The sequence below is a fragment of the Salmonella sp. SJTUF15581 genome (assembly GCF_043356775.1).
Classification (GTDB): domain Bacteria; phylum Pseudomonadota; class Gammaproteobacteria; order Enterobacterales; family Enterobacteriaceae; genus Salmonella; species Salmonella enterica.
Window position 1 is genome coordinate 57672 of record NZ_JBEUJY010000005.1, and the last position, 57671, is coordinate 115342.

47 protein-coding genes, 1 tRNA gene, 1 other RNA gene and 3 pseudogenes (2 of these 52 cut by a window edge) are annotated in these 57671 nt (G+C 52.2%); 18 read left to right on the plus strand and 34 right to left on the minus strand.

The window, feature by feature from the left end:
- From hmsP to bcsR, 7 genes are all read right to left on the minus strand, one after another.
- Positions 1-765, minus strand: partial view of a biofilm formation regulator HmsP gene (gene hmsP, locus ABVN36_RS10965; RefSeq protein WP_001266356.1) — the beginning only. 1242 nt of this gene lie to the left of the window's left edge; 765 of the gene's 2007 nt are visible here — the first part of the coding sequence; its start codon is at positions 763-765; the stop codon falls past the left edge of the window.
- A gap of 173 nt (positions 766-938) precedes the next feature.
- Positions 939-4481, minus strand: a complete 3543-nt coding sequence (bcsC, locus tag ABVN36_RS10970; protein WP_023138200.1) for a cellulose synthase complex outer membrane protein BcsC — start codon at positions 4479-4481, stop codon at positions 939-941.
- The gene (gene bcsZ, locus ABVN36_RS10975) at positions 4463-5572 is read right to left on the minus strand and encodes a cellulose synthase complex periplasmic endoglucanase BcsZ (protein ID WP_000988803.1); all 1110 of its coding nucleotides are present in this window, start codon (positions 5570-5572) and stop codon (positions 4463-4465) included. Before bcsZ ends, bcsC begins: the two co-directional genes overlap by 19 nt.
- A 3-nt stretch (positions 5573-5575) precedes the next feature.
- Positions 5576-7876, minus strand: coding sequence for a cellulose biosynthesis cyclic di-GMP-binding regulatory protein BcsB (bcsB, locus tag ABVN36_RS10980; protein WP_000823812.1), 2301 nt, complete (start codon positions 7874-7876; stop codon positions 5576-5578).
- Positions 7877-7886: 10 nt separating this feature from the next.
- Positions 7887-10511 (minus strand): UDP-forming cellulose synthase catalytic subunit, encoded by a 2625-nt coding sequence (bcsA, locus tag ABVN36_RS10985; protein WP_001275331.1) that lies wholly within the window; start codon positions 10509-10511, stop codon positions 7887-7889.
- A complete protein-coding gene (gene bcsQ, locus ABVN36_RS10990) occupies positions 10508-11260 on the minus strand; it encodes a cellulose biosynthesis protein BcsQ (RefSeq protein WP_000996118.1) in 753 nt (250 codons plus the stop codon). The genes bcsA and bcsQ overlap by 4 nt, the downstream gene beginning before the upstream one ends.
- Entirely contained in the window at positions 11261-11464 is a 204-nt protein-coding gene (bcsR, locus tag ABVN36_RS10995; RefSeq protein ID WP_000282616.1) for a cellulose biosynthesis protein BcsR, read from the minus strand.
- Between the two features lie 244 nt (positions 11465-11708).
- Here bcsR and bcsE point away from each other — a divergent pair, with 244 nt between their 5' ends.
- The 3 genes from bcsE to bcsG are packed head-to-tail and all read left to right on the plus strand — an operon-like array spanning position 11709 to position 15144.
- Entirely contained in the window at positions 11709-13280 is a 1572-nt protein-coding gene (bcsE, locus tag ABVN36_RS11000; protein WP_001205767.1) for a cellulose biosynthesis c-di-GMP-binding protein BcsE, read from the plus strand.
- A complete protein-coding gene (gene bcsF / locus ABVN36_RS11005; RefSeq protein ID WP_000988321.1) occupies positions 13277-13468 on the plus strand; it encodes a cellulose biosynthesis protein BcsF in 192 nt (63 codons plus the stop codon). Before bcsE ends, bcsF begins: the two co-directional genes overlap by 4 nt.
- Positions 13465-15144, plus strand: a complete 1680-nt coding sequence (bcsG, locus tag ABVN36_RS11010) for a cellulose biosynthesis protein BcsG (RefSeq protein ID WP_000192021.1) — start codon at positions 13465-13467, stop codon at positions 15142-15144. Before bcsF ends, bcsG begins: the two co-directional genes overlap by 4 nt.
- A gap of 81 nt (positions 15145-15225) precedes the next feature.
- On the opposite strand, the gene ABVN36_RS11015 is transcribed toward bcsG, so the two are convergent.
- Positions 15226-15333: a type I toxin-antitoxin system toxin Ldr family protein gene (locus tag ABVN36_RS11015; RefSeq protein WP_001537650.1), complete on the minus strand. Its 108-nt coding sequence runs from the start codon at positions 15331-15333 to the stop codon at positions 15226-15228.
- A gap of 372 nt (positions 15334-15705) precedes the next feature.
- Between ABVN36_RS11015 and ABVN36_RS11020 the strand changes: the two are divergent.
- Positions 15706-15858 (plus strand): annotated as a pseudogene (locus ABVN36_RS11020) (PLP-dependent transferase); the annotation flags it as partial.
- Between the two features lie 117 nt (positions 15859-15975).
- On the plus strand, positions 15976-17274 hold the full coding sequence (locus ABVN36_RS11025) for an aromatic amino acid transport family protein (protein ID WP_001150163.1): 1299 nt from the start codon (positions 15976-15978) through the stop codon (positions 17272-17274).
- A 100-nt stretch (positions 17275-17374) separates the two neighbouring features.
- On the opposite strand, the gene dppF is transcribed toward ABVN36_RS11025, so the two are convergent.
- The 7 genes from dppF to ABVN36_RS11060 all read right to left on the minus strand — a co-directional run bounded on the left by dppF (position 17375) and on the right by ABVN36_RS11060 (position 26137).
- A complete protein-coding gene (dppF, locus tag ABVN36_RS11030) occupies positions 17375-18388 on the minus strand; it encodes a dipeptide ABC transporter ATP-binding subunit DppF (protein ID WP_000103558.1) in 1014 nt (337 codons plus the stop codon).
- Positions 18385-19368: a dipeptide ABC transporter ATP-binding protein gene (dppD, locus tag ABVN36_RS11035; RefSeq protein ID WP_001196509.1), complete on the minus strand. Its 984-nt coding sequence runs from the start codon at positions 19366-19368 to the stop codon at positions 18385-18387. Before dppD ends, dppF begins: the two co-directional genes overlap by 4 nt.
- 10 nt (positions 19369-19378) lie before the next feature.
- Complete coding sequence (gene dppC, locus ABVN36_RS11040) at positions 19379-20281, minus strand: dipeptide ABC transporter permease DppC (protein WP_023138201.1); 903 nt, start codon at positions 20279-20281, stop codon at positions 19379-19381.
- A 9-nt stretch (positions 20282-20290) separates the two neighbouring features.
- Positions 20291-21310, minus strand: coding sequence for a dipeptide ABC transporter permease DppB (dppB, locus tag ABVN36_RS11045; protein WP_023138202.1), 1020 nt, complete (start codon positions 21308-21310; stop codon positions 20291-20293).
- 156 nt (positions 21311-21466) lie between these two features.
- On the minus strand, positions 21467-23074 hold the full coding sequence (gene dppA, locus ABVN36_RS11050) for a dipeptide ABC transporter periplasmic-binding protein DppA (RefSeq protein WP_000028047.1): 1608 nt from the start codon (positions 23072-23074) through the stop codon (positions 21467-21469).
- A gap of 555 nt (positions 23075-23629) precedes the next feature.
- On the minus strand, positions 23630-24955 hold the full coding sequence (locus ABVN36_RS11055) for a uracil-xanthine permease family protein (RefSeq protein ID WP_001136079.1): 1326 nt from the start codon (positions 24953-24955) through the stop codon (positions 23630-23632).
- Between the two features lie 57 nt (positions 24956-25012).
- A complete protein-coding gene (locus ABVN36_RS11060; protein ID WP_000940805.1) occupies positions 25013-26137 on the minus strand; it encodes an aryl-sulfate sulfotransferase in 1125 nt (374 codons plus the stop codon).
- A 149-nt stretch (positions 26138-26286) separates the two neighbouring features.
- Between ABVN36_RS11060 and ABVN36_RS11065 the strand changes: the two genes are divergently transcribed.
- Positions 26287-27294 carry a substrate-binding domain-containing protein gene (locus ABVN36_RS11065; protein WP_023138203.1) on the plus strand — a complete coding sequence of 336 codons (1008 nt, stop codon included), beginning with the start codon at positions 26287-26289 and terminating at the stop codon, positions 27292-27294.
- On the opposite strand, the gene ABVN36_RS11070 is transcribed toward ABVN36_RS11065, so the two are convergent.
- The 9 genes from ABVN36_RS11070 to ABVN36_RS11110 form a co-directional block, all read right to left on the minus strand.
- Positions 27285-27418: non-coding RNA, RtT sRNA (locus tag ABVN36_RS11070), on the minus strand. The two genes, ABVN36_RS11065 and ABVN36_RS11070, sit on opposite strands and share 10 nt — an antisense overlap.
- Before the next feature lie 34 nt (positions 27419-27452).
- Positions 27453-27529 (minus strand) — tRNA-Pro (locus ABVN36_RS11075).
- A gap of 90 nt (positions 27530-27619) precedes the next feature.
- Complete coding sequence (gene eptB, locus ABVN36_RS11080) at positions 27620-29311, minus strand: kdo(2)-lipid A phosphoethanolamine 7''-transferase (protein ID WP_023138204.1); 1692 nt, start codon at positions 29309-29311, stop codon at positions 27620-27622.
- A 217-nt stretch (positions 29312-29528) separates the two neighbouring features.
- Positions 29529-30056, minus strand: a complete 528-nt coding sequence (gene lpfE, locus ABVN36_RS11085) for a long polar fimbrial protein LpfE (RefSeq protein WP_000792959.1) — start codon at positions 30054-30056, stop codon at positions 29529-29531.
- A gap of 5 nt (positions 30057-30061) precedes the next feature.
- Positions 30062-31126, minus strand: coding sequence for a long polar fimbrial protein LpfD (lpfD, locus tag ABVN36_RS11090; RefSeq protein ID WP_000914405.1), 1065 nt, complete (start codon positions 31124-31126; stop codon positions 30062-30064).
- A 17-nt stretch (positions 31127-31143) separates the two neighbouring features.
- Entirely contained in the window at positions 31144-33672 is a 2529-nt protein-coding gene (lpfC, locus tag ABVN36_RS11095) for an outer membrane usher protein LpfC (protein WP_023138205.1), read from the minus strand.
- Between the two features lie 22 nt (positions 33673-33694).
- Positions 33695-34393, minus strand: coding sequence for a long polar fimbrial chaperone LpfB (gene lpfB, locus ABVN36_RS11100; RefSeq protein WP_001082125.1), 699 nt, complete (start codon positions 34391-34393; stop codon positions 33695-33697).
- Between the two features lie 84 nt (positions 34394-34477).
- On the minus strand, positions 34478-35002 hold the full coding sequence (gene lpfA, locus ABVN36_RS11105) for a long polar fimbria major subunit LpfA (protein ID WP_001518613.1): 525 nt from the start codon (positions 35000-35002) through the stop codon (positions 34478-34480).
- A gap of 518 nt (positions 35003-35520) precedes the next feature.
- Positions 35521-36225: an autotransporter outer membrane beta-barrel domain-containing protein gene (locus ABVN36_RS11110; protein ID WP_023138206.1), complete on the minus strand. Its 705-nt coding sequence runs from the start codon at positions 36223-36225 to the stop codon at positions 35521-35523.
- A 156-nt stretch (positions 36226-36381) separates the two neighbouring features.
- On the opposite strand from ABVN36_RS11110, the gene tag reads away from it, so the two are divergent.
- A complete protein-coding gene (gene tag / locus ABVN36_RS11115) occupies positions 36382-36963 on the plus strand; it encodes a DNA-3-methyladenine glycosylase I (RefSeq protein WP_001188416.1) in 582 nt (193 codons plus the stop codon).
- Positions 36941-37381: an N-acetyltransferase gene (locus tag ABVN36_RS11120; protein ID WP_000619902.1), complete on the plus strand. Its 441-nt coding sequence runs from the start codon at positions 36941-36943 to the stop codon at positions 37379-37381. Before tag ends, ABVN36_RS11120 begins: the two co-directional genes overlap by 23 nt.
- On the opposite strand, the gene ABVN36_RS11125 is transcribed toward ABVN36_RS11120, so the two are convergent.
- On the minus strand, positions 37350-39683 hold the full coding sequence (locus ABVN36_RS11125) for a molybdopterin guanine dinucleotide-containing S/N-oxide reductase (protein WP_023138207.1): 2334 nt from the start codon (positions 39681-39683) through the stop codon (positions 37350-37352). The two genes, ABVN36_RS11120 and ABVN36_RS11125, sit on opposite strands and share 32 nt — an antisense overlap.
- A gap of 152 nt (positions 39684-39835) precedes the next feature.
- On the opposite strand from ABVN36_RS11125, the gene ABVN36_RS11130 reads away from it, so the two are divergent.
- Positions 39836-40498 carry an OmpA family lipoprotein gene (locus ABVN36_RS11130; protein ID WP_000747548.1) on the plus strand — a complete coding sequence of 221 codons (663 nt, stop codon included), beginning with the start codon at positions 39836-39838 and terminating at the stop codon, positions 40496-40498.
- Between the two features lie 229 nt (positions 40499-40727).
- The gene (ghrB, locus tag ABVN36_RS11135) at positions 40728-41702 is read left to right on the plus strand and encodes a glyoxylate/hydroxypyruvate reductase GhrB (RefSeq protein WP_023138208.1); all 975 of its coding nucleotides are present in this window, start codon (positions 40728-40730) and stop codon (positions 41700-41702) included.
- 49 nt (positions 41703-41751) lie between these two features.
- On the opposite strand, the gene ABVN36_RS11140 is transcribed toward ghrB, so the two are convergent.
- Positions 41752-42462 carry a DUF3053 domain-containing protein gene (locus tag ABVN36_RS11140; RefSeq protein WP_023138209.1) on the minus strand — a complete coding sequence of 237 codons (711 nt, stop codon included), beginning with the start codon at positions 42460-42462 and terminating at the stop codon, positions 41752-41754.
- Positions 42463-42900: 438 nt separating this feature from the next.
- Between ABVN36_RS11140 and ABVN36_RS11145 the strand changes: the two genes are divergently transcribed.
- The 3 genes from ABVN36_RS11145 to cueP all read left to right on the plus strand — a co-directional run bounded on the left by ABVN36_RS11145 (position 42901) and on the right by cueP (position 44403).
- Positions 42901-43191 carry an HTH-type transcriptional regulator gene (locus ABVN36_RS11145; protein ID WP_000455790.1) on the plus strand — a complete coding sequence of 97 codons (291 nt, stop codon included), beginning with the start codon at positions 42901-42903 and terminating at the stop codon, positions 43189-43191.
- Positions 43192-43478: 287 nt separating this feature from the next.
- Positions 43479-43691 carry an RNA chaperone/antiterminator CspA gene (gene cspA, locus ABVN36_RS11150; protein ID WP_000014594.1) on the plus strand — a complete coding sequence of 71 codons (213 nt, stop codon included), beginning with the start codon at positions 43479-43481 and terminating at the stop codon, positions 43689-43691.
- 172 nt (positions 43692-43863) lie between these two features.
- Positions 43864-44403 (plus strand): copper-binding periplasmic metallochaperone CueP, encoded by a 540-nt coding sequence (cueP, locus tag ABVN36_RS11155; protein ID WP_000047148.1) that lies wholly within the window; start codon positions 43864-43866, stop codon positions 44401-44403.
- A 370-nt stretch (positions 44404-44773) separates the two neighbouring features.
- Here the strand turns inward: cueP and ABVN36_RS11160 are convergent, their stop codons facing one another.
- Together ABVN36_RS11160 and ABVN36_RS11165 are read right to left on the minus strand one after the other, a co-directional pair.
- Positions 44774-45259 (minus strand): GNAT family N-acetyltransferase, encoded by a 486-nt coding sequence (locus tag ABVN36_RS11160; protein WP_023138210.1) that lies wholly within the window; start codon positions 45257-45259, stop codon positions 44774-44776.
- Positions 45247-45534: a DUF1778 domain-containing protein gene (locus ABVN36_RS11165; RefSeq protein ID WP_000965889.1), complete on the minus strand. Its 288-nt coding sequence runs from the start codon at positions 45532-45534 to the stop codon at positions 45247-45249. Before ABVN36_RS11165 ends, ABVN36_RS11160 begins: the two co-directional genes overlap by 13 nt.
- Before the next feature lie 211 nt (positions 45535-45745).
- Between ABVN36_RS11165 and ABVN36_RS11170 the strand changes: the two genes are divergently transcribed.
- The 4 genes and pseudogenes from ABVN36_RS11170 (at position 45746) to ABVN36_RS11185 (ending at position 50554) form a co-directional block, all read left to right on the plus strand.
- Positions 45746-45991, plus strand: coding sequence for a hypothetical protein (locus ABVN36_RS11170; RefSeq protein WP_023138211.1), 246 nt, complete (start codon positions 45746-45748; stop codon positions 45989-45991).
- 56 nt (positions 45992-46047) lie between these two features.
- Entirely contained in the window at positions 46048-46671 is a 624-nt protein-coding gene (locus tag ABVN36_RS11175) for a hypothetical protein (RefSeq protein ID WP_000082043.1), read from the plus strand.
- A gap of 240 nt (positions 46672-46911) precedes the next feature.
- Positions 46912-47249 (plus strand): annotated as a pseudogene (locus ABVN36_RS11180) (tyrosine-type recombinase/integrase); the annotation flags it as partial.
- 53 nt (positions 47250-47302) lie between these two features.
- Positions 47303-50554 carry a hypothetical protein gene (locus tag ABVN36_RS11185; RefSeq protein ID WP_112324591.1) on the plus strand — a complete coding sequence of 1084 codons (3252 nt, stop codon included), beginning with the start codon at positions 47303-47305 and terminating at the stop codon, positions 50552-50554.
- A 267-nt stretch (positions 50555-50821) separates the two neighbouring features.
- Here the strand turns inward: ABVN36_RS11185 and ABVN36_RS11190 are convergent.
- From ABVN36_RS11190 to ABVN36_RS11205, 4 genes and pseudogenes are all read right to left on the minus strand, one after another.
- Positions 50822-51223: pseudogene (locus tag ABVN36_RS11190) on the minus strand (transposase); the annotation flags it as partial.
- A 260-nt stretch (positions 51224-51483) separates the two neighbouring features.
- A complete protein-coding gene (gene glyS / locus ABVN36_RS11195) occupies positions 51484-53553 on the minus strand; it encodes a glycine--tRNA ligase subunit beta (RefSeq protein WP_001291738.1) in 2070 nt (689 codons plus the stop codon).
- A 9-nt stretch (positions 53554-53562) separates the two neighbouring features.
- Positions 53563-54474 carry a glycine--tRNA ligase subunit alpha gene (gene glyQ / locus ABVN36_RS11200; protein WP_023138212.1) on the minus strand — a complete coding sequence of 304 codons (912 nt, stop codon included), beginning with the start codon at positions 54472-54474 and terminating at the stop codon, positions 53563-53565.
- Positions 54475-54612: 138 nt separating this feature from the next.
- Positions 54613-54915: a YsaB family lipoprotein gene (locus tag ABVN36_RS11205; protein WP_000605592.1), complete on the minus strand. Its 303-nt coding sequence runs from the start codon at positions 54913-54915 to the stop codon at positions 54613-54615.
- A 165-nt stretch (positions 54916-55080) separates the two neighbouring features.
- Between ABVN36_RS11205 and ABVN36_RS11210 the strand changes: the two genes are divergently transcribed.
- Positions 55081-56076: an acyltransferase gene (locus tag ABVN36_RS11210; protein WP_001182583.1), complete on the plus strand. Its 996-nt coding sequence runs from the start codon at positions 55081-55083 to the stop codon at positions 56074-56076.
- A 22-nt stretch (positions 56077-56098) separates the two neighbouring features.
- Here ABVN36_RS11210 and ABVN36_RS11215 read toward each other — a convergent pair whose 3' ends face one another.
- Positions 56099-56452, minus strand: coding sequence for a YiaA/YiaB family protein (locus tag ABVN36_RS11215; protein ID WP_000340935.1), 354 nt, complete (start codon positions 56450-56452; stop codon positions 56099-56101).
- A 174-nt stretch (positions 56453-56626) separates the two neighbouring features.
- Positions 56627-57671, minus strand: the 3' portion of a protein-coding gene (gene xylB / locus ABVN36_RS11220) for a xylulokinase (RefSeq protein WP_000275322.1). The gene runs 410 nt beyond the window's last position; the window shows 1045 of its 1455 coding nt (coding positions 411-1455); its start codon lies off the right edge, out of view — the gene reads right to left on this strand; its stop codon occupies positions 56627-56629.

The following is a 57671-nucleotide window of genomic DNA, read 5'->3' on the forward strand; positions in this document are numbered from 1 at the left end:
AAAGGCTTTATTGGGCAGCTCGGAAACCGGAAAACGCATCGCGTTGTCCGTTTGCTCCTCGCGTTGACGCTGCATAAGCTGCTGGTTGAGGTTATAGCTGCGCACCAGCATCCCAATTTCATCATCCTGATGCAGACGCGGCAACGCCAGCTGATGTCCGATCAGCTCCTGCTGCGGAATGTCGTTCAGCTCGCGGGCGATTTTGCGCAGCGGATGCACAATCAGGCGGTTTACGCACCAGGCGATGGCCACCGTCAGGATCAGCGATAGAAGTAAGTAAATGGTCACTAACGTAGAGAGCGCGCTCATGACGAACTTGTACATACGGTACGAATCCGCCTGCAATACAAGGTAGGCCAGCGGTTGCGGATTGGCGGGACGCTCCAGCGAATAAACCGGTAAAGAAATTTGTACCGGCAGTTCGAAGAGACGCGTCACCATAACCGGGACGGGGCGTTCAGGAATGAAGCGCTTACGCAACGCCTGGAACTGATTCGGCAATACCACATCGGCGCGACTCACCACGCCCGCAGGTTTAATACTTTCCAGAATGGTTTCCGCGCCGGGGAGATCCGCTTTTAGAATCGCGGAAGAAAGAGGTTCCCGAACAGATCGCGCGATACTTTCCAGTTGCGTAGCCGTGTTGTAGCGGTTCTGCTGTACCAGATGGAACAACAAAACGGTGCAAAAGACAAAAACAAACACCATGACAACGGCCGCAACCATTGCCATCTGTTTAATTGTTAACGAGCGGCTGACGCGCAAATTGACTCTCCCTGGATATCCCGGACTGCCGCCTGAGTATACCCGATTGCAGCGGCATTAAGAGAGGCTGTATCTGAAAAGGACTTTTCTGAATAACGGTTAATGATAGCGTCTGATGGCGCTGCGCTTCTCAGGCCTACGACGCCTGTCAATTCGTAGGCCTGACGCAATGATTACCAGTCAGCGTAAGGCACCAGAGGCTGCGGCGGTAAATCCATATCCCCCTGCCAGCCCGCCGCGGAATAACGGACATACAGCAGCAGATGACTGGGGGTATAATCTTTCGCCTGCTGAATATCGACAGCCGTACCCACAAACCAGTTGGCAGTAACACGGCGTTCAATGAGCGCCCGCGCGGTATAGCCAAATCCCTGGCTGCTGCCGCCGCCGTTGGTCTGGTCACGCGCATCCTCCTGATAATCCGCCGGAATCAAATTCATCAGCGGATAACGCGGCATGGTACGGTTGCGGGAGTGCGACCAGGATACCGAGCCGCCTAGCTCCCACGACCAGTTTTCCGTACGCTGCCGCCACATCACCGGCACCGCAAACGACAGGTATTCCTGCGGGCTATAATAACCGCCCTGACCCAGTGAATAACCGCTCAAATCTTTGTCGTAATGCCAGATCATGTTATTCAGCCCGACGGTAACGCGGCGGTTATTCTCGTTAATCACCTTATAGTAATAACCGGTCATCCAGCGCACGCGCCAGTTATCTTCCACATTTTTACCGCTCAACTGGTCGCCGCTGAGCGACGCCCAGACACCGTTTGCTTCGCCTTTATCATAGCTGAGACTGACGCCGCCGCCGTTGGCCCGCACGCCGCCCCATTTGGTGCCGGTATTGCTGCTGGCGTCCTTTTGTCCGCCAAACGCCAGCAGCGAGCTGGAGATCGGGCGACGATGCGCGTTCAGGGTATAACCCAACGGCCCGATATCGTCGCTATAGCTGACGCCGCCGACCACATCAACGACATTAAAGCCCATCGGCGTCGTGCCGATATCCCAGCGCCAGGTCTCATTCTGCCAGCCGACCGCCACGCTCGCGCCCGTATCGGCCTGGCTACGATGTCCGCTGCATTTCTCCAGCGTACAGGTACCCCAGTTATTATCGTATTTTCCGTCCGCATCCGTAGAGAAACGGCCAACATCCATATTCACCATATCAGTACGAAAGAATGCCCGTCCGTCCGACCAGGGCGCATCCACCTGAAGCATCGTGGTATGCGCCTTCAGATCGGAGTAGCCGCCAGTCCCGCTCGACCCCCAATAATCGTGCGCCAACGTGACATTGAGATCCTGCTGACGGTACAACTCCGCCGCATCGCTACGCACGCCGCGTTTTAGCCAGTCATCTTTTTCATCATTGCGCGTCAGGCGGGTAAAGGTATCGTTATCCTGGGGAAGAACCGGCGTAATCGCCGCGGCGACCATTGCCTCTTTGTAGGTCTCCAGCGCCCGCTGCGGCTCGCCCGTTTGCGCCTGAAAAGCGGCGGCGTCACGCAATACCATTGCGCTTTCCATTGATGGCGGCTGTGCTTTTGCCTGCGGCGTAATGCGGTTAAAGGTCCGCGCCGCCGCCGTAATATCGCCAAGCTGGAGCTGCGCCAGCGCGACGCGGCGCTGCATGTTAATAGAGGTGATTTGCGACGCAGGCAGCGCCGCCAGTTGAGCGCGCGCCGCAGCGTTATCGCCCTGTGCGATGTCGATTTCCACCCGCCCCAGCATGGCATCGACATTACCCGGTTCACGCGCCAGAACGGCGTCATAAGCGGCGCGGGCCGCCGCATTATCGCCACGCTGCTGCGCCCAGTCCGCCAACGTTAACGCAATGCGCGTAGAGGGCGGCTGCTGACGTAACAACGCTTCCGCTTCGCGTTCTTTGCCGCTATCGCGCAAGCGGTTAGCGCTTTCCAGCACCTGGTTACTTTGCAATCGGCCCGCCAGCTCCTGAATATTGCTGTTCCACTGGCTGGTCGGTAGGGTATTGAGATGCGCCAGCGCCGCCCGGTCCCGATCGCTGCCGGAAAGATAGAGCCCATAAGCATAGACCTGTTCCGGATCGTTTGGCTTCTGCTGCGCCAGAGAGCGCATTTGCGCATCGGCCTGGGCGTGCTGCCCGGCCTGCCACAGATCGCGTGACAGTCGGTACGTCACCCACACGCTCCCCGGATCTAATGCCAGCCGGCGACGGTGCAGTTCTGCGGCCTGCGCCCATTTGCCCTCGCTTTCCAGCGTTTCCGCCTGCTGCGCCAGACGGTCATTTTCCAGACTGCGTTCGATATCGTCGATACTGCGCCGCTGGCTGGCGGAAAGAGAAGCGATAAACGCGGCGGCTTTTTGCGGCGACTGCTGGCGATAAAGATTCGCCAGCCCGCGTACAGCATTGGTATTACCGCTATCCATACGCAGCGTCTGCTGATAATAACGTTCGGCGGCGGCATTATCTTTGCGCGCCATCGCCACATCCCCCAGCCCCAGCACCGCGTAGCTGTCGGTGTTATCCACTGCTCGCGCCTGCTGATAGAAACGCTCCGCCTGGGCCAGATTATTCGCTTTTAAGGCCGCGTCGCCCTGCTGAATTAACAGCCAGTAGCGATTGACCTTCAGCAGACTCTCCCACTTATCGCGACTGCTGCTGTGCGGCGCCATCGCCAGCGCCTTTTCAAACTGCGCGACGGCGCGGGCGCGATCGCCACGCTGTGAGTATGCCTGCCCCAGCGCGCCGACCGCCTCGCTGTCGTCCTGCCGGGCGCTCACCGCCTGCTGCAATTGCGCAATGGCCTTACCGCCTTCTCCGGCATTAACCGCCGCGATGCCCTGCGAGCGCGCGCGGAACGCCGGATCGGCTAACTGTTTTTGCTGCTCGCTAAGCTGGGCGCGGGCGGCAGACACGCTATCGCCTTCGCTAAACTGCGTCAGATAGTCTTGCAACGCTTTTACGCTGGCGTCGCTCACCGGGAGATCTTTTATCTGCTGGTACCAGATGGCGGAGGCCGCGCTGCGTCCCGTACTGGATTTCGCCATCTGTTTTAGCACCGCAAATCCCTCATCGCGCCGCCCGCTGGCGAACAACAGTTGCGCCAGCGCATTTTGCAGAGCGTTATTACCCGGACTGACGGCATTGATTTTCTGTAGCTGGTTAATCGCTTCGTGACGGCGGGCGGGCAATTTCGCCACGGTCGTCCAGTATTCGACCGCCAGTTCGCCCTCCGGCGGATAACCTTTAAACAGCTTGTCGTAGCTGGCGATCGCTTGTTCAGTATGGCCGGTCGTCGCCAGTAAACGCGCCTCCTGCAAAGACTGGCGTCCTTGCGGCGTGGAGAGCAGCATCGCGGTGCGGGAAGATTGATACGCCGTCGACTCCGGCGCCAGTTGCGCCAGCCGGTCAAGTAGCTTCTGTGCCCCGTCGCTATCCCCCTGGCGCAACAAATAGCGGAAACGGGCAGCGATAACCTGTGGATCATTGGGGTCGATCAGCTCCAGGCGATAGAGCGACTGACGGACTAAGTCCTCACGGTGCGTGGCCTCGCCCAGCCGAACCTGCTCCAGCAACTGTTGCTGCGCGGAGGTCGCTGCGCCGGCAAGCGGTGTTAGCGCCATACCAAGCGATAACCCCAACAATGCCCGAGAAACGCCCCTTTTGCCAGGTAAGGCGTTTCGACCGCCAGCCGGCAAAAAAGCGTGCATGAGACTTAACGTGAACTTACGCATTCCTGGCCCCAGTCAGGTAATAATTCACCTTTGACGGTGAAGCGAAAACGGTGCTGATCCCAGCCTTGTCCAAAGAGAGTCAGCACATAGTTGTAATAGGCATCGCTGCCAGGAAAATGGTCTGCGACCCGCTGTCGCTGCACGGCCTGGGCGTCGCGATTTTGCAGGAAAGGCAGTAAGGCGGCGGAAAACCCGACCGGCCCCGTCCCTTGCGCGTTCCCGCTGACGACATCCACTTTCTCCGGTGGAACGCCGTTTTTCATCGTTAACGTCGCCATCGGTTTAAATCGCGCCAGTAAACGCGCTTTTTGCGGATCGCCATCATGCATCATTCCCGTCCATAAATAGACGCGAATCGCATCGTAGCTACTGATCAGCGTCTTTTCCGCTTTCAACTGCCAGCCTTGCTTGCTTTCATAACGCACCCAGTCCGGCGAGAAACCTTTCGGCGCGGTTTCCAGCAAAAGCCGCAAATTGGTTTCCCGTAACGTCGACCACGGCGCGCCAAAACGGCTAAAGTATTGCGCCAACTGCGGCGGCAGATAGCTTGGGTTAAAACGCCAGCTATTCGCCTCGGCAAAGCCGATTTTGCCAGGTAGCAGCATTGAGCCCAGCCCCGGCACATTCACGACCTCTTCGCGGGCGATGCGTTTTAGCAACGCCGTGCCCACCTCGGTATAACGCGTCTCTTTCCACAGACGACCGGCCTCCAGCAGCGACCATGCCATCCAGATATCGCCGTCGGACGCGGAGTTGCTGTCCAGCACCGACCAGGTGTCGGGATCTTTTTGTCCCCACAGCCAGGCGGGCAGATGTTCACGCAGCGATCCCTGCGCCAGATTGTTTTGCGTCCAGTTAAACAGTTGCGCGAACGCCGGTCGATCGTTCGCTGCCAGGGCAAAGAACATGGCGTAGCTTTGCCCTTCGGAGGTGGTAATTTTTCGCGCATCGCCCGGATCGATAACGCGTCCCTGCTGGCTAATGTAATCTTTCTTGAACTGTTCCCACGCAGGCCAGCTACAGGCCGCCTGCGCATTTATTGCCGTCAGCATGACGATCATCGTTATCCATCCGCGCAGCATAGTCATCATGCGTTACTCATGGTCAGGGTCGAGACGACGGCGACTGAGAATACGTAGCAGACGCCACAATACCCACGCCAGTAATACCACACTGAGGGCCGCCAGTACCGCCAGCAGCACCGGGTGATTCGCCAGCGCATACCACAGCCGCTCAAACCACGGCAGATGTCCGACGTAATAGATATCGCCAACGCGCAGACTGTGAACGCCGGACTCGCGGATCACCGCCACGGAACCAAACATCGCGGCGCGTTTACCGCTGTCGTTCACAGCGTCGTTCAGTAGCTGGTAGCCGCGCGGGCTGTCAGCCAGCAGAGCAATCACGCTGCGCTGATCATTAAACGGCGACTGGAAGCCCACCACCGCCGCCATCGGGCCGCTGGCGGTGACGGTGGACTGCGCATCCGCCGCGCGATCGGCCTCATCCGGCATAATCGACGGGAAAGCGGTCTGCCGCATCGGGGTTTTTACCCAGCTTTGTGTCGCCTGCACCAACAGATCGATACGCTTATCATCTTTTAGCTTGCCCGGAATAGCGCCAATAATCAGCAGATCGGCGTCTTTGTCGGCTATCTGAGCGCTATCATCGGTGATGGTCAGATTAATTGCCGGGAAACCGGTCTGCCCGCCAATGGCGCCGACCGTATTCAGCAGCGTTTCCATTTGCGCTTCGGTTGGGGTCTTCGGCATCACCGCCAGCGTGTCAGACAGGTCGGCCATTCGGCTGAACGGGAAACCCGCATTGGCGAACGCGCGTAAATCCGGCATCGCGATAAAGTGGTAATATTTCGAAAAATCGATAGTGGAGTCATCCCCTATCACCACATGATTCGGTACCGGCTGGAAGGTAATACAGTTGTCCACCGACCCGCCCGGCATCGGATTCATGTAGCGGAAGTCAAAACGTAGTTGGTTCATCGCCCCCAGTTTGAGCGCTGGAATAGACACATCCGTTTTACCATCCAGCAGTCCCTGAAGTACCGGCAGGCGCAACAGGAGTCGATTAGTTTCCTGCGTGCTGTTAAGACTAAAGGCTTGCAGGAACTGGTTATTCAGACTGATGTCCAGCCGTGAACTGTCTTTGGTCGGCGGCGAGGTATAACGGTAGTTGAGATCCATATCAATACCGTTGCTACGCAGCAAATAGAGGTCCGGCGGCAGATTCAAAGAAACATTGATGGGTGCCGGCTCCAGCCCACTCGACTGGAGCTGCTCTTCATAGGTTTTCAGCTCGCCAAAAGTGACCGGGCGATCGGTACGCACCCAGTTCGGCGCATCATACGGTTTGCGCGCCAGCAGCGGTTTTACATCGTTGACCACCACGCTGGAACCACGGAAGAGAATATTCCCTTGCGCGATACCTTTTGCCGCTTGCAACAGGTCTTTATCATCACGGCCAAACACGACCAGCAACTTCACATACGGATTATCCGGATGGCTCATCATCTCGATAACCGGCGCGTTAACCGCAGGATGATCGCGCAGGAAATCGGGGCGTCGATCGTTGGTGGCGAACACGATCGCATTGCGATCCGGCAGGTGATTATACAACACCGGGAAGCGCTGACCGCGCCAGCCCGCCCGCGAGCCAAACCAGGACGCGACAATAGAAGCCGCCTGCTGCTGCGCCAGGTCCGGCATGTCAGCAAACACTATCGGCAACGTCACCGGACGGTTATCCCGCGGGTCGAAAAACGGCACCGGGAAGTGGGACAGATCGTTATTCACCGCCAGCATGTTATAGGTCAGATCCAGGGCGCTATTTCGCCCGATGTCTAACCACAGAGTACTGCTGGCCGGGTTTTCACACACGTCGCGATAGTGGCCGACAAACTCCAGCCGCACCCGGTTAAAGTCGGTGATAAATAGCGGATTGATAGGTACCTGCGCCAGCGTCTTTTTCCCCAACTGCTCTTTTGTCACCGGCAGTACGCCCATCAGTTCATCATTGAGATAAACCTTGAGCTGCGACTGAACCGGCAGGAGCGACGGCGAGGGCGTATATTCCAGATTCAACACCGCTTTCGACGCCACTTCATCGCTGCGCATACCAAATTCAATGCCGCCGTTAGGGTTAACGCCACGCAGCGCCATACTGCCCGGCGGCGGCGCGATTTGCGCAAAGGTCAGCTTGACCTCGCGCGAAGGCGCGGTCTGCGCCACGACGGGCGCCTCAGTTGCGGGCGACGGCGCAGGCTCGGTGGGTTCAGCATTTATCAATGGCGGCGTAGCAGGCGCCGCCGCCGTCATGAAAGCAGGAAACGCGCTTAATCCTATTACCGCCGCACACATCCAGGACAATTTTCTTTTCATCGCATTATCATCATTGTTGAGCCTGAGCCATAACCCGATCCGACGGCTGTATCGCCGCTTGCCGCTCCGGGCGACGCGGAATAAACGATACAATCCAGGCAATTAACGCCGTCAACGATCGGAAAATTACTTTTACTGAAGGCGGCGCGAATTCCGCGAGGTGGCGATATCCGCGGAAGCCCAGCTTCAGAATATCCAGCAAGCTTTCCAGCGGTTTATCTTCCGGGAAGCTATCTTGCCAAAGCGCCCACGTATCGGCGCGCGCGAAGGTACACTGCACAAAATCAATATGTTGTTTGGTGGTGAGCGGCATCAGTTGTAGCCCGACCTCATTGCCCGTTACGCGCACCACCTGCGTTGGAAAGACATATTCCTGCTGCCCGCGTTTAAGCAACAGATTCACTTTCTGCCCTTCCAGCACCTGCGCCTGACCGTTGATCTTGATGCCTAACCCGCCGTCGGAGAAGTCATGTACGGTACAGGAGAACAAATGTCCATCTTCGCGGGCGATGGCCCCCGGCATGGCAATCTCGACCCGATGCGCGCGTCTGACCTGTTTACTCTCTACCGAAACCGCAACCGCGCCGCCGAGAATGACCAGGTTATAGAAGACCCACACCAGGCTAACGATGACGGTCAGCGTTTCATTTTCCGGCCCGTAATAGTATCGCCATACGCCCGCCGCCACGCCGAGCAGGTTAAGCAAGACAAGGAAGATATACGGGCGCGAGATTACCCAGTCGACGTACTTCTCTTCCACCAGCCCGCCTTTCGCCGTGACGTTAAATTTCCCTTTGTGCGGATTGATCAACGCGACCAGAGTCGGCGGTGCGATATACCATGCCAGTACCGTTTCATAGATTTCACTCCAGAAAGAGTGACGATACTTGCCCTGAATCTTCGAGTTAGTCAGGCTGGCGTGGACCATGTGCGGTATCACAAATAGCGCAATCATCAACGCAGGCGCATAAATGATATAGGCGTGCAGCAGCAGAAAAGCCAGCGGCGCGGTCAGAAAGATCAGGCGCGGAATGCCGGACAAGAAATGGAACATCGCGTTGAGGTAGCACAGCCGCTGCGCCAGTTTTAAGCCTTTACCAAACAGAGGGTTATCGAGGCGGAAAATTTGCACCATGCCCCGCGCCCAACGAATACGCTGCCCGATATGCGCCGACAGGCTTTCCGTCGCCAGCCCCGCCGCCTGCGGAATGCGCATATACGCTGAGGTATAACCTCGCCGGTGCAGCCGGAGCGAAGTATGCGCATCTTCCGTCACCGTCTCAACGGCGATACCGCCAATCTCATCCAGCGGCTTACGGCGAATCACCGCGCACGATCCGCAAAAGAAAGTGGCGTCCCACATATCGTTACCGTCCTGCACCAGTCCGTAAAACAGCGTGCCTTCGTTAGGCGTTTTACGAAAACGTCCCAGGTTGCGCTCAAACGGGTCCGGGGAGAAGAAATGATGCGGCGTCTGCATCATCGCCAGCTGTTTCTCTTTCAGGAACCAGCCCATTGTCATTTGCAGAAACGAGCGCGTCGGCACATGGTCGCAATCGAAGATCGCCACAAACTCGCCTTTCGCGTGTTTTAGCGCATTGTTGATGTTGCCGGCTTTGGCGTGTTCATGCGTGGCGCGGGCAATGTAATGCACGCCAACATGTCGGGCAAACTGACGAAATGATTCGCGCCCGCCGTCATCAAGGATCCAGATATTCAGCTTGTCCTTCGGCCAGTCAATGCCAAGCGAAGCGTAAATGGTATTTTTGACCACGTTAAGGTCTTCGTTATAGGTCGGTACAAAAATATCCACCGTCGGCCACTGCGACATCTCTTTCGGCAACGGTACCGGTTGACGATTTAACGGCCACACCACCTGGAAGTACCCCAGCACCAGCACAATCCAGGCGTAGGTTTCCGCAAACAGCAGAATCAGCCCGCACACCAGACTGACCGGGTCGTCCCAATTTAGTGTCGAGGTATAGCGCCACCAGATATAACGACAGGAGACCGTTAGCGACAGCACGATGAGCATCAGCGCGGAAAAGCGTCCCGGCATACGTCGTACCAACAGCGCAACGCCCCACAGCAACAGCAGAAAGATAAATTGCGATAGCGGGTTAAATGGCTGCGTAATACAGATCAGCGCCAGTATCAGTGAAAAGGTCACGATAACGCCCAGAATAAAACGCCGGGCGCCGTTGCTAAGATGTCCCAGCTCTTTTTCCTTTTCCAGATGCGTTGTCTTTTGGCGCACCCGTTCCGGTAAGGTATCCATCCATTGATGGTAACGTCCACGAACGTCCTTCAGGCGCGCAAATGACCGCCAGCGCGGTTCATGACGTTCTTTAGTCGACGAGATCATCACCAGCCAGAGGGTCTGAATGAGGTAGCGGGCCGGGTCCAGCGGGCGCGGGCGGGCGGCGTTAATATGCGGGTAAAGCGCTTTATGCCCGTCGCGAATACGCTGCCAGCGCGGATGCTCAAGCGGAAACACTATCCACGCCAGAATCATCCACAGGCAGCCGAGCGCTGCGCTAAACGGCGACGCGCCGTGGCGGCGGTAACCCTGATAGCGCTCGCTCAAACGCGCGCTAACCGGCGGGATAAGCAGCCACCGGGAAAGGGCGCTCATCGCAGGCTCCCGGCGGACGTTTTGTCGCCCGCATCATGCAGCAGGCACCAGTTCGCCAGCGTTAACACCTCTTCGGCGGCTAACGAATCGCTGCGATATTCGCCTAACGGCTGTTTCGACGCCATGCACTCCGCCATCGCCTCATCGCGATGGATCACAATAGGCAGCAACCGGCGCTGGCTTTGCAGCCAGACCTGGTACAGATCGTCCTGTAACTGACTGCCAATGCGTAAGTCATTGATCAGAATATGCGCTCCGGCAGGCAATGCCTGCTGATGAAGGCGAATATGGCAGTTAGCGTCAACCTGGGCTATCGCCAGCGTATGGTCGCAGAGGCTCACCAGCTGCCGTGTCAGTGGTGACGCGCCGTAGGGCAAGTCCAGTAAAATCCAGCTATAACGCCCGCTCGCTTTCAGCGCCTGGATAGCCGATCCGATCTCTCCCAGCGTCTCCTGCCAGGCCTGCGGATTTTCCCGCTCTTGCGCGGTGAGCTGTCCAAACGGCAGTAGATCAAGCTGCGAGGTATAACGTAACCCGGCATCGCGCCAGTCCTGGCCGTCCAGCAACGATCGCGCCCAACCGCCCTGATGGACGAAGTCGACGTTAAACGACATGCGCAGCAGGTTATCGGGGCTGGCGTCAATCACCAGGACATTTTCCCCTAAGATTTGTAACGCCCAGGCGAGTGCTGCGGTGAGAGATGTGGTTCCCACCCCGCCGCGCACGCCCTGCAGTCCCAGAATCGCCATTCATGGCTTCCTTAATGAATGTGGTTGCGCAAATTCAGCCAGGAGTGGCCATCTTTTAATCGCCGCCGCCAACTGTTCGCGTTGGGAAATATCGGTATAATCTATTTCGGGTAGTGAAAACGCCTGGCTTAATGCCAGAAAATCATTTTGAAAAGTGTAGCCCAACGTTGGATCGGACTGAGCGCCAGGTTCATTGTTATACATTCTGGTTGCTCCTTTTTAAATATTTCTCACTGGCAGCATTACGCCCCGTCGTCAATACGGGAGAACGCGCATTTTTCATCTTTCCGTGACATCATTTATAATGTGTAAAAATGCAAAGCGCAGAGTTACAGGGCATCCTGCCGGGCAAATTGATTCACATGCTAAATCTGATGCGTTTTAATTTCAATGTTAGGTTTATTTCTGTGCTTTCGCTAGTAAACTGATAAACAGTTAAAATAGTGACATGAGGGACACTGTGGACCCCGTATTTTCTCTCGGCATCTCATCATTATGGGATGAACTGCGCCATATGCCAACCGGCGGCGTCTGGTGGGTTAACGCCGATCGCCAGCAAGATGCCATCAGCCTGGTGAATCAAACGATTGCGTCACAAACGGAGAATGCAAATGTCGCCGTCATCGGCATGGAAGGCGATCCTGGCAAAGTAATCAAATTAGATGAATCTCACGGTCCGGAGAAAATCCGCTTATTTACCATGCCGGATTCAGAAAAAGGGCTATACTCTTTGCCCCACGATTTGCTTTGTTCTGTTAACCCGACGCATTACTTTTTCATTCTTATTTGTGCAAATAACACGTGGCGGAATATAACGTCAGAAAGCCTGCATAAATGGCTGGAAAAAATGAATAAATGGACTCGTTTTCATCACTGTTCATTGTTGGTTATTAACCCTTGTAATAATAGCGATAAACAGTCCTCGTTGTTGATGGGCGAGTATCGCTCACTTTTCGGCCTCGCCAGTTTACGTTTTCAGGGCGACCAACATTTGTTCGATATTGCCTTCTGGTGTAACGAAAAAGGCGTCAGCGCCCGACAGCAGTTATTGCTGTGTCAGCAGGACGAACGCTGGACGCTATCCCATCAGGAGGAGACGGCAATTCAGCCGCGTAGCGACGAAAAACGCATTCTTAGCCACGTCGCCGTCCTTGAAGGCGCGCCGCCGCTCTCGGAACACTGGACGCTTTTCGACAATAACGAAGCGCTATTCAACGACGCGCGCACGGCGCAGGCCGCAACAATTATTTTTTCGCTTACACAGAACAACCAAATCGAGCCGCTTGCTCGTCGCATTCATACTTTGCGGCGCCAGCGGGGAAGCGCGCTGAAAATTGTCGTGCGCGAAAATATCGCCAGTTTGCGCGCCACCGATGAGCGCCTGCTGCTGGGCTGCGGCGCGAATATGATCATTCCCTGGAACGCCCCGCTTTCACGCTGCCTGACGCTTATTGAAAGCGTGCAGGGACAGCAGTTCAGCCGTTACGTACCGGAAGACATCACCACGCTACTGTCAATGACGCAGCCGTTGAAACTGCGCGGTTTTCAGCCGTGGGATATCTTCTGCGATGCCATCCATACGATGATGAGCAACACCCTGCTCCCCGCCGACGGGAAAGGCGTTCTGGTCGCGCTGCGCCCGGTGCCGGGCATTCGGGTTGAGCAGGCGTTAACATTATGTCGGCCAAACCGAACCGGCGATATTATGACCATCGGCGGCAACCGTCTGGTGCTGTTTTTATCATTCTGCCGGGTCAACGATCTGGATACCGCGTTAAACCATATTTTCCCTTTGCCGACGGGCGATATTTTCTCTAATCGTATGGTCTGGTTCGAAGATAAACAAATCAGCGCCGAGCTGGTGCAGATGCGCTTATTGTCGCCGGAACTGTGGGGAACGCCGCTACCGCTGGCAAAACGCGCCGACCCGGTAATAAATGCCGAACACGATGGCCGCATCTGGCGTCGTATTCCTGAACCCCTGCGATTGCTCGACGACACCGCGGAGCGTGCATCATGATGACCATCAGCGATATCGTGCAAATTATTCTTTTTTGCGCGCTGATTTTCTTTCCGCTGGGCTATCTGGCGCGTCATTCGCTACGCCGTATCAGTGATACGACCCGGCTGCTATTTGCCAAACCTCGTTATGTAAAACCAGCCGGAACTCTGCGCCGCGCTACGAAAGTCAAGGCAGACAAAAAATGACTCAGCATACTCAAACTCCTTCAATGCCTTCTCCGCTCTGGCAATACTGGCGCGGTCTTTCCGGCTGGAACTTCTATTTTCTGGTCAAGTTTGGCCTGCTGTGGGCAGGCTATCTGAATTTTCATCCTTTACTGAATTTGGTATTCATGGCGTTTCTGCTCATGCCAATACCAAAGTATCGCCTTCACCGGTTGCGCCACTGGATTGCCATTCCCGTCGGCTTCGCGCTGTTCTGGCATGATACCTGGCTGCCCGGCCCGCAAAGCATTATGAGTCAGGGGACGCAGGTGGCGGAATTCAGCTCCGGTTATCTGCTCGATCTGATCGCCCGTTTTATTAACTGGCAAATGATCGGCGCCATCTTCGTACTGCTGGTTGCCTGGCTTTTTTTATCACAGTGGATTCGGGTCACGGTGTTTGTGGTCGCCATCATGGTATGGCTGAATGTCCTGACATTAACCGGCCCGGTTTTTACGCTGTGGCCGGCAGGCCAGCCAACCGATACGGTGACGACGACTGGCGGTAATGCGGCCGCTACCGTCGCGACAGCGGGCGATAAGCCGGTCATCGGCGATATGCCTGCGCAAACCGCGCCGCCGACGACCGCGAATCTGAACGCCTGGTTGAACACCTTCTATGCCGCGGAAGAAAAGCGGAAAACGACGTTCCCGGCGCAGCTTCCGCCTGATGCGCAGCCGTTCGACCTATTGGTCATCAATATTTGTTCGCTCTCCTGGTCGGATGTCGAAGCGGCAGGCTTGATGTCACATCCGCTATGGTCGCACTTTGACATTTTGTTTAAACACTTTAATTCCGGCACGTCTTACAGCGGCCCGGCGGCCATTCGTCTGCTGCGCGCCAGCTGTGGTCAACCATCGCATACCCGACTTTATCAACCAGCCGATAACGAATGTTATCTGTTTGATAATCTGGCGAAACTGGGCTTTACTCAGCATCTGATGATGGATCATAACGGTGAATTTGGCGGCTTCCTGAAAGAAGTTCGCGAAAACGGCGGTATGCAGAGCGAACTGATGAACCAGTCCGGCCTGCCAACCGCCCTGCTGTCATTCGACGGCTCGCCGGTATATGACGATTTGGCGGTCCTGAACCGCTGGTTGGCAGGGGAAGAACGTGAAGCCAATTCCCGCTCCGCGACTTTCTTTAACCTGCTGCCGCTGCACGATGGCAACCATTTCCCCGGCGTCAGCAAAACGGCGGATTATAAAATCCGCGCGCAGAAACTGTTCGATGAACTGGACGCCTTCTTTACCGAACTGGAGAAATCCGGGCGTAAGGTGATGGTGGTCGTCGTACCGGAGCACGGCGGCGCGCTGAAGGGCGACAGAATGCAGATATCAGGCCTGCGCGATATTCCCAGCCCCTCCATCACCAACGTCCCGGCGGGCGTGAAATTTTTTGGCATGAAAGCCCCGCATGAGGGCGCGCCGATTGATATTAATCAGCCGAGCAGCTACCTGGCGATTTCCGAACTGGTCGTACGCGCCGTGGACGGTAAGCTCTTTACCGAAGACAGTGTGAACTGGAACAAGCTGACCAGCAATCTGCCGCAAACCGCGCCGGTTTCAGAAAACGCTAATGCGGTGGTGATTCAGTACCAGGGTAAGCCCTACGTTCGTCTGAATGGCGGCGACTGGGTGCCTTACCCGCAGTAAACCGAAAAAGGCCGCAAGGTTTCCCCTGCGGCCTGGTTCGGGCGCATGTTGCCATTACGGCGGACAGACGCTCAAAACGCGTTACTTCCTGTCACGTAGCCAGTTGACGATCACACTGGCGATAATGCCAGCAATGATCGGCGCCGCCAGATCGTGCCAGAAGGCCACGCCCAACTGCGTAAGCGTCATATAGCCGCCTTGTTGCAATGGCAACCGTTCGCGGCTATCCTTGATGTGTTGAGGTTCAAGTTAGCCCCCGTCAGGTTGCCAGGTTTATACCAGTCAACGTGCGGGGGTTTTCTCTATCCAGCAACCTATGCCGCCGGGGATCAAGCCCCCGCAACATTGCGCCTCACCGGGTAAACCCGGCTTGCTGCTGATATTACGGCAAAATCTCCGTCCCGGCACGGCGCTAACGTGCAATCTGCGTGACGCTTCGCAGACGATTACTTTTATTTGCCAGAATACATTCAGCATTTCTGAGGCTGGCAGTCAGCCGCTCAATTCTGTAAATTATGCCTCCTCGCGGCCAGTCCCGGTGATACCGAAACCCTCGTTCAGCATCCAGCGTCTATGACATATTCGCCTGTTGCGCCAGAGGAATGGCTAAAAGCAGGTATTACCGACGAACTTATCCGTCTTTCAGCGGGACCTGAAGATCCCGACGATATTATTCATGACCTTGAACGCGCCAGCAGAAAAGCAGCATTCTGACGATTGCTCGGCGAACCGCTGTCACCGGTTTGCCGCATCGGGTATCAAGGCACTATAGCCTGGTTATAGGCAGCATTCTTTATGAAAGAGCTGCGTATATTTTGGGCAGGGGGCTCTATGCAGGACGACACATTACCATTAAATAACAGTAACGCTACGACCACACCGCTTTCAACGAGATTACCGTTTACAAAATATGATTTTGGCTGGGTGCTCTTGTGTATCGGTATGGCGATCGGCGCCGGTACCGTCTTAATGCCAGTGCAAATCGGTCTCAAGGGGATCTGGGTATTTATTACCGCTTTTATCATCGCCTATCCCGCTACCTATATTGTGCAGGATATTTATCTAAAAACGTTATCTGAAAGCGAAACCTGTGACGATTATACGGATATTATCAGTCACTATCTTGGCAAAAACTGGGGCATTTTTCTCGGTGTAATCTATTTTCTTATGATTATCCACGGGGTGTTTATTTATTCCCTGTCGGTGGTGTTTGATAGCGCCTCCTATATCAAAACCTTCGGCCTTACTGAGGCCGATCTTTCGCAGTCTATTATCTATAAAGTCGCGATTTTCGCCGTGCTGGTGGCGATTGCCTCCGGCGGGGAAAAGTTATTATTTAAAATTTCCGGCCCGATGGTGGTGGTGAAAGTCGGGATCATTCTGATATTCGGTTTCGCGATGATCCCACACTGGAATCTTGATAATATTTCCGCCTTTCCCGCCGCATCGGTTTTCTTTCGCGACGTACTGCTCACTATCCCATTTTGCTTCTTTTCCGCGGTCTTCATTCAGGTGCTAAACCCAATGAACATCGCCTATCGTAAGCGCGAACCTGACCGTGTGCTGGCCACCCGGATGGCGATTCGCACGCATCGCATTAGCTATATTACGCTGATTGCCATTATTCTCTTTTTCTCGTTCTCGTTTACCTTTTCGATTAGTCATGAAGAGGCGGTATCAGCATTCGAGCAGAATATTTCCGCCCTTGCGCTGGCAGCTCAGGTAATCCCTGGCCATATCATCCACATTACCTCTACCATCCTCAATATTTTTGCCGTACTTACCGCGTTCTTTGGTATTTATTTAGGTTTTCACGAAGCGCTTAAAGGTATTGTACTGAATGTATTGAGTCGTATTATGGATGTCAAAAACGTCAACCCACTGTTACTGACATCTGGAATCTGTGTCTTTATCGTGGTTACTCTGGTTATTTGGGTTTCGTTTCGCGTCTCAGTATTGGTCTTTTTCCAGTTAGGCAGTCCGCTTTATGGCATTGTCGCGTGTATTATTCCTTTTTTCCTGATTTATAAAGTAGCGCAACTGGAAAAATTACGCGGCCTGAAAACCTGGCTTATTCTGTTATATGGAATATTGTTGTGCCTGTCGCCGTTATTAAAATTGATTGAATAAGTCGTACCGGAGAGCCATGTCCGGTGGCGCTACGCTTACCAGGCCTACAGGTACGGTGTAGGCTTGATAAGGCGCAGCCGCCATCCGGCATAAAACGCACTTAACTCAGCGGTTTCTGCGGATTTTCATCCTGATCGACGGCAAAGCAGGCCACCAACTGGCCGTCGTACTCTTTAAGCTGCGGCTGTAACTGCGTGCAGGGTCCGAAGCGACGGCTGCAGCGGGCGTTGAAGGCGCAGCCCGGCGGCGGGTTCAGCGGGCTCGGCAACTCGCCGGTCAGCTTAATCCGCTCACGGCGATCGTCCGGATTCAGCCGCGGCGTGGCGGAGAGCAACGCCTGGGTGTACGGATGACGCGGGTTGTTGAAGATCTGGTCTTTCGTTCCCTTCTCCACGCAGCGGCCTAAGTACATGACCATCACTTCATCGGCAATGTGTTCCACCACCGACAGGTCGTGCGAGATAAAGACATAAGACAGCCCCATATCCTGTTGCAAATCCATCATCAGGTTCAGCACCTGGGCACGCACCGACACGTCGAGCGCGGAGACCGGTTCGTCGGCAATCACTACGTCCGGATCAAGCATCAGACCGCGGGCGATAGCGATACGCTGACGCTGGCCGCCGGAGAACATATGCGGATAGCGGTCGTAGTGCTCGGTTTTCAGCCCCACCTTCGCCATCATCGCCAGCGCTTTTTCACGACGCTGCGCTTTACTCAGGCTGGTATTGATCAGCAACGGCTCTTCCAGAATTTGCCCCACTTTCTTGCGTGGGTTCAGGGAACCGTAGGGGTTCTGAAACACAATCTGAATTTTCTGCCGCCGCAGTTTCTGCGCGTGCGGATCGTGTTTGAGCAGATCCTGCCCCTGGTAATAAAGCTCGCCGCCGGTTGGCGTTTCAATCATCGTCAGCAGGCGACCCAGTGTGGATTTTCCACAACCGGACTCCCCCACTACGGCCAGCGTTTTACCGCGTTCGAGATTAAACGACACGCCGTCCAGCGCTTTTACCAGCCGTTCCGGAGAAAAGATCCCCTTCTTCACCGGATAGTGTTTTTTCAGGTCGATAGCCCGCAACAGCGGCTGTTGCAAGGTGGCCTCATGCGTACTCATAGTGTGGGCCTCCCGGCATCATCGAGTGGGTAATGACATTTTGACTGACGTCCATCGTCCAGTTGGTTGAGAGCAGGTTCTTCCGCACGACATCTGTCCGTGGCGTAGGGGCAGCGCGGGTTAAGCAGACAGCCCGTCGGTCGGTCATATTTCCCCGGCACCACGCCCGGCAGCGACGCCAGACGCGCTTTATCTTGCGCAAACTCTGGTAACGCGCGTAGCAGTGCCTGGGTATACGGATGACGCGGCGCGCGGAAAATATCCTGCGCAGCGCCGGTTTCGACGACCTGCCCGGCGTACATGACGATAATTTTGTGCGCCGCTTCCGCCACCAGCGCCAGGTCATGGGTAATCAGCACCAGCGCCATGTTCTCTTTTTGCTGCAACTCCAGTAGCAGCTCAATGATTTGCGCCTGAATGGTCACATCCAGCGCCGTGGTCGGTTCATCAGCAATTAACAGCTTTGGTCGACAGGCTATGGCCATCGCAATCATCACGCGCTGACTCATGCCGCCAGAAAGCTGGTGCGGATAGACATCCAGACGAGAAGCCGGATCGGGAATACCCACCTGGTTCAACAGGTCAATCGCTCGCTGACGACGGGTTTTCTTGTTCCCGCCCTGATGTACCTTGATGGCTTCCATAATCTGAAAGCCAACGGTATAGCAAGGATTGAGGCTGGTCATCGGGTCCTGGAAAATCATCGCCACTTCAGCGCCCACCAGGTTGCGACGTTCCTTCTCGGAAATGCGCTTCAGATCCTGTCCGTTAAAGAGCAGGTTTTCCGCCATCACGCGGCCTGGGTAATCGATAAGCCCCATAATCGCCAGCGAGCTGACGGATTTGCCGGAACCAGACTCGCCGACAATACCGACCACCTCACCCTGCTTCACGCTGTAGCTAATGCGGTCGACGGCTTTGAACGGTGTCCCTTCATCGCCGAAGTGCACCGATAATTGATCTACATTTAATAACGCCATCTCGAACCTCTTACTGCTTCAGTTTGGGATCGAGCGCGTCACGCAGACCGTCACCCATCAGGTTAAATGCCAGTACCGTCAGCAGAATCGCCAGCCCCGGGAAGGTCACCACCCACCAGGCGCTTTGGGCAAACTGCAGAACGTCAGAGAGCATGGTGCCCCACTCCGGCGTTGGCGGCTGTGCGCCCATGCCAAGAAAGCCGAGGGCGGCCATATCGAGAATGGCGTTAGAGAAACCGAGCGATGCCTGAACGATCAGCGGCGCAAGGCAGTTCGGGAAAATATTGACGAACATCTGACGCATCGCGCCTGCGCCCGCCACGCGGGAGGCAGTCACATAATCGTGGTTCACCTCTACCAGAACCGCCGCGCGGGTTAAGCGGACATAGTGCGGCAGCGCCACAAACGTCAACGCCAGCGCAGCGTTGCCGATGGAGGGGCCGAAGATCGCCACCAGCACCAGCGCCAGCAGCAGGCTCGGCAGGGCCAGCATAATATCGACCACGCGCATGATGATGTTATCGACCAGACCGCCGAAGTAGCCCGCGACCAGGCCGAGAATAATCCCCATTACCAGCGACAGGACGACCACCAGACAGCCGACCAGCAGTGACAAACGCGCGCCATACATCAGGCGCGAGAGGACATCGCGACCAACATCATCCGTTCCCAGAATATGCGCCCAACTGCCGCCTTCCTGCCAGACCGGCGGCGCCAGCAGCGCATCACGGAACTGCTCTGCCGGGTTGTACGGCGCAATAAAGTTGGCAAACACCGCAATCAGGATCACGATGAGAACATACGCCAGCCCGACGACCGCGCCTTTATTGCGTTTGAAATAGTGCCAGAACTCCCGCAATGGCGTCATGGGCGCCGGTGCGGCATTAACATTATTTTCAGTAACCTGTGACATGATGGCCCCTTACTTCTTATGCCGAATACGCGGGTTCACCACGCCGTACAGCAGGTCTACCAGCAGGTTGACGAGAATAATCATCGTCGCTACCAGTAACACGCCGCCCTGCACTACCGGATAATCGCGGCGTTGCAGCGCATCGATCAGCCAGCGCCCCAGACCGGGCCACGAGAAGATAGTTTCTGTCAGAATCGCGCCCGCCAACAGCGTACCCACCTGCAGGCCGATCACGGTGACGACTGGCAGCATGGCGTTACGCAGAGCATGAACGATAATGACGCGCATCCTGGTCAACCCTTTGGCGCGTGCGGTACGGATGTAATCCTCCCCCAGCACTTCCAGCATCGACGAACGGGTCATACGCACAATGACGGCCAGCGGGATTGTGCCGAGCACCATCGCAGGCAGGATCATATGCACCAGCGCATCAATAAAGTTACCCTCTTCGCCCCAGATAGCGGTGTCGATCAGCATAAAGCCCGTCAACGGATTGGTATCATCAAGGAACACCATATCGCTCACGCGCCCGGAAACCGGCGTCAGGTTCCAGTGGACGGAGACCAGCATGATCAGCATCATGCCCCACCAGAAGATAGGCATAGAGTAACCGGTCAGCGCCAGGCCAACAGCAGTGTGATCGAAGATAGAACCGCGCTTCACTGCGGCCAGCACGCCCACCGGAATCCCCACGGCGACGGCAAAAATCATGGCGCAGACGCCAAGTTCCAGCGTCGCTTTAAAGCGAGGTACGAACTCGTCCCACACGGGGATTCGGCTTTTCAGCGAGATGCCTAAATCGCCATGCATCACCCCCCAGATATAATGGAGGTACTGCTGCCACATCGGTTTATCAAGACCGAGTTCAGCCAGCAGTTGAGCATGACGCTCAGGGGAAATACCTCGCTCACCCGCCATGATCATCACCGGATCGCCGGGGATCATGTGGACAAAGGCAAAGGTGAGAAGGGTAATACCGATAAACGTCGGGATAACGAGTCCCAAACGTCGGAGAATGAACTGCAACATAACCCGAATTCTCTCTCATGACCCACGGCCTGGAACCGTGAGTCTGTATTGCTCACAAATCTTATCCCACGCAAACTGCATCGCGGATAAAGCATTACGCCGGATGGCGCTGCGCTTATCCGGCCTACACAACACCGGGGCGCAGCGCTCTTTTAATTATTCGACAGAGACGTTTTCGAAGTGATGTTTGCCTAATGGATCAACCACATAGCCTTTAACTTCTTTACGCACTGGCTCATAAACCGTGGAGTGAGCGATGATCAGCGCCGGCGCCTGGTCATGCATCACAACCTGGGCCTGTTTATAGAGCTCAATACGCTTGTTGTGGTCATCGGTCGCACGCGCAGGCTGAATCAGGTCTTCAAACGGCTTATAACACCATTTTGAATAGTTGGAGCCTTGCTGGGCGGCATCGCAGCTGAACAGCGTGGCGAAGAAGTTATCCGGATCGCCATTATCGCCGGTCCAGCCCATCATCACCGTCTGGTGCTCGCCATCTTTAGCGCGCTTGAGGTATTCGCCCCATTCATAGGTGACAATTTTGGCCTGAACGCCAATCTTCGCCCAGTCCGCCTGGATCATTTCCGCCATACGACGCGCATTCGGGTTATAGGGACGCTGTACCGGCATCGCCCACAGATCGATGGTGAAGCCTTTTTCCAGACCGGCTTCTTTCAGCAGCGCCTTCGCTTTTTCCGGATCGTAGCCGTAGTCTTTAATATCGTCGTTGTAACCCCACATTGTCGGCGGGATCAGGTTTTTCGCCGCAACGCCCGCGCCCTGATAAACGGCTTTGATGATGGCCTCTTTATTCACGGCATAGGTCAACGCCTGGCGAACTTTGACGTCATCCAGCGGTTTTTTCTGCACGTTATAGGAGAGATAACCCACGTTCAGACCCGCCTGCTCCATCAGGTTGATGTTTTTATCTTCTTTCATGCGCGCAATATCCGCCGGGTTCGGATACGGCATCACCTGACATTCGTTCTTCTGCAGTTTGGCGTAACGCACAGAGGCGTCAGGCGTGATGGAGAAGACCAGGCGGTCGATCTGCGGCTTCGTGCCCCAGTAGCCGTCAAAAGCTTTGTAGAGAATGCGGGAGTCTTTCTGATATTGCACCAGTTGGAACGGGCCAGTGCCGACCGGGTTCAGATCCACTTTTTCCGGCGTACCGGCTTTCAGCATGTTGTCAGCATATTCTTTGGAAAGAATAGAGGCGAAGTCCATGGCTAAATCGGCAAGGAACGGCGCTTCCGGACGCGTCAGCACAAACTGCACCGTGTGATCGTCGACCTTCTTCACTTCGCTAATCAGATCCGGCAGCCCCATGCCTTCAAAGTATTCATAGCTGCCGCCAGACACTTTATGGTACGGGTTCTGCTCGTTTTTCTGCCGGTCAAAAGAGAACACGACATCATCGGCGTTCAGCTCGCGCGTGGGTTTGAAATCCTTGCTGGATTGCCATTTCACCCCTTTACGTAGGTGGAACGTATAGGTTTTACCGTCTTCGCTGATATCCCACTTCTCAGCAAGACCCGGGATCACTTCCGTGGTGCCGGTTTTGAATTCAACCAGACGGTTATAGATAGGTACGGAACTGGCATCATAGGTGGTGCCAGACGTAAAGAGCTGTGGGTTAAAGCCTTCCGGCGAGCCTTCTGAACAATAAACCAGGGTTTTGGCCTGCACGCTTGCTGCAACGGTCATAGCCACCAGGCTCAAACCAAGCTTCAGCATCCCTGACTTCTTCAAGGAAATACTCATTCTTCTGCTCCAATTGTGATGTATGTTGTTTTGCCCTTTGCAAAGGCTTTTACCGCCCGGCCTTTTTTGTTTTTTACCTGGTCAGGTCAGTAGTGAGAGGTGGGGATTCCGTTCGCATAATCGACTGAGTTGCAGTGCGGATTCTCCATAAAATGCCCCTCATTCCCTACAATCTGTCAATAGAATGTCAAAACGTCAATACAGGTAACCAGCTTTTACAACAACGGTGAGAATTAACAAACAAAGATTAAAAAAAGTTCAGAAGGGTATTTTCAGCAGGGAAATTTGTGCTATAGGCAGAAAGGCAGAGTTATTCACTTAATATTTTGCAACAGTTAGTGATTAACAATTAGACATTAATTGAAAAATTTCTTTCGATATGTTGATTATCTGAGCGATTAATACCACTAACGCTAAAACGCACAGGCGAAAATGCTGAGGTTATCCATAAGCCGTGTGCAAAAAAGAGTTATACGGACATTGAAAAACACCATCGAATATGTCACAAAATTGTAAATAAGTAGGCCGTCGTGCGGCCTACCGCGATCACAAAAACTAACTTTTGACCCTGGCCTGCGTGCGCTTTTCGCTCCAGTTAAACAACGAGTTCACCAGAATCGCCGTCAACGTCCCCGCTGCCATGCCGTTGCCAAAGACCATCTGTACGCCCGCCGGGAAATTCTGATACAGGCCGGGTACCAGTATAGGTAGCATTCCCATGGCCAACCCCATCGCCAGCGCATAGGTTTTACCCGGCGTATGCAGTGGCTCACGCGCAATCATATCAATGCCGATGACCCCGATAATGCTGAAGACAATCACCGCCGTACCGCACACCACCGAACCTGGCAGACAGGTCGCCAGACGTACCAGCGGCGCGAATATGGCAATCAGGATTAACAATCCTCCGGCAGCCGCAGTCACGAAACGCGATTTCACATTAGTGGTGCGTACCACCCCAATATTTTCGCCGGAAGTGATAATTAAGGAGGTGCCAAAAATCCCCCCCAGCAGCGACATTACCGCATCACCACGAATGGTACGTGGAATCGCCTGCTGCACATTTTGCGTGGAATTGACTATTTCCGCGGTCGCAATCGTTTGCCCGGTTGCTTCAGCCATAGAGATGACCGCGTAAATCAGCAACGGCAGCGAGGCGGAGAGATCAAAAATCGGCCAGCCGAACGGCAAAAGCTGTGGGAAACTAAACAGCGGCCCGTGACTAACACCGCTAAAATCGGTGCTGCCCAGCGCCATTCCCAGCAGCGTTCCCGCTAAAAGGCCGAACATCACCGCCAGCTGGCGCAAAATACCGCTAAACGCCAGCGCGAAAATCAGCGTTATCAGGATAGTCCCCAGCGATAAAATGATACTGGTTGGATGAGCGAAGTCGGCGCTCCCTGGCTGGCCAATGATCAACCCGCCGTACAGGCGAATAAGGTTAATCGACACCATTAGCAGCATGATGCCGATGATAAAGGGGGGAAAATGGTGCAGGCAGCGGCGGAAAATCGGCAACGCGATAAAGTAGAACAGCGAGGTCAGAATTACGGCGCCAATCGCGGTCTGGATATTGGTCTGTAAAGCGATCGCAACGAAAATCGCAATCGGCGCGCCCCCCGGTACCATAATAAACGGCAAACGCGCGCCCACCCCTTTCACACCCAGGCTTTGCAAAATAGCGCCCAGACCGCACATCAGAAAGGTCGCGCTAAGTACCGAGGCGGTCACCGTATCGGTAAAGTGGAGCGCTTTGGCGATCAGAAAGACGGAGGTAATGGGGGTGGCGGCAACGACCAGCACATGCTGAAGCGCCAAAAGTAAGGTGGTTTGCCAGGGTAATGCATCGTTATCCGGCGTAGTAAGGCCAGGTTGCGGCATGATTAACTCCCATAAAACATCAAAAAAATAACCGCCAGCGCGGGCTGGCGGTCTGTATTATTTCAACCAACTAATGGCATCAGCGGCATAGCGATGCGCACGGAAGGCGCTGTTCTGTTTTCCAGGAATAATGCCTTTACTGAGGTGCTCCGGATATTCATTAAAGAACGGAATGATATATTCCCATACCGTTTCGCCTTCGGGGGTGACTTCAAACAGGCGGCCAAACGCCGATTCACAGATAAAGGTGTTTCCGTTCGCCAACCGCTGCGCGCTCCCCATATACGGCGAGAAAAACGCCGGCGGGAAGATATCGCGATACTGCCAGGTAATCGCTTTGGTCTGCGGATCGAACTCCAGCACCGTGGAATGCGGCGAGGTGACGCCGGGACGCAGGTTGCCGTTATCGAAAACCAGAATCGACCCGTTCTCCATCTCAACCGGCGTGTGCTGCTGCGCTACGACTTCCGGCCCTGCATGCCAGATAACCTTCCCGCTCTCTTTATCCACGGCAATGACGCCGGAAGTGGTACGCAGGCTCATCAGCACAAGGCCATCACGGGTGACGGACAGGCCGTTAATCATCGGCCAGTGGCGGCGGTCGAAAATATCATGAATCGGGAAATCTTCCGGATTCAAATGCTCCCAGGCACGCCATTCCCAGACCACTTCACCGTCGCGATTGACCTCTTTGACGACGTCGCTCTGAATCACGCCGTCCGGCGCATCGCGGCGCGGGTCGCCGCCGGTAACACGGGCGGCGATATCGGCAGGTAACGGCGACGCGGCGGTATACAGCAGGTTACCGTTTTCCAGCCACTGAGCATCGTGGTGATGGTAAATATCTTCGTAATGCCAGACGATTTCGTTATCCGGCGTCACTTCGTAGAAGTCGCCGCCGTGCCAGAGATCCCACGCCGGATAGAGGTTCGCTGAAGTGCGGTGGCTGCCGTTATAACCCAGATTACCGTTCGGCAGCAGCACCGCATCACGCCCGGCGCGAACCGGAAGCTGCCACTGATGCGCGACTTCGCCCTGCTCGTCCACCAGGTAAACCCGCCCTTCGGCGGTTTGCGGCGCAAAAAGCGTATAGCCGCCAAAGCTCTTCGCCTTATCAGCGTAGATAAGGCCCGCCAGACGGCGTCCAAGGGTGAAAGTCGAATCCTGAGTTAAGTGTGCCACATCGCCTCCTGAGGAATAAATTTGCGCCAAAATACCCCATTAAAACGTTTTAATGAAGAGTTTTTTACGATCACCATCGAAAAAAAGCAAACGTTACCGTCTGGTAAATATGCTACCCTGTGCGCAAATTTTCGCAGGTCAGGAAGCAGATGGCTGTTCAAAATAAAAAACGCGCAAAGTTGATTGATGTTGCCCGCCATGCAGGCGTATCGCCAGGGACGGTATCCAATGCCTTGCACAACACCCGCTTTGTCGAGCCGCAGACGCGACGGCGTATTGAAGAGGCCATTGTTGCGCTCAACTACACGCCGAATATTCGCGCCCGCCAGTTGCGAACCGGCAAAACCAATACCATTGCCTTGCTCTCTTCGGTGCCGCTGGCGATTGCCTCCGGCGCGTCACGACTGGGATTTATGATGGAGGTGGCGTTAACGTCCGCGATGATGGCGCTGGAAAAACAGCATGCGCTGATTCTGGTGCCGCCGGGGGCAAATCCACTGGATGCCGTCAGCTTTGACGCGGCGATCCTGATTGAGCCGGCGGAGAACGACCCGCAGCTCCAGGCGCTGGCGCAAGCGGGCATTCCCTGCGTCACCATTGGCCGCACGCCGGGCACCGACACGCCTGTGCCGTGGGTTGAGCTGCACTCGGCGGCAACAGCACAGCTTCTGCTCGCTCATCTGGAGGCCTCCGGCGCCAGAAAATGTGCGTTATTTGTCGGTAACACACGACGAACATCAGTTCTGGAGAGCGAAGCGGCTTACCAGCGCTGGTGCGCGGGGCGCCAGGACCCCGTCGTCTACTCTCTCAATGAAAACGAGGGTGAAAATGCCGGCTACCAGGCCGCGCAGCAGCTATTACAGGCGCATCCCGACGTTGACGGCGTGCTGGTGCTGATCGACACCTTTGCCAGCGGCGCGGTACGCGCTTTTCAGGAACAAGACATCGCCATACCTGAACAAATGCGGGTGGTTACTCGCTATGACGGTATCCGCGCGCGCGAATCGCTGCCGCCGCTGACGGCAGTGAATATGCATCTTGATGAGGTGGCGCGACAGGCAATCACGCTATTATTTGATTTGCTGGCGGGCAAGAAGGTCAGTCACAGCGACGGGATCATGCCTGAACTGGTGGTGCGGGCATCAACCTGCCGGTGATAGAGGATGACTCGCTACTACGTGGCTCGCCCTGCGGGCCGTTGCTGACGCAACGTTCTCTCGCTTCGCTCGGGTCGAACCTCTTGCCCCCGGAGGTTCTCATCCTCGTCAGGCTTCAGATGCAAAAAACCCTGCTCGTTGAGCAGGGTTTCTGAATTTGGTCGGTGATAGAGGATTCGAACCTCCGACCCCTTCGTCCCGAACGAAGTGCGCTACCAGGCTGCGCCAATCACCGAATGCGGGCGCATCTTACTGCTCAGGCGCACGCCCGTCAATCCCTTAGTCGCAAAATACAATTCAATCGGCGAGAAAGTCGGCAGACAACCTACTTCGCGGCGACTTTCTGCGCATCGGGAATATGGCACCAGTTGTTGTTCTGGTTAATGCCGCCATCCGGCGATGTATACCCCAGGCAGCCCATTATCGTATCGTACAGCTCCACATGACGACGCGGCACTTTGATCTCCGCCTGCTGTTTCAGGTGAGCGAACATCTGCGCATGTTGCGGACTGGCAAGATATTTATCCGACATCCATACCAGCATCGGAACACGGAATTGCTCCGGCGGCGCCATATTGCGCGGCGTACCGTGCAAATGTTCGCGTTCGTTAATCGACTCGCCGTGGTCAGCCGCGTAGAACACAATCGCTTTTTTATCACGCAGCTGATCGAACACACTGGTAATAAAGTGATCCACATAGGTCACGGAGTTATCGTAAGAGTTGATCATCTGCGCTTTCGTGCAGCCGCTATCGACCCCAATACATTCGGGCTTCCACTGAGCGTAGCTGCGCGGATAACGTTGCGTATAGTTAAAATGCGACCCCTTAGTATGCAGGATAATCAGATGCTTACCCTCAGGATTCTGGGCAAGCGAGTTCTGCATCTCATCAATCAACAGCATGTCATCAACCGTTTTACCGCGGTTACGCGGCTCGGCGCCGATCTGCTCGCGGTAGGAGATATTATCCGCCATGGTATTGCTATAGAACCACATCTCGCTCTGCATGGCGTACAGATCGGAACTGAATCCGAGCTGTTTGAGTACGGCAAAAACATTCTGCTCTTTTAAGGTACGCTGCGGGTTATTATCCGCCCCGCCTTCCCGTACAAACATACAGCGTAAAGAAAGCTTCGTCGCGGTATCACAGGAATAGCCGCGGAACGCCGCCAGATTTTTTTCCTGCGCCAGCTTCGGCGTGGTATTACGCTCGTAGCCGAAAATCCCCATGTGATCCCAACGGGTCGTCTCACCGATAATGAAAACAACGTAGGTGTCATCCCCATCCTTCGGCGCAACATAGGTAAATTTCCTGGCCGGGTTTATTAACGAATTATTGTCCGACGACTCATCTACCTGCGCCCAGGCATACAGCCCTAACGCAGATAACCAGTTTGAAGGCAGATAGGAGTTCGCCACCACGCCGCCATAGCTGGGTAAGTCGATACCTGTCGCCCGTTCAACCTTTTTTTGCTGTACATCCAGCAGGCGGATAGGCGCCCACACCATTACGCCTGCGAGTATCACTACAGCGGCGCTGCGAAAACGCTGCCCCGGCGTACGTAGCTGGCGCAACAACGTGTAGCGACAGTGGTTACTCCAGATAAAGATGAGCGGAAGCACGCTCACGGCAATTAGCCACAATACGAAGTGCAGCCCCACCACCTCTTTCGAGAGATCGATATCGGTGGTCATAACAGACGCAATAATGCCGTAGCCAATCACCACGTTCAGGAAGGTCATGTAATAACTGGCGCCAGCGGAAAACAGCACCACCAGCGTGGCCAGCACGCGCCAGACGCGTCGGCCAAACAGTGAAAGAAGACGAAGTAAGAAGAAAGTGACCAGCACCGTGGCGCCAAGTTCGACAACTGCGGAGAGGCCTTTCCAAATGGTAAATTCTTGCGCATAACTGCCGAAACGGCGGTAAAACACGGCGCAATTCATAAACAGACCGATATAGAGCGCAAGCAAGAAACTAAGTTTCTGTTGCGTCATCGATTTAATGTATCTCATGCAAACAAACCCTGGGAATCGGGATAAAAACGACCTGTACAACGATTCTTTAATCAAACAGGTAAATATGCGGCTAACGCAGATGTAAGAAAGTCTACAAGCACGGTTAAGTAGACCACAAGCAGAGGGGAAAGTGGCAACGGAGAGTGTGATCGGAGAAGATTTTTACAAAAAATCACTAAAAATGGAAAAGGGCCAGCGAACTGGCCCTCAGTGATTATTCATATGTGACGCTAAAATTCACCGTCGCATTCGCTGGGCCAACGGTGGCATCCGGCTTAACAGGCACATAGCTGGCGATATAGTTCAGCTTGTTAGTACCATCAAACCAGACGGTGTGTTCTACGGGCGTAGAGTCGGTACTGGAGGGGTATTGTTGCTCCCCACCAGACGTTTTAATTTTTAACGCCACGCCCGTCGCGCCGCCGCTATCCAGGGCAAAAAGCGAGGGGTCAGTCGGGTCTGGAGAACCGTCCATCGTAACGCTGGCCTTTGTGGCATACGCGCAATCTTTTAAGCCGATGCTAAAGTTTTTCTGGTTCAGCTCTTTACCCACTTTTACCGGGCGCTGAAGCACCACAGTCTCCATATTGACGTCGATACTGTCGTTTTCCAGTTCACAGGTAGCCGCCTTAATAGTAATGGTAAAGTGGATATCACCAGCAGAACCGATATTCGACGGTGCCGCCATCGCGGAAGTGGTAAGCAGTAAACACGCTGGCATCAAAGCATGAAGGTTTTTCATCCTGCTTACTCCACATCAATACGCATGGTGGCAATTCCCTCGAAATCCCCGGCGGCCGGCAATTTGCCGGTGGTACTGATGGGGTAAGCCGAAATGGTCGTTGAGGCGGTACGGTGCGTGTCGTCAACAAGACCCGATACGCTCAGCTCCTGATTAACACTGGCGTCATTTGGCACCAAAATTTTACCGTTAGCACCCTCAATGATGGCACCGATATCCGGGTTGCCCATGTCGATGGCATTCGAATCATTAGCGTTTGGCATTCCCTCAATACGCAGGAAGATCTTTACGCCATCGGAAATATTGGTGCATTTAAACTGCAGCTCTTTGGTGAATTTCGTGGCGTTCTTTGCAACTTGTCCTTTGCGATCTTTAAAATCAGTGGCCTTAAATTCCCCAAACGGAATTTCCAGCGTGCTGCCGCTGGAGAGTTCACAGCCCTGTGGAACAATGATGCTCCCACTTAAATATACGGATGCCAACGGACTGGCATTATAAACGTCTACTTTGTGGGTTCCAAACAAGTCCAGTATCTTTGTACTCGGTATTTGCAGTTCACCGACAAATGGATGATTAATATAAAGAGATAATTTTCCTTTGCTTCCTGTTGTAAACCGTACATCACCCACAGTGCAGCCTGCTCTGGCGGCGGACAGATTATCTAAATTAGAAAATGGCGCTGTTTTATAATCCTGATAGTGTCCCTGAACCCAAACATCGACTGAAATCTGGATATTATTATTGATAATAAAATATTGGCGTTCGCCTTCGCTGTGGCCAGGAGCGAGGGGGGAAGTAGCTTTATAATATGTCGATGCCGTAGCAGTCCCCTCTGGACATTCACAAACAGCATCGTAATCCCCCCCTAAATCCCACGACCAAAAATCACGGAAAACCATACCTGAGGCATTCTTGGACGTATCAGTGATGGTTTTGTTCAGCGTGGCCGAAAAAACATGAGTCCCGCCGTCAGGCGTACACGCCCCCCAATCCGCTGCCGCCAGCGCCTGGCCAGAAAACAGCACCGACCCGCCCAGCAGGCCCGCAAACATCATCAACTTTTTCAACATAATCGTTTCCTTCCCTGTTACCGGCAGACGGCATTCGCCATCACCACGCCGGTATTATCCTGTTGTTCCGGCAGCGTAAACGCCACGCGGCATTGCTGTGCCTGGTCTTTACCCCAGTTCACCTGAAGGGCACCTTTCTCCGGCATCCCGCTGATATAAAGCTGACCGTCTTCACCCACGATACTGCTGGACTCTTTTGTGGTATCCAGCAGCGTGGCGGTAGCACCAAACGGCACCGTTTTGCCATTGGCCTGCGTCAGGTTCATCAGCACACGATAGCCCACTCGGGTATCGAAGCGGGCACGAACAATCGCGCCGCGCGTCGGCACTACGTTGACGGAGGCGGTATCCAGGTCAACCTGGTTGTTCAGGCTGTCGCTTCGCAGTGAGACTTCCGTTTCACGGTACGGAGTGAGATAAGGCACGACCGCATTACCCATCCAGTCTACTTCCACACCACCGTTGTTGATCACGTGCGCGCCGCGCGCCCCCGGTGCGGAGATAATGGCCATGGATTCACCCAGCGGTTGAGAAAGAGTGATACCTTCGCTATGGGCTATTACACCGCCGCGCAAACCGTAGTTCACCTGCTGGCCGTCACGGTTGTAGTTGTAACCCAGGCTGGCGCTACCCACGCCGCCCTGGTAATCCAGGTTCACGCTGCCGCTGTTACCCACGCCGTTGCTGCCGTAGCCTTCCTGCACGCTATAGTTCAGGTTGTGCTCTTCCAGCGCGGTGCCGCTCACCCCTAACTGCTGGTTGGTTCGGCCATGCTGATCGGTCGTGAGGTGGTAGTTACTCCACACGCGTCCCAGTGGAATCGACATGGAGAATGACAGTAAACGATCGCTCTCATCCCACTCCGGGCTTTTCGTCCAAGTGTAAGCAATGCTGTAGTTCACGCGGCCAATACGGCCGTTATAACCGGCATTCAGCGAACGCTGTTTACCTTCATCATTCCAGTAGTCCTGCTGCGTGACGTTAAAATAGACCGAGCCCCAGGCGCCCAGTTGCTGCGTCACGTTGCCCTGAATCTGACTACGTTTGTGGTACTGGCTATAAGAGCTGTCCGCATCGCTGCGCACATCCGTCGCTTCCTGGAAGGTGTAATAGCCGCTGGTCGAATACTTGTAACCCAGCAGACGGAAATCGGTACCGCTGTTAAAGCTCTTGGAGTAGAGGAAACGATAAGACTGACCTTCCGAATTCTCCTCATTTGCCAGCTTGCTTTTTGCCTGGGTTACATCGATGGAGATCGCGCCGATATAGCCGAAGTTTTTACCTAATCCTCCCGCCAGCGAGTAATAGTCGTCAGAGAAGATCGCACCACCGTAAACGGTAAAGCCATATGGCAGGCCGTACATGGCATCAAGCTGCCCGAATTTCGGCTCGGCGCTGTTATAATTCCCGGCACGGTATTCCCCGGCGGAAAGGCTGTACTTGAGATGGCCTTCACGCTGGAGGAGCGCCACCGAGGAGAACGGCTGAACGAACTTCTGCTCACTGCCGTCCGATTCTTTAATGGTGACCGTCAGGTCGCCGCTGTTTGAGGTTGGATACAGGTCGTTAATTTCAAACGCACCCGGCTGAACAAACGTACGGTAAATAACGTAGTTGTTCTGCTCAACGGTGACTTCGGCGTTACTTTTGGCAATACCCCGGATGACGGGCGCAAACCCGCGCTGGCTGTCAGGCAGCATCTCTTCGTCAGAAGTTAACTGCACCCCGCGCATCTGAACGCTGTCAAAAATATCACCGGCGGTGGAGGTATCCCCCAACGTCAGCTGTGATTTCAGCGGCACAATGGCACGGCTTAGGGATGTGCCAATGTTATCCCATGTGTTGTTACCGTCGTTTCGCGTCCAGGTACTATAGTTACGTAATCGCCATGCCCCCAGGTTCATACCGCTGCGCAGGTTCAGATAGTAGCTGTCGCTGTTGTAGTTGGTATCACTGTCGTGCGCGTCATAGCTGGCGTTGCTGCCGGAGAAGTTATAATCCACCAGCAGGGCATTCACCCCTTCGTCCCACTGCGATTCTGGCACCGTACCGCGCGCTGTCTGCTTCATCGCAGCCTGCGGGAAGCTCATGATCAGGGTCTGGTCTGCAAAATCGAAATGGCTGGCGGCCTGGGGAATAATGTCGTCAAAAGCAACGCAGGCTTCAGGCGGGGCCATTTTCAGCGCCGGGAAGCTATCAATACGCACGCCCATATCTTCAAGCTGCACGCGGCTTAAGCACGGCACCAGGGATTCACCCATTTTTGCGCGCTGCGCCTCTGTCGCTGCCTTAAACTCCAGGGTGCGAGACTCCATTTTTTTTTCGTTGACCACCACCGAGACGCGGTATTTACCTGGCAGGTGTTCAGCTTTATTGGATTCATACATTGAAAGGTCAACGTGCTGATCAATACCCGGCACATCCTCCAGAAAGCGCGGGTTAAATGTTCCCGCATACGCGGGGAGCGTACTCGCTATCATCAGCGCAAGCGCAGACTGCGTAAAACGCGAGGTCTTATTGCCCAGAGGAAGATGCGTCCATGTCATAGTAATAATCCTTTAAAACGTGTTAGTTAACGCGCTGTGTCAACATGTCGCCAGCCGTGCCAAAGTCATTAATAATGTTGTATTTAACTTCGCTTACCTTGCCGGTGCCGGCTGGCAGTTCAATATTCAATGAGCCTTTTGCCGGAACCATTCCCGTTTTTTCAATATCACGGCCGTTGGCATAAAATTTATTAAACGTCAGGTTAAAGGCAGATGGGTTTTCCACTTTGATCTGGTTAGCCCCTGCGCTGGTGAACTGCAGTTTGTTCCAGCCGTCCATGCTATTGCCTTTCAGGCCCGCCGGACGATAGAACAGTTTTAAGCGGGTACGTACGGCGATCTGCAGTACGTTTTTAGCTTCCGCGTCTTCACTTTTGGCAGGAATAGCTTTTACGTTAATCCAATAAACGGACTCGCGATCCTGCGGTAACGTGCTCGTCGTATTAACAATACGTAAAACGTTATTTTTAGTCGGGCTTAATTTAAATAACGGCGGAGTGATAATAAAGGGCGTCTTTTTATTACCGTTAGCATCATCAATCCATGACTGAATGAGAAATTCATCCGTGGTGCTTTTATTATTTACCGTAAGAGAAGCTTCCTTTCTACTACCGTCATAAATAACACGTGTGCTGCTTAATGCCACGCCACCGGCAAAACTGTTTTGAGCAATCAGCGCCAGCACCAGTGCTGTGCAAGATATCAAACGTGAGCGGTTCATGATTCTCTTCCTGAGCCTCCGCTGGAAAAAATGGCAACGGGATTTCCGTTGCCATTATGATTGACTGTATTAACGAAAATTCGATTATTCGTAGGACAGGTTGAAGTCCACTTCTGCGTTACCGTAACCAGTGGTTACAGTATCTTTTGTTGCAACGTAGTTAGCGGTGTAGTACAGCACGGTCTGACCAGCAGCCAGCGTAGTGGTGGATTTACCGGTGTTCATTTCAACAAGCTTGTTAGCGTTGTCGTAGATACCGATGCCCACGCCAGTTGCCGCACCTGCTTCAGTGTTAACAGAAACCAGTGTCGCGTCGTCTGCATCTCCAACGCCAGCGAAGCTCACGTTAACTTTGGTTTGAGAGGTGATGTCACAGTCTTCCAGTTTGATTTGGAAAGGCTTGGAAACAGATTTATCGCCAATGGCTTTGAAGATATTTTTCTTAACCTGACCCAGCACAACTTCCTGGTTCTGAGAGTCAGTAGAAACGACGCATGGCGCGTCAACGATTTCACCGGTGAATTTAATGGTGCCGTCACCAGATTCAGCAGCGAAAGCAGAAGTGGAAACTACAGCGAGAGCAGACAGAGCAAAAACAACTTTTTTCATTAAAAACTCCATTTATGACGGTAGATAACAGAACGCATCCTTAGGGTTATCTGCATTCTGTGAGGAAATGGAGTGTATAGAGATGGGTATTAGATACTATAATTAGTATATATAAAAATATTTTTTAGTTAAGCTTAAAAAAAATAGAAATCAATATGTTACAAATGTAACGTACATAAATGTAAATTTTTATTAAGAATAAATTAATATAAATAATATATTATTTCTTCCTATTCATAAATAAGTTAAATGCATTCCTTATTTATTAGACGTTTTTTTAACTCCAATTGATTAGGTATTTGTGCTAAATAAAAATAAAGAGCACCAAATGGGTGCGCTGTACGCCTGGTGTTGCATGTGTTACGCAGACGCTTCGCTAACCCTCTCCCGCTGCGGCTGGCGAATAGTGGTGGAAACCGCCAGCGAGATGATTAACAGCGCAAAGATAACGCAGAAGGTTAGCACCCTACTTCCGCCACAAGATCTGTTATCACAGCGTTTCGATGGTAGTTTTTAAGTTAAAACCTGGCGCTCACCCCCAGGGTATACAAATAATCGCTATCCGTAGCGCTATTTTCCGCCTGGGAAAACGCCGCATACGCCGCCATGTGCGGGTTAAGTAACACGTCCGCGCCTACGGTGACATCCAGCCAGTTTCCCGCCTGATTTCCTGCGGTCATACGACTCAACCCGGACTGCGCTTTCCAGATATTTTCCCCAAACTGTTGGTTATAGCTGATCTGCGCCCAGGGACGGACATCGCCGAACTGCGAGTTTACCCGCCAGCCTAACGTACTGACGCTGGCATGCCATAACGGATCGGTAAGCGCTAATGTCGTCGCGCTATCGCCATATTCGTTATACATTGATGACGTCGAACCGTCGTAATGCAACGCCGCGACCGGCCCAGTGGTCACGCGTCGGGAAAGCGGAAAATTCCAGCCCATACTGATACCGCTGGTCGCATCAAGCGGGGTTTCATCCGCCAGGCTAAGCACCGGACCCACCGTATTTTGCGTAGACTGAATACGTTCGGCCAGTATGTCGTTGTAATTCGGTTGGTGATCGCTGTCCCAGGTATAGCGTTCCGTCGTATGCCCCGGAGCCGCTTCAGCGATATATTCTTGTTGCCAGGCATACGTGGTATTGATAAAAAACGAGCAGGCCATAAGGCCCGCCAGACAACGCAATGTCCGGTGACCACGGCGTTTTCTTACAATCATCAACGCGACTCCAGAGTAGAGCCGAATTCGGCGATATTATTGTCATTGAATGAAGGATGTCGGGCATCAGCCCTGTATTAACTATTGTCCTTTTAGCGGGCCCGTCAAGGCGGGTTGAAGGAAATTTTCGCGGTAACCACAATAACGAGGAAGTCTATGCAGCGTTGCGACTGGGTCAGCCAGGACCCCCTTTATATTGCCTATCATGATAACGAGTGGGGCGTACCGGAAACTGACAGCAGAAAGCTGTTTGAAATGATCTGTCTTGAAGGTCAACAGGCCGGTTTATCCTGGATCACCGTGCTTAAAAAGAGGGAGAACTACCGCGCCTGTTTTCATCAGTTTGACCCGGTACGCATCGCAGCTATGCAGGAGGAAGATGTTGAACGCCTGCTGCAGAACACGGGCATCATACGACATCGCGGTAAAATTCAGGCCATTATCAGTAACGCCCGCGCCTGGCTTGCGATGGAGCAAAACGGCGAGTCTTTCGCCGATTTTGTCTGGTCATTCGTTGATGGCCAGCCGCAGATCACCCAGGCGGCCAGCCTGGATGAGATTCCTACCTCAACACCTGCGTCCGATGCGCTTGCTAAGGCATTGAAAAAACGCGGTTTCAAGTTTGTCGGTACGACTATCTGTTACTCCTTTATGCAGGCGTGCGGACTGGTCAACGACCATATTACCGGCTGTTTTTGCCATCCGGGAGAAAAACATGATTCGCAAATCCCAGAGTGAAGACATGGCGTCTATTCTGGCGCTGTGGATGAAAAGTACCATTTATGCCCATCCCTTTATCGAAGAACGTTACTGGCACGAGAGCGAAGCAATTGTACGCGACGTCTATTTACCCGCCGCGCAAACCTGGGTATGGGAGGAAAATGGACAACTGAAAGGCTTCGTCAGCGTACTGGAAGCCCGTTTTGTCGGGGCGCTGTTTGTCGCCCCCGACGCGTTAAGACACGGCATTGGCAAAGCGCTTCTGGAATATGTCCAGCAACGTTTTCCTCTGCTGAGCCTTGAGGTTTACCAGAAAAATCAATCCGCCGTAAACTTCTACCATGCGCTTGGTTTTCGTATTGAAGATAGCGCCTGGCAGGAGGATACCGCCCACCCCACCTGGATTATGAGTTGGCAGGCGGATCAAACGCCGTAAGCGGTAGCGCCGGGCCGGTATATTTCTCAAACCAGACCAGCGCGGTGTTGCCCGCACAACCGTTCCCCAGCCGGGAACTGGGAAGATCTTTTGTCAGGACGTTTACCGCGCCGTTTTTGCATATGCCGCCTGCGGTAGGTTCAGGGTCCGGCCATGCGCCTTCGTGAATACAGATCACGCCAGGCCGAATTCCGTCGGTAACGACCGCGCCCGCCAGAACCTGCCCGCGATGATTCCAGACGCGTACCGTATCGCCATCGACGATTCCGCGCGTTGTCGCATCCTGCGGATGAATCGTCACCGGTTCGCGTCCGGCTACCGCATACCGCTCCCGTAATGAACTGTAGTTGAGCTGGCTATGCAGACGATGCGCCGGATGCGCGGAAAGTAGCTGAACCTGCCCCGCATCGGCGTTCCCGTGCCACTCATCCGGCACCAGCCACATCGGATGACCGGGACAATCCGCGTAACCATAGCTGGCAATACGCGTAGAATAGATTTCGATTTTGCCGCTGGCCGTTTTTAGCGGATGGTTATCAGGATCGCGGCGAAAATCCGCGAAGCGCACAAACTGCGCGTTGGCGGGATTTTCCGGCATCTCCAGTAAACGGTTAGCCTGCCAGAATGCGGCAAACGGCGGCAGCGTCACCCCCTGGCTGGCGCCACGCTGGGCGGCAATATTGTAGAAAGTCTCCAGCCACGCCAGCTCGCTTTTTCCTTCGGTGAACCGAGCGTAACCGCCGACTTCCCACCGTTCGCTCAGTTCAGCAAAAACGTCAAAATCATTCCGCGCCTCCCACCGGGGCGACACGACCTGCTTCATCGGCGCCAAATGCTGATTGCTATAGTCGCCGGTCATGGTTAAATCGTTGCGCTCATAGCTGGTGGTCGCAGGCAGAACAATATCCGCGTGTTTCGCGGCGGCCGTCCAGAAACATTCCGAGATAACGACCAGTTCCGGTTTTTGCCACGCGCGAATCAGACGGTTGGTATCCTGATGATGGGTAAAGTTCGCGCCGCCCGCCCACCAGATAAAACGAATATCCGGGAAGCGGCGATCCATCCCATTGTGTTGGTAAAACCCACCGGGGTTTTCCAGCGCCTCGACAATACGCGCCACCGGTATTTTATCTACCGCATCGACCCCGCCAGGGATGCTTCCCTGCATCGAGGCTAACACGGCGGCGCGGCGCGTCGGGTTTCCGCCGTTAGCAAAATGATAAGAAAAACCAAACCCGCCGCCAGGCGTACCAATTTGCCCCAGCATTGCGGCCAGCGTAACGATCATCCAGTGCTTTTGCTCGCCGAACTGCTGACGCTGCATTCCCCAACCGGCCATCAACATGGTGGTGTGATGATGAAATATTTCCGCCAGTTCGCGGATTTTCACCGCAGAAACGCCGCAAATTTCCGCCGCCCATTCCGCTGTTTTGGCCGTACCGTCGGTCTTGCCCAAAAGATAGTCGGCGAAACGGTCATAACCCGTCGTGCAGCGGGCAAGGAACGCTTCATCCTGCCAACCGTTTTCCACCAGCGTATGGGCGATTCCCAACATTAACGCCACATCGGTGCCCATATGCGGGGCGATCCACTCCATCTTATCGCCAAAAAAGTCGACGCTTTCCGATCGCATTGGATCGATGCAGATCAGGCGTTTGCCGCTTTGTCGCAACGCCGCAAAATAGTCGAGCCCCTGCTCATCCGAGGCATTCCAGGCAATTTTCAGAGTATTCAGCGGGTTCGCGCTCCAGAGCACCACCACCTCGCTGTGTTCCAGCACCACCGGCCAGCTAGTCTGCTGCTGGTAAACCTCGTTACCACCCACCACATAAGGCATGATAGCCTGCGCCGCGCCGGTGGAATAATCGCCAAGATGGCCGGTATACCCTCCCGCCAGCGCCATGTAACGCTGCAATAGCGTAGCCGCTTTATGCAATACGCCGTTCGAACGCCAACCGTAGGAGCCAGCGAAGATGGACGATGGTCCATAACTTTCGCGAATACGTTTGTGCTGAGCGTGGATCAGATCCAGCGCGTCATCCCAACTTACGCGAACAAACTCATCCTGCCCGCGTATGCCTTGCGGCTTATCGGGAGAAGCCAGGAACCCTTTACGCACCATCGGGAAGCGAACCCGCGTTTTACTGTGCACCTGGTCATGCACAACGGTTTGCAGGGAGTTTTGGTGTACCGTCGGGAGTTCGCCATACGAGGCAAAAATGCGTTCTCCGTCGGTTTCAACGCGGACTGGCCCCCAGTGTGCGGCGGTCAATACCGAATGACGCGATGGTGCGTGGGTCAAGGTTCGCTCCTGAATTATTGGGATTATTTATTTTGCCGATCAATGTTACTTACAAATTTCAGAGTTTTCCCTGGAATTTTCTTCATGTGCAGACGTCATAATCAACCGCCACGGTCGCTGTGGTAAAAATAAAAAAGTGATAAGGATTTAAGATGAAAAAACGTGTATTTGTGATTGCTGCCATCGTGAGCGGCGCCCTGGCAGTATCTGGCTGCACAACAAACCCTTACACCGGCGAACGCGAAGCAGGTAAATCCGGCATTGGCGCGGGTATTGGATCGCTGGTCGGCGCAGGCATCGGCGCACTCTCCTCCTCCAAAAAAGATCGCGGTAAAGGCGCGCTGATTGGCGCGGCAGCTGGCGCGGCGCTGGGCGGCGGCGTGGGTTACTACATGGACGTACAGGAAGCGAAACTGCGTGACAAAATGCGGGGCACAGGCGTTAGCGTGACGCGAAGCGGCGATAATATCATTCTGAATATGCCGAATAATGTCACCTTCGACAGCAGCAGCGCGACGCTGAAACCGGCAGGCGCTAACACGCTGACCGGCGTGGCGATGGTGCTGAAAGAGTATCCCAAGACCGCCGTCAATGTGGTGGGCTACACCGACAGTACCGGTAGCCACGATCTGAATATGCGTCTGTCGCAGCAGCGAGCTGACTCCGTCGCCAGCTCGCTGATCACCCAGGGCGTCGACGCCAGCCGTATCCGTACCAGCGGAATGGGTCCGGCGAACCCGATCGCCAGCAACAGTACGGCAGAAGGTAAGGCGCAAAACCGCCGCGTCGAAATTACCTTGAGTCCATTGCAGTAAACTACCGTACCGGGTAAAGCGGTATGCTTTACCCGGCCTGCATTACTCCCTCGCCATTCCCTCGCCAAACCGGATACATCGCGCATTACTCGGTATTCATTCATTATTTACCACGACACGGCTGCCGACAGCGGGGAAATTGGCTGGTCGATGATGGCTAAACGGGTTAATAATAAGCCTGTTCCGGTTGGCGCATGCCGCGCTTACCTTTTGATTTACGGAGAGTCGCATGAAGCCGTCCATCATTCTCTACAAAACCCTGCCTGATGATTTGCTGCATCGCCTGGAGGCGCATTTTACCGTCACCCAGGTACCGAACCTGCATCCGGAAACGGTAGCGCGACACGCGCAGGCATTTGCCAGCGCGCAAGGCCTTCTGGGCGCCAGCGAAACCGTTAACCGCGCGCTGCTGGAAAAAATGCCGGCGCTACGCGCGGCGTCGACCATCTCGGTGGGATACGATAATGTCGAGGTGGACGCCCTTACTGCCCGCAAAATAGTCCTGATGCACACGCCTGCCGTTTTGACGGAAACCGTTGCCGATACGGTGATGGCGTTGATGCTGGCCACTGCCCGCCGCGTGATGGACGTCGCAGAACGGGTTAAAGCGGGTGAATGGACAGAAAGCATTGGCCCGGCGTGGTTTGGCGTCGATGTCCATCACAAAACACTCGGTATCGTTGGGATGGGGCGTATCGGGATGGCGCTGGCGCAGCGAGCGCACTTTGGGTTTACCATGCCGGTTCTCTATCACGCCCGTCGGCGGCATCAGGAGGCGGAAGACCGGTTTAACGCCCGCTACTGCGATCTGGATACGTTGTTGCAGGAGGCTGATTTTGTCTGCGTGATCCTGCCGCTAACGGCAGAAACGCGACATCTGTTTGGCGCAACACAGTTTGCCAGAATGAAATCGTCCGCCATTTTTATTAATGCCGGACGCGGCCCGGTGGTCGATGAAAACGCGCTGATTGCCGCGCTGCAAAACGGTGAAATATATGCGGCAGGTCTGGATGTCTTTGAACATGAACCGCTATCCGTGGATTCCCCCCTGCTGAACATGTCTAATGTCGTCGCGGTGCCGCATATTGGCTCGGCAACGCATGAGACGCGTTACAACATGATGGCCTGTGCGGTGGATAATTTGATTGATGCGCTGCAGGGAAAAATAGAGAAGAACTGCGTCAATCCGCAGGCGGCGGGATAACGCTACAGGCCCGATAAGCGCTGGCTTGCGCTTATCGGGCAGACTGTCATTACTGAGTCGCGTTTACCGCCGCCGTCCAGGCCTGATTAAACGCCTGATGCTGCGAGGCCAACGGCCCAATCAGCGCATTATATTGGCTGGCCTGCTGTGAGGTCGGGAACTGAATGCCGTTCGCGACAAAGCTCACCTGCTCGCCCTGTTGCGCAATATAATCGCCCACTTGTACCAACTGCTGCGTAAAGATCTGCGCCGCCGGGATCAGCGGCTGCAAAGCATCTGCCGGCACGGTGACCACTTTTTTGTAGACCTGATCAAACACAGGCTTCAGGTCATCGGCCTGCTTTAACTCGCCATGCGCGGCATCAGCCTGCAGTTTTGCATTCTGCAACTGTTGCGCCAGCACGCCTAACGAACCATTTGCCTGCCGCAGCGGCTCACGTTGCGTCATATAATCCTGCGGAACGCGGATGGCGTTAACGCTATCGACCACCGGGCGCAGACCGGAATCCATCGCCTGGTTTACCTGCTGCGAGTAGCCATACAGTATCGCGTAATCAGACACGAACGGACCAAACTGTTTTTTCTGATCGGCCGTCAGCGTTGGTAAACGCTCTCCGCTACGCATTGCTGTATTCTGCAGGAAATCGACAAACGCTTTGCGCTGATCGCCTTCTTTATCAAAACACCCGCTCAGGCTAAACACCATTAATAACGCCACAACAGGCGCAAACCAGCGAGAGCAGGACTTACCTGTCGCCATTGTTAATACTCCTTTCACCCAAAAATGCGCACAACGACACCTGCGTGCCTGACGGCTTACAAGGATAGTCCAGGTCAGGCTTGCAGGATACCCTTTCCACGCGATCTTGTAGCGGAAAATTATGTTTATCTGCATCAATGCTTAATTTGTTATTTTATTGTTAATTTTTGGCCTGACACTGCGATAAAAAACGCGGCAAGAAAGCTTTCCAGCGGGGGATGTAATATTTTTTTAATCTTTACAATTATTTTCTGAAAGACGGATATACCTTCCTGGATCAAATTGTTAGCGTCCTAAAAGTCGCGTAGCGTAAGGCATCGAAACGAATCGATAGCGCTTCCTGGCGGCGCGTCGCCCCCCACCCGCAAGTTTCCCGACTATTCTTAAGAGGCTTCGATGCACTTCACGATCCCGCTGTGTGATTTACAGGAGTTCTCAATGGAATATAAAGATCCGATGTTTGAGCTGCTGAGCAGCCTGGAACAAATTGTTTTTAAAGATGAAACGCGAAAGATCACCCTGACGCAAAAACCCAATCCTTTTACCGAATTTGAACAGTTACGGAGAGGGACGGGACTAAAAACAGATGAATTCGCCAGAGCGCTGGGCGTAACGGTTGCCATGGTTCAGGAATGGGAATCGAAACGCGAAAAACCCACGCCAGCAGAGCTTAAATTGATGCGCCTGATACAGGCGAACCCACGCTTAAGTAAGCAATTGATGGAGTAATTTTTACCCCTTTCTGTTTTAACGGTCCTGCGTAAGGACCGTTTTCCCCGCCTGATTCCTGACCTGGAGAAATAAAGTAAAATAAAAGTTGCATCGCCCGGCATTACATGAGTTAATGTGCTCAACGGTTTGACGTACAGACCATTAAAGCAGTTTAGTAAGGCAAGTCCCTTCAAGAGTTATCCATTAGATACCCCTCGTAGTGCGCATTTCCTTAACGCTTAAAAAATCTGTAAAGCACGCCATAACGCCGAAAGGCACACTTATTTTTTAAAAGGTAATACACTATGTCCGGTAAAATGACTGGTATCGTAAAATGGTTCAACGCTGATAAAGGCTTCGGCTTTATTACTCCTGATGACGGTTCTAAAGACGTGTTCGTACACTTCTCCGCTATTCAGAACGATGGTTACAAATCTCTGGACGAAGGTCAGAAAGTTTCCTTCACCATCGAAAGCGGCGCTAAAGGCCCGGCAGCTGGCAACGTAACCAGCCTGTAAGCTTAAAAAGCTCAGAATTTTGAATCCCTGCCTGATGGCGGGGATTTTTTTATTCCAATTCCCCCTCTCCCCCCAGCATAACTTTGCATTACTTTACCCTGTGTCCCTTTGACCTTTCCCTTAGGGGAACCCCTATAGTAGGCAAGGAGATTGTTCACAAGGAATTGAAGTTATGTCGAAATCATCATGGTTATTACTTTTGGGTTTATGCGCCAGCGGCTCCGCGCTTGCGGCATCCTCAGAATCCGCTTTTCTGGCGCAACATGGGCTGGCGGGAAAAACGGTTGAGCAGATCGTGGATACGATTGATCAGACGCCGCAGAGCCGTCCTTTGCCTTACTCCGCGTCGATTACCAGTACCGAGCTCAAATTATCTGACGGAGAGCAGATTTATACGCTACCGTTAGGCGACAAATTCTATCTCTCTTTTGCGCCCTATGAATGGCGGACACACCCCTGTTTTAACCACAGCCTTTCCGGCTGTCAGGGAGAAATGCCGAATAAACCGTTCACTGTAAAAGTGACAGACAGTAAAGGCGCTGTCATCGTACAAAAAGAGATGCAAAGCTATCGAAACGGATTTATCGGTGTTTGGCTACCGCGCAATATGGAAGGGACGCTCGAAGTAAGCTACAACGGTAAAACGGCGTCACATGCCATTGCCACCAGAGATGACAGCCAGACCTGTCTGACGGAATTACCATTACGTTAAAAAAATGCCCGATAACATAATGGGTTATCGGGCCTATAAAACGCCAACAAGATAAAATTAACAGAGTGCCTTGAGAATGCATAACGCCACAAGAATGGCAGAGGTGGGCTCACTTTGTACTGACCCCAAAAACCTGGACAGATTAACCGAGGCATCAGCGAAAGAGTCCATTTAATATATGGGCTCTTTTTTGTTTCTGGCTATAACTAAATAACATTGTCCGCAATCGGATTATCCATTCCGTTGCTTTCTTGCATCACGCGGATTCCTGTCTCATCAATATTTTGTTCGTCGTATTCTTCCTGAATCTAACCTTAGACGTTCTATCAAATTTCGCTTATAGCGATTTGAACGTAACATTCTTTTCATTCTATTGAGGGAGCCTAAGGAACAATGTTCGCTGCTGAGTTTGTGATGATTTGAAACCATGGTGAATGTAGAAATTTTTGGCTTCTTCGGTAAGTGCATGAACCATGATTGCACGTACACCAATATTCTCGGCAACCCGATAGCAACGAAGCACTGCATCATGAAGTAAATCAGCACCAAGCCCTTTTCCATGGGATGAGAGATCGACAGCAAGACGGGCAAGTATAATGACAGGGATGGGATCTGGCATGTTACGCCGAAGGTTGCCTGTCGCTTCTGTATGGTTGACGCTACCGGTGGCCAGAGAGTAAAAACCGGCTACTTGCTTCGTGTCTTTCTTGCACACCACAAATGTTCTGGCCGCTCCGAGAGCCTGGTTTTTGAGGCCCTTTTGCTTCAACCAGTCATCGAGCACAGCTTCACCGCTGACGAACTCAGCGACCTGATGAAAAGCGGACAAAGGTTCTGGTGCTGTTACACGTCCCACTGAGGTTTCCTTGCCAGCAGTTTTTCGATAACGGGATCATCTGCGACCGGTGCATCAAGCAGATTGATGAACTCCTCATATTGCTCATCGTTAAAGTTAAATACACGGCGGTCAAGGATCACATTCTCGGCAGCCCGGCAGGCCGTTTCCAGAATGAAATCTGTACGTGACTTGTGAAGGATTTCCGCAGCTGCATCAATGAGCGCCCGCTGCGATTCCTTAGCTCTAAGGTTAAGTTGAACATCTGATTTCATGAGACACCCCTTGTATAGCATTTGCTTTACAAGAATAGCACAACCACCATGTATAGCAAACGGTATACATCAAGTCGTCGTTTTTCATTTTTTGAATACTGATGTTCGCTTTGTGCTGTGAGTTCAATCGGTCGATATATACTTATTTGCATATACGGAGGTATAAATTATGACCACACGTCGCATGCCTACCCTGACAGCCGAGTAACTTCGCAACATAGCGAGTGAAGCGGTGGCAGACGTAGCACGCCAGAAAATCACCATATCAAAAAGCGCTGTGGGATCTTCGCACAATCTTCAGAGAATGAGCCCCGTCGAATCGAAGGGCAAAGGGGCTGCAATCAGTCCGGTGGCTCGTAAGACACTCAATAATCCAAGCGCTTCAGGCATTCAGAAGTCGCTTGCTGGTTCCGTGCTATCTCAGGCAGAAGCCAAAGGGTATTTCAAAGAAGCTTTTAATAAAGTGCGTAAAGGCTAATAGGCATATGATTCAACGCTCCTCTCAAGTGGGGGGATTTTGGGTGGAAAGGGAACATGTCTCAACCAAAGAAATGGGGGTTTACTGAGCTCGTACAGGACTCAGACGAGCCGGAACAGTTGATCGCATATGCGATGTATAAAGCAGACAAAGATGATCTGGCAATACAATGCCGTGCGAGATTGCTTCCCGAGGCAGACATAGTGGTTGAACTCACCAGTTTCCATGACAGCATAGCTTATTCAGAAAGAAGGCTTCAGGACTATCGTGACAAGGCAAAACGGGCTGTAGATCAGCTGGTAAGCAGTGTAAGTGAGAGGCTCGCAGCCGCATATGATCAGACAATCTCTACGATGACGGATGAGCATCAGATTGACCTGCAGGAAAAATGGAAAAAGTGGGGCGAAGATGCGGCGTTGTACAGTGCTCATCTTACAAAGCCAGTATGGTATACCCGGTTTGGGAAAGGCATTTTGTCGTGGCTCGGTGGCGGGGTATCCGGCCTACTTGCGACCGCGATTTCCACACTCCTGATTGTCGGTGCAGTGTCCCTTTTCACTCCTTCAGTTAGGGATACAGCTCGAGATTCATTGAAAGGTGTAGTTGATACGTTGATCCCAGAAACACCCATTCCAGGCGTGACTGAAACAGTCAAAACAAACAAGCAAACACAGCCCTGATTACAGTGCTTTTTTATGCGCACTTAGTACGCACACTTAAAACGGTGTCACACCCACTTGCCGCAGCGACTTTACGTCAGGTAGCCTATCAATACACATCCTTAGTAATGAGTCCATCAAGCTGATAGGATAACTGCAAACTACGTTCTTCGCTCAAAGTAAACCCTAAGTGCCATGCTTTTCTCCGCTTTTTGCCAGATACGGACATAGAAAACACGATGTTATAAGACTAGCTGCATCTATCCGATCGTATTCATTGGACGTAATGATCGTACTAAGCCGATCTCAAAGGAAAGCATTAATCAGGTAATTGAGTTATTAGGATAAAAAGGAAGGCTGACGGGGCATGGTTTTCGTCACACAATGAGTACCATTCTGCACGAAGAGGATTCAACTCTGCATGGATCGAAACACAGCTTGCATATGTGGATAAGAACGCTGTTCATGGAGCTTACAATCATGCACAGTATTTGGAAGGGAGACAACAGATGATGCAGTGGTATAGTGATTACATAGATAGCTTGTCTAGAAATAAACTTCCGCAATTTTTTCTTCAAAAAAGGCAGTATGAACAATAAATCTAGTTAATGCATACAAAGGTTTATTGTCGATAGCAAGGAGCGTCACAATCATGAATGTACAGGAAACCAAATTTTCATCTAAAGAATTTCTAAGGCGCCGTCGCCCTGAAAAATTTTCTGATTCAACAATCAGAGAGACTGGTACTTTAGATAGAGTAGTACTGGAACACTTCCTCTCTACGCTAAATACAAGAAATCAAGAATTACAATTCGAAGATTTTGCAAAAAAAATATGTGAAAAAATAATTTGCCCTAATCTCCTTGAACAAACTGGTCCTGTAGCAGGGGGGGATGGTAAAACTGACACACAAACATTCCCTGTTTCGGAACAGAATAAGCTTCTTTGGTTCGAAGGTGTTAATGAAGCATCAAATAAAGAACGTTGGGCCTTTGCAGTAAGTACACGTAAAGACTGGAAGAAAAAATGCCATGAAGATGTACTTAAGATAAAAGAAACAGATCGTGGGTATACTAAAATATTTTGCGTAACGAATCAATCTGCAAAATCCAATATTCGTTCAGAGGTTGAGGATACACTAAAAACAAATACTGAAATAGATGTTCGTATATTAGATATTAATTGGCTATTAGATCAAATTTACAAAAATAATTTTGAGCAATTGGCCATTGATTCATTGTCAGTTCCGACACAATATAAAAGAGAGGTTATTTATGGGGAAAATGATTATAAAAAGCATAAGAAATATGAAGAACTAACCGAGTATGTTAGAGAGAAAATTAACCCTGCTGAAATTTCATATGAACAGGTGGATATATTTTTAGAAATTGCAGAGTTAAGCGCTGAACTTGAGAAACCACTAATTGAAACACAAGGTCTGTTTGAAAGAGCCATAAAAATCTCAAAAAAATTCGGGACTAATCAACAATTGCTGGATGCGTATTATCAATACGCCTGGAAGTCTCATTTTTGGATGGAAGATTTTAATCTCTTCGAAGAAAATCTTCAATTTGCATATGAAAGTATTGCATCATCAACTAATTCCTCAAAATGGGAGAAAGTTTTAAATTTAGTAACCGTTCATAAAAGTTATATTAGACTTAACAACGCAACATCTACAATCGATATTGAGAATATTGAACGTAATATGCTCGCTAAACTAGATGAGATAGCTGACGATGAATCACGTCCCAGTAATGCGCTCACAGCGAGAACTCACAAAGCCATTTATAAATTGACAACGTTTTCAGATGTAGAAGATGCTTCGGTTGTATTTGAAGAGTTACATGAAATTTTTAAAAAAAGTGGGAATTTAATAGGCTATCCCTTTGAGAAAAACTTCCAACTTTTGAACGAACTAGATGACATTTTTTCCGATGTAGATGCCTATGAAAATTTATTAGACTATATGACTGAGCAATCTGCTGTTAGAGATGGTGAAGTTAAAGGGGCATTATTAAATCTACGAAGAGGTATAAAGAGACTTCAAAATGGTCACCCTTATCAGGCAATCAAGTATTTAGGAAAATCTTTTATTCCACTCTATAAAGAGGAATCACGGGATAAATTTATATTAGCATTAAAAGCTATTGCTTATGCTTACGAATCCATTGGATTGCTATGGAGTTCACGTTCATGCTTGCTTCTATCCGCTTCTTTGATTACAGATAACTTCTGGAAGTATGATGAGATATCATTAAAGCAGGCTGAGATTTATTATAGTTTATGCCTAACAGAAATAAAACTAGGGAAATTAGCACATGCCCTTTTATGGTATGAACTGTTTTTAATAATTAACGAGAATATCAGTGATAGCTCGTTCGGCGATAAAGAAAATCAGCAAGTCGATTTTTACATAAGTCAACTCATTTTGAACACTGATATAAAGGAAATAAATCAACAGAGTAATATCCCCGATGAACTCGATAGATTAGGCCTTTTTGTATCATCGGGATGTCTTAAATATGCTTTAGGTTATATTGAAGATTTTGAACGTGAGTACGAAGTTACTGCCGATAAAGATCATAATGATTTCTTGCAAAAAATACGTGACTTTGATGCAGGATTTAATAGTAAGGGCATAATAGATAACCATGACAAACGAGGAGTACATACATCTTTTATTTTTGGATGCACCATAGAAATTAACTTTCCGAATCGGTCACCATTTATAGAGTTTTCAACTAATGTTTTATCACTTTTAGAGGGGGCTTTTGCAACCTGTACGATTGACAACGTCCATCTTAAAGAAGCATTTTTAATTATTGAAGTTATAGCGGATGACGATGATGACTTATCCTTATCACATGAAATAAATAGCAATAGTGGAAAACTAAATCTTATAATAAATTGCGCTGGTTTTGATGCAAGTGATTTTAGAATCGAGGCTCAGCAAAAAATCACTAATGAATTCAAGAAATTAGTATTTGATCTTCTCCCTGAATTATTTTTTATAAAAAATACAGAATACATTGAAAAAATGATCTTCGAAGATGCTGCATTCGACAGAGCAATTAGTTTTGGTGCCTGTATCAAATCTATTGAAAATGTTCTTGGAAATGATATTGATCAACAAATTAAGAAAATTTATTCCACCAGTGCTGAAAAGAAAACTTACCCTCTTTTAAGAGATAAATCCTGGGATAGTGAATTTCCGAAAGTGTTGGAGATCGAGGATATAAAAGCTCCAACACTTGGTAAAGGAAGAATGCCTGAAGAGGAACTTAATTCCGAAAATATAACACATAAAGATTATTCCATACAAAGTCTAATCAAACCTCGTCTATGGGATAGAACACGCTGGCAAGGAGTAGGCTTCGCTCAATTAAAATCGCGTTACCCAGGGTTATATCTATTATTTAAACATCCCGATATAGGTGAGGGTATTTTTAAAGATCTTATATCATCAGTAGGCTTGGTAGATAGTAAAGCCAGATTAAGGGTTTGTATTGTCAAGGGTATTTCAGTTAAAAACCCAACTCATTATAGAGTACTAATATCTGAAAATATGATGACAACTCCGTTAACTAAAAGAATGACAATGATCAGTAGAATTAATACGATGACTCCTGATAGCAATGTCAATCTAGAAAGATTTCTTGCTGCATATCAGGCCTGTGGAAAATTCTATCTTGGATGTGATGCGATGTTAAAAAATATTGTTCCTGAGCATCCACAAAGAGATAGTCTAGGGATAGAAATGAGTACGTTAGATGTTAGGTGGGCTTGGGAAATTGGGTTAAATGATGTTGATTGTATTGGGGTTAATTTAAAAGAAGATGACCCCTATATTCCTAATGATGTAGCTGAGATCCCATTATTGCAATTGATAAACAGTAAATAAAATATTTGCCAAGAATACCGCCTCTTAAGGGGCGGGTTTTAAACAAATCTTTAGCCTCTTCACTAATGCTATTAGTGTTATCGCCTTCACAATAAATTGCTGACCTGCTCCTCATTGCTTAACACGCATCGAAGTAAGTATGCATTTCGAACTTCCGTTCCTCGCTCATAGCAGACATTTGCGTGAGCGTATCCACAGACGTTCAGGTTTCCTGATAGCATCCCTGTTCAGACCTTGTTAATTTCTTCCTGGATAGCTCTTTAGGCGCTATTCAACCGGGCTGAGTCCGTTAAATTTAAGGCTAATTCGTCGGGTATTGTAGTATCGTATGTAATCCTCAATAGCTATCTTAAGTTCATCAATATCCTTAAATTTACTGGTGTAAAAACTTTCTGATTTTAAAGTCCCGAAAAAACATTCTGCACAGGCATTATCAAGGCAGTTGCCTTTGCGGGACATACTTTGGATGATGCCAAACTCTCGTAACTGATACTGGTACCATCAATGACGGTATTGCCAGCCCTGATCTGAATGAAGAACCGGATTGGTACCCGCATCAAGTCTGGCAAATGCCTTCATGAGTATGTCATCGATCATCGGCATGGTTGGACGTTCTGAAATACTGTAGGGGATAGCTTCGTTATTGAAGAGATCAATAATGGGTGCAATGCACTTTTGATTTATAGTCAGGTGGGGATTTTCTCTGTCTGCCTTTTGGTGAATACCTGAGACAAACAGTCTCAAGCACCCGCAGCTATTCTAACGCCAATATCCGTACCGCCAGCGTTAATGTATTCCTGAAATATTTTTTGCCAATCAATAGAAATAACCGCGTCTATGAGTTACAGAATTATTAGCGAATCGACTGATACTATTTATGTTATAAAAAAACCTGCCCGAAAGCAGGTTTTTTTTAATTAACTGAACGCTTATTGTAGTAACGAAATATCCGCAACCTGCAGGAACAGTTCGCGTAGTTTCGACAACAGCGTCAGGCGGTTGATACGGATATCTTTCTCTTCCGCGTTAACCATGACATTTTCGAAGAATTCATCCACCGGCGCGCGCAGAGCAGCCAGCTCAATCAACGCTTCCTGATAACGACCATCGGCAAAGTACGGCTGAAGCTTATCACGCAGCACAACCAGATGTCTGGCCAACTCAATTTCCGCCGCTTCTTTCAGTACGGAGGCGTGGACGATATCGTTCAGCGGCTCAGTGGCTTTCGCCAGGATGTTGGAGACGCGCTTGTTCGCCGCCGCCAGCGCAGAGGCTTCTTCCAGGGTGCGGAAATGAGACACCGCTTTCATGCGGGCATCAAAATCTGCCGGACGGGTCGGACGACGCGCCAGTACCGCCTGGATAGTGTCGACGGTGTAACCTTCATCCTGATACCAGGCGCGGAAGCGACCCAGCATAAAGTCGATCACATCATCGACTACGTTGGCGTTGGTCAGCTTGTCGCCATACAGACGCGCCGCTTCTTCGGTCAGCGTTTGCAGATCAAGGTTGAGGTTCTTCTCAACAATGATGCGCAGCACGCCCAGCGCGGCACGACGCAGCGCAAACGGGTCTTTGTCACCTTTCGGATGCTGGCCGATACCGAAGATACCCGCCAGAGTGTCCATCTTATCGGCGATCGCCAGCGCGCAGGCCACCGGGTTAGACGGCAGGTCATCACCGGCAAAGCGCGGCTGATACTGTTCGTTCAGCGCCACGGCCACATCTTCCGCTTCACCATCATGTCGCGCGTAGTGCATCCCCATCACGCCCTGGGTGTCGGTGAACTCGAAGACCATGTTGGTCATCAGGTCGCACTTGGAGAGCAGGCCCGCACGAGTGGCGTGGTTGACGTCAGCGCCAATCTGACCGGCAATCCAGCCCGCCAGCGCCTGAATACGGTCGGTCTTGTCGCGCAGCGTGCCCAGCTGTTGCTGGAACAACACGGTTTGCAGACGCGGCAGATGGTCTTCCAGACGTTTTTTACGGTCGGTATTGAAGAAGAATTCAGCATCTGCCAGACGCGGACGCACCACTTTCTCGTTACCGGAGATAATCTGGGTCGGATCTTTCGACTCGATGTTGGCGACGAAGATAAAGTTCGGCAGCAGCTTGCCCGCGTTGTCATAAACCGGGAAATACTTCTGGTCGCCCTTCATGGTGTACACCAGCGCTTCGGCAGGCACGGCGAGGAATTTCTCTTCAAACTTCGCCGTCAATACCACCGGCCATTCCACCAGCGAGGCCACCTCTTCCAGCAGGCTTTCGCTCAGGTCGGCATTACCGCCAATCTTGCGTGCTGCTTCTTCGGCGTCCGCTTTGATTTTGGCTTTACGCGCTTCGTAGTCCGCAATGACTTTACCGCGCTCCAACAGAATTTGCGGGTACTGGTCAGCATTGTCGATAGTAAACTCCGGCTCCCCCATAAAGCGGTGGCCGCGAATGACGCGGTCAGACTGAATGCCCAGGATGGTTGCCGGAATCACTTTATCGCCCAGCAGCAGGGTCACGGTGTGCACCGGACGCACGAAGTGTACGTCAGACGCGCCCCAGCGCATCAGTTTCGGGATCGGTAGTTTCGCCAGCGAGGTGGCTACCATGTTCGGCACCAGCGCTTCGGTACTTTCGCCCTTCACGTGGGCGCGATACAGCAGCCATTCGCCTTTGTCGGTCTTCAGACGCTCGGCCTGATCAACGGTGATCCCGCAGCCGCGCGCCCAGCCTTCTGCCGCTTTGCTCGGTTTGCCTTCGGCGTCGAACGCCTGAGCAATCGCCGGACCGCGTTTTTCGACTTCGCGATCGGGCTGAGATTCAGCAAGATTCGCCACTTTCAGCGCCAGACGGCGCGGGGCGGCAAACCATTCAACGTTACCGTGCGCGAGGCCGGCGTTATCCAGCTCCGCAGTGAAGTTCGCAGCAAAGGACTCAGCCAAACTGCGCAGTGCTTTTGGTGGCAGCTCTTCAGTGCCGATTTCCACCAGAAAAGTTTTCTCAGACATGGCCGCCTCTTACTTGTCTTTGTTGCACATCGGGAAGCCGAGGGCTTCACGGGAAGCATAATAAGCCTCTGCCACTGCTTTGGTCAGGGTGCGAATACGCAAAATGTAGCGCTGACGTTCGGTGACGGAGATAGCTTTACGCGCATCCAGCAGGTTGAAGCTATGGGCGGCTTTCAGAATACGCTCGTAGGCCGGCAGCGGCAGCGGGTTTTCCAGCGCCAGCAGCTGCTGGGCTTCTTTCTCATACTGCTCAAAGCAGGAGAACAGGAAGTCGACGTCGGCGTATTCGAAGTTATAGGTGGATTGCTCCACTTCGTTCTGATGGAACACGTCGCCGTAGGTGGTTTTACCCAGCGGGCCATCGCTCCAGACCAGATCGTAAACGCTGTCTACGCCCTGAATGTACATGGCCAGACGCTCCAGACCATAGGTGATTTCACCGGTCACCGGCTTACACTCCAGGCCGCCGACCTGCTGGAAGTAGGTGAACTGCGTCACTTCCATGCCGTTCAGCCACACTTCCCAACCCAGACCCCAGGCGCCCAGCGTCGGGTTCTCCCAGTTATCTTCCACGAAACGGATGTCGTGGATGGTCGGGTCCATACCCAGCTCTTTCAGAGAACCGAGGTACAGCTCCTGAATATTCTCCGGAGACGGCTTAATCACTACCTGGAACTGATAGTAGTGCTGTAAGCGGTTCGGGTTTTCGCCGTAGCGGCCATCGGTCGGACGACGAGAAGGCTGCACATAAGCAGTCGCCATCGGCTCTGGCCCCAGCGCGCGCAGGCAGGTCATTGGATGAGAAGTTCCCGCGCCGACTTCCATGTCCAATGGTTGAACAATGGTACAGCCCTGGCGAGCCCAGTAATCCTGTAAGGTCAGGATCAAGCCCTGGAAGGTCCTGGTATCAAACTTTTGCATATTATTTCGTGCTGGATACGTGTGGATTTAAAGGAAGGAGCCAGTATACCCGCTGGATGCGAGATATACAGTATGAAACCGGTTTGTTTAGCGAAAATTGCCGGATTTCGCGGCATCACACCTCACCAGGCGCGGCTTTTACCGCATAGAAAGATGTAAAAACTGCCCATCTGCATCAAAAGAGCAGACAAAACTCTCTTTACGGAAGGTATTACCACGCATCTCATAGCTCCCCTGAAACTGTTCGAAGCCGGTAACAGCAATTTTCTGTGCGCCAGTGTTGTAACGCTGCGCCGCCTGAGCTTTACACAATGCTTCCATATCCAGCGTGCGTGTTGGGCTCACTTTACTCTGCTGGGCTTTTTGCGTCGGTGGCGGTGTCGCTGTGCATCCCACCAGAGCGATGGCTATCATCACAGTACAGAAATACTTCATTATCATTTTTATTACCGTCTGGTTTGCTGGTCAGTCTTATTATTAAGATTTGTGGGTAACAGAAACATTGTGCGAATCTCCTTACGCCATCACAAGATGTAGCGTAGAAAGTCGGATTTTTCCAGTGAGCCACCGCACTGGAACTCTATTCAAACGGAAGCTGAGGAACTGATGCAGCCTAAAATTAACTGGATTGATAACCTGCGAGGGATCGCCTGTTTAATGGTAGTGATGATCCATACTACAACGTGGTACATCACCAACGCCCACAGCGTCAGCCCGCTAAACTGGGATATTGCGAATGTCCTGAATTCGGCTTCGCGCGTTAGCGTTCCCCTGTTTTTTATGATTTCAGGCTATCTTTTTTTTGGCGAGCGCTGCGCGCAACCGCGGCATTTTTTACGTATCGCCCTTTGCCTTATCTTTTACAGCGTTGTCGCCCTGGCTTACATTTCACTTTTTACTTCGATCAACGTCGAGCTTTCGCTAAAAAATGTGCTGCAAAAACCCGTGTTTTACCACCTGTGGTTTTTCTTTGCGATTGCGGTGATCTACCTGGTATCGCCATTAATCCAGGTAAAAAACGTGAGCGGCAAAATGCTCCTGATGCTGATGGTGATCATTGGTATTATTGCTAACCCAAATACTGTGCCGCAAAAAATCGGCGGCGTTGAATGGTTGCCCATCAATCTGTATATCAGCGGCGACACGTTCTACTACATTCTCTACGGTATCCTGGGCCGCGCCATTGGAATGATGGAGACGCAAAAGTCATCGCTGACGCTTATCTGCACTGCCCTGTTCATCATCGCGGTATTTGTTATTTCTCGCGGCACATTGCATGAATTACGCTGGCGCGGAAATTTTGCCGATACCTGGTATCTGTATTGCGGTCCCATGGTGTTTATTTGCGCCGTCTCACTGTTCACGGTAGTTAAAAATAAGCTGAATGCGCGGACGTTACCTGGACTGGGGCTTATCTCCCGCCACTCGTTGGGTATTTATGGTTTCCACGCGCTGATTATCCATGCGCTACGTACTAATGGTCTGGAGTTAAAACGTTGGCCGCCGTTAGACATCGTGTGGGTTTTTGCCGCGACGGTGACAGGAAGCCTGCTACTTTCCATGCTGTTACAGCGTATTGATAAACGGAAATGGGTTAGCTAAACGACAATGATGGCTCCGGCCATCATTCATCATCACTGTAGGAAGCGTAAAGATCGGTTCCATATATACTGACCCCCAGCGCCACCAGACACAGTATTTTCAGCGCGCCCGCCAGCGCCAGGTTAAATACGCCGACCGCGACCATGCCGATGCCAAGCAACAGCAAAGATTTGCAACGAGAAAGCAAGCGGCCATTTCCCGTGTGTTCCTGGCGAATTAAGACTGGAAAACCACACATGACGATTGCCGCAAAAAAATATCCCTTTTCGCTTAATGTATGACAGCCTGGCCACAGTCCCACCAGGTATACCACTGCACCGACAACTAACATTCCCAGGCCGAATATCCGTTTCCTGCGCGCAACGTGATCGTCCATCTCACTCTCCTTGTGGTTGTGTGAGACACATTAAGCGAAGAAATAGCGATGAAAAAGGCGCCTGCTCAGCAATAATATAAAAATCAGAAAACACACATACTTACTTCTATATAATTCAATAGAATTAATATTTACGGGAAATGCCTTTCAGCCAAAACCGAAAGGCATTCTGACTTATGACATCAACGGCAACAGCTGCTGATAGAGTCGACGGAAGGTTTCACGACGTTGTTGATAAACCGCATGACGCTGCGCATCGGGATAATGCGCCTGCTCCAGCGGCAACTGCGGCAATACATCGGCGAGCGGAGTCTGTTTATTCACCGCAATTTGCGCCAGACGCGCCGCGCCCAGCGCTGGCCCCACATCGCCGCCAGTACGATAATCAAGCTGTAGCCCGCTAATATCAGATAGCATCTGACGCCAGTATTCGCTGCGCGCCCCGCCGCCGATAAGCGTCACGCTGGCGGGTTTGACGCCGCAGGCGTGAACCACATCCATACCGTCCGCCAGAGCATATCCCACGCCTTCCAGTACCGCCCGCGCCAGTTCCGCCGGGCCATGCTGATGGGTTAAACCAAAGAAAACGCCTTTTGCCTGCGGATTATTGTGCGGCGTGCGCTCGCCGGACAGGTACGGCAAAAACCAGATCGGATCGGTATGCTCATCCGCCAGCTGCGCGGCGGCAATCAGTGTCGGGACGTTCTTCTGCCCGGTGAGTTTAGCCGCCCAGTCCAGACAAGAGGCGGCGCTCAACATTACAGACATTAAATGCCAGCGTTCCGGCAGCGCATGGCAAAAACTGTGTACTGCGCTCTCCGGTTTACTCAGAAAGCCGTCGCTGACGGCAAAATAGACGCCCGATGTTCCGAGTGAGAGCATCGCCTGTCCGGCATCGATCATTCCTACGCCGACCGCGCCAGCCGCATTGTCGCCGCCGCCCGCCACCACAGGTACTGCTGGCATTCCCCATGCGCTGGCTACCTCTGGCAGCAACGTTCCGGTAATGTCACTCCCTTCAAATAACGCTGGCATCTGCTGTCGGGTTAAATGACAGGCGTTGAGCATAACGTCGCTCCAGTCGCGCTTTTTCACGTCCAGCCACATCGTTCCCGCTGCATCCGACATATCGCTGGCAAAGACGCCCGTCATTCGCAGCCGCAGAAAATCTTTCGGCAGCAGAACTTTGTCTATCTGGCGGAAAATATCCGGTTCGTGG

Coding starts and splice junctions, on each gene's coding strand:
- bcsE (WP_001205767.1), top strand. CDS start 11,709: ATGAGGGACACTGTGGACCCCGTATTTTCTCTCGGCATCTCATCATTA.
- ABVN36_RS11015 (WP_001537650.1), bottom strand. CDS start 15,333: ATGACGCTTACGCAGTTGGGCGTGGCCTTCTGGCACGATCTGGCGGCG.
- ABVN36_RS11145 (WP_000455790.1), top strand. CDS start 42,901: ATGGAATATAAAGATCCGATGTTTGAGCTGCTGAGCAGCCTGGAACAA.
- tag (WP_001188416.1), top strand. CDS start 36,382: ATGCAGCGTTGCGACTGGGTCAGCCAGGACCCCCTTTATATTGCCTAT.
- ABVN36_RS11055 (WP_001136079.1), bottom strand. CDS start 24,955: ATGCCGCAACCTGGCCTTACTACGCCGGATAACGATGCATTACCCTGG.
- bcsA (WP_001275331.1), bottom strand. CDS start 10,511: ATGAGCGCCCTTTCCCGGTGGCTGCTTATCCCGCCGGTTAGCGCGCGT.
- ABVN36_RS11205 (WP_000605592.1), bottom strand. CDS start 54,915: ATGATAATGAAGTATTTCTGTACTGTGATGATAGCCATCGCTCTGGTG.
- glyQ (WP_023138212.1), bottom strand. CDS start 54,474: ATGCAAAAGTTTGATACCAGGACCTTCCAGGGCTTGATCCTGACCTTA.
- ABVN36_RS11120 (WP_000619902.1), top strand. CDS start 36,941: ATGATTCGCAAATCCCAGAGTGAAGACATGGCGTCTATTCTGGCGCTG.
- glyS (WP_001291738.1), bottom strand. CDS start 53,553: ATGTCTGAGAAAACTTTTCTGGTGGAAATCGGCACTGAAGAGCTGCCA.
- ABVN36_RS11110 (WP_023138206.1), bottom strand. CDS start 36,225: ATGATTGTAAGAAAACGCCGTGGTCACCGGACATTGCGTTGTCTGGCG.
- bcsC (WP_023138200.1), bottom strand. CDS start 4,481: ATGCGTAAGTTCACGTTAAGTCTCATGCACGCTTTTTTGCCGGCTGGC.
- bcsZ (WP_000988803.1), bottom strand. CDS start 5,572: ATGATGACTATGCTGCGCGGATGGATAACGATGATCGTCATGCTGACG.
- ABVN36_RS11210 (WP_001182583.1), top strand. CDS start 55,081: ATGCAGCCTAAAATTAACTGGATTGATAACCTGCGAGGGATCGCCTGT.
- dppC (WP_023138201.1), bottom strand. CDS start 20,281: ATGTCACAGGTTACTGAAAATAATGTTAATGCCGCACCGGCGCCCATG.
- ABVN36_RS11025 (WP_001150163.1), top strand. CDS start 15,976: ATGCAGGACGACACATTACCATTAAATAACAGTAACGCTACGACCACA.
- bcsG (WP_000192021.1), top strand. CDS start 13,465: ATGACTCAGCATACTCAAACTCCTTCAATGCCTTCTCCGCTCTGGCAA.
- ABVN36_RS11175 (WP_000082043.1), top strand. CDS start 46,048: ATGTCTCAACCAAAGAAATGGGGGTTTACTGAGCTCGTACAGGACTCA.
- dppA (WP_000028047.1), bottom strand. CDS start 23,074: ATGAGTATTTCCTTGAAGAAGTCAGGGATGCTGAAGCTTGGTTTGAGC.
- ABVN36_RS11185 (WP_112324591.1), top strand. CDS start 47,303: ATGAATGTACAGGAAACCAAATTTTCATCTAAAGAATTTCTAAGGCGC.
- bcsQ (WP_000996118.1), bottom strand. CDS start 11,260: ATGGCGATTCTGGGACTGCAGGGCGTGCGCGGCGGGGTGGGAACCACA.
- bcsR (WP_000282616.1), bottom strand. CDS start 11,464: ATGTATAACAATGAACCTGGCGCTCAGTCCGATCCAACGTTGGGCTAC.
- dppD (WP_001196509.1), bottom strand. CDS start 19,368: ATGGCGTTATTAAATGTAGATCAATTATCGGTGCACTTCGGCGATGAA.
- dppB (WP_023138202.1), bottom strand. CDS start 21,310: ATGTTGCAGTTCATTCTCCGACGTTTGGGACTCGTTATCCCGACGTTT.
- ABVN36_RS11065 (WP_023138203.1), top strand. CDS start 26,287: ATGGCTGTTCAAAATAAAAAACGCGCAAAGTTGATTGATGTTGCCCGC.
- dppF (WP_000103558.1), bottom strand. CDS start 18,388: ATGAGTACGCATGAGGCCACCTTGCAACAGCCGCTGTTGCGGGCTATC.
- bcsF (WP_000988321.1), top strand. CDS start 13,277: ATGATGACCATCAGCGATATCGTGCAAATTATTCTTTTTTGCGCGCTG.
- lpfD (WP_000914405.1), bottom strand. CDS start 31,126: ATGTTGAAAAAGTTGATGATGTTTGCGGGCCTGCTGGGCGGGTCGGTG.
- ABVN36_RS11165 (WP_000965889.1), bottom strand. CDS start 45,534: ATGCTATACAAGGGGTGTCTCATGAAATCAGATGTTCAACTTAACCTT.
- lpfA (WP_001518613.1), bottom strand. CDS start 35,002: ATGAAAAAAGTTGTTTTTGCTCTGTCTGCTCTCGCTGTAGTTTCCACT.
- cueP (WP_000047148.1), top strand. CDS start 43,864: ATGTCGAAATCATCATGGTTATTACTTTTGGGTTTATGCGCCAGCGGC.
- cspA (WP_000014594.1), top strand. CDS start 43,479: ATGTCCGGTAAAATGACTGGTATCGTAAAATGGTTCAACGCTGATAAA.
- ABVN36_RS11140 (WP_023138209.1), bottom strand. CDS start 42,462: ATGGCGACAGGTAAGTCCTGCTCTCGCTGGTTTGCGCCTGTTGTGGCG.
- lpfB (WP_001082125.1), bottom strand. CDS start 34,393: ATGAACCGCTCACGTTTGATATCTTGCACAGCACTGGTGCTGGCGCTG.
- ghrB (WP_023138208.1), top strand. CDS start 40,728: ATGAAGCCGTCCATCATTCTCTACAAAACCCTGCCTGATGATTTGCTG.
- lpfC (WP_023138205.1), bottom strand. CDS start 33,672: ATGACATGGACGCATCTTCCTCTGGGCAATAAGACCTCGCGTTTTACG.
- eptB (WP_023138204.1), bottom strand. CDS start 29,311: ATGAGATACATTAAATCGATGACGCAACAGAAACTTAGTTTCTTGCTT.
- ABVN36_RS11130 (WP_000747548.1), top strand. CDS start 39,836: ATGAAAAAACGTGTATTTGTGATTGCTGCCATCGTGAGCGGCGCCCTG.
- ABVN36_RS11215 (WP_000340935.1), bottom strand. CDS start 56,452: ATGGACGATCACGTTGCGCGCAGGAAACGGATATTCGGCCTGGGAATG.
- bcsB (WP_000823812.1), bottom strand. CDS start 7,876: ATGAAAAGAAAATTGTCCTGGATGTGTGCGGCGGTAATAGGATTAAGC.
- lpfE (WP_000792959.1), bottom strand. CDS start 30,056: ATGAAAAACCTTCATGCTTTGATGCCAGCGTGTTTACTGCTTACCACT.